This is a genomic window from Vogesella amnigena (genome assembly GCF_042648905.1).
Classification (GTDB): Bacteria; Pseudomonadota; Gammaproteobacteria; order Burkholderiales; family Chromobacteriaceae; genus Vogesella; species Vogesella amnigena.
In genome coordinates, this window is record NZ_JBHRYH010000013.1 from 1 (window position 1) to 57,671 (window position 57,671).

General features: G+C 64.2%; 40 protein-coding genes, 5 tRNA genes and 1 pseudogene (1 of these 46 running past the window's edge). 23 read left to right on the plus strand and 23 right to left on the minus strand.

Translation table 11 applies throughout. The features are described 5' to 3' along the window. The first annotated feature begins 263 nt into the window (after positions 1–263). The gene (locus ACFOKJ_RS06445) at positions 264–551 is read left to right on the plus strand and encodes a transposase (protein WP_390277643.1); all 288 of its coding nucleotides are present in this window, start codon (positions 264–266) and stop codon (positions 549–551) included. Between the two features lie 101 nt (positions 552–652). Here the strand turns inward: ACFOKJ_RS06445 and kynA are convergent, their stop codons facing one another. Together kynA and arsA are read right to left on the minus strand one after the other, a co-directional pair. After that, a complete protein-coding gene (gene kynA, locus ACFOKJ_RS06450) occupies positions 653–1,522 on the minus strand; it encodes a tryptophan 2,3-dioxygenase (RefSeq protein ID WP_390277645.1) in 870 nt (289 codons plus the stop codon). A gap of 172 nt (positions 1,523–1,694) precedes the next feature. Further along, a complete protein-coding gene (gene arsA, locus ACFOKJ_RS06455; protein WP_390277647.1) occupies positions 1,695–3,464 on the minus strand; it encodes an arsenical pump-driving ATPase in 1,770 nt (589 codons plus the stop codon). A 269-nt stretch (positions 3,465–3,733) separates the two neighbouring features. Here arsA and ACFOKJ_RS06460 point away from each other — a divergent pair, with 269 nt between their 5' ends. From ACFOKJ_RS06460 to ACFOKJ_RS06470, 3 genes are all read left to right on the plus strand, one after another. After that, positions 3,734–4,429, plus strand: a complete 696-nt coding sequence (locus ACFOKJ_RS06460) for a pirin family protein (RefSeq protein ID WP_390277649.1) — start codon at positions 3,734–3,736, stop codon at positions 4,427–4,429. Positions 4,430–4,555: 126 nt separating this feature from the next. Further along, on the plus strand, positions 4,556–9,073 hold the full coding sequence (locus ACFOKJ_RS06465; protein ID WP_390277651.1) for a PAS domain-containing hybrid sensor histidine kinase/response regulator: 4,518 nt from the start codon (positions 4,556–4,558) through the stop codon (positions 9,071–9,073). A 170-nt stretch (positions 9,074–9,243) separates the two neighbouring features. After that, positions 9,244–10,239, plus strand: coding sequence for a GGDEF domain-containing response regulator (locus ACFOKJ_RS06470; RefSeq protein WP_390277653.1), 996 nt, complete (start codon positions 9,244–9,246; stop codon positions 10,237–10,239). Between the two features lie 19 nt (positions 10,240–10,258). Here ACFOKJ_RS06470 and ACFOKJ_RS06475 read toward each other — a convergent pair whose 3' ends face one another. Next, positions 10,259–10,687: a globin domain-containing protein gene (locus tag ACFOKJ_RS06475; protein WP_390277655.1), complete on the minus strand. Its 429-nt coding sequence runs from the start codon at positions 10,685–10,687 to the stop codon at positions 10,259–10,261. Positions 10,688–10,819: 132 nt separating this feature from the next. Next, complete coding sequence (locus ACFOKJ_RS06480) at positions 10,820–11,203, minus strand: lysozyme inhibitor LprI family protein (RefSeq protein ID WP_390277657.1); 384 nt, start codon at positions 11,201–11,203, stop codon at positions 10,820–10,822. 332 nt (positions 11,204–11,535) lie between these two features. On the opposite strand from ACFOKJ_RS06480, the gene ACFOKJ_RS06485 reads away from it, so the two are divergent. Next, entirely contained in the window at positions 11,536–13,455 is a 1,920-nt protein-coding gene (locus tag ACFOKJ_RS06485) for a B12-binding domain-containing radical SAM protein (protein WP_390277659.1), read from the plus strand. Between the two features lie 381 nt (positions 13,456–13,836). Continuing rightward, on the plus strand, positions 13,837–14,289 hold the full coding sequence (locus tag ACFOKJ_RS06490) for an Lrp/AsnC family transcriptional regulator (RefSeq protein ID WP_390277661.1): 453 nt from the start codon (positions 13,837–13,839) through the stop codon (positions 14,287–14,289). A 43-nt stretch (positions 14,290–14,332) separates the two neighbouring features. Here ACFOKJ_RS06490 and ACFOKJ_RS06495 read toward each other — a convergent pair whose 3' ends face one another. From ACFOKJ_RS06495 to ACFOKJ_RS06510, 4 genes are all read right to left on the minus strand, one after another. Then, positions 14,333–15,910, minus strand: a complete 1,578-nt coding sequence (locus tag ACFOKJ_RS06495) for a sensor domain-containing diguanylate cyclase (RefSeq protein ID WP_390277663.1) — start codon at positions 15,908–15,910, stop codon at positions 14,333–14,335. Between the two features lie 167 nt (positions 15,911–16,077). Then, positions 16,078–17,166: a hypothetical protein gene (locus tag ACFOKJ_RS06500; protein WP_390277665.1), complete on the minus strand. Its 1,089-nt coding sequence runs from the start codon at positions 17,164–17,166 to the stop codon at positions 16,078–16,080. Positions 17,167–17,308: 142 nt separating this feature from the next. After that, on the minus strand, positions 17,309–20,107 hold the full coding sequence (locus ACFOKJ_RS06505) for an ATP-binding protein (protein WP_390277667.1): 2,799 nt from the start codon (positions 20,105–20,107) through the stop codon (positions 17,309–17,311). A 366-nt stretch (positions 20,108–20,473) separates the two neighbouring features. Beyond that, complete coding sequence (locus tag ACFOKJ_RS06510; protein ID WP_390277670.1) at positions 20,474–22,639, minus strand: malate synthase G; 2,166 nt, start codon at positions 22,637–22,639, stop codon at positions 20,474–20,476. 160 nt (positions 22,640–22,799) lie between these two features. On the opposite strand from ACFOKJ_RS06510, the gene ACFOKJ_RS06515 reads away from it, so the two are divergent. The 6 genes from ACFOKJ_RS06515 to ACFOKJ_RS06540 all read left to right on the plus strand — a co-directional run bounded on the left by ACFOKJ_RS06515 (position 22,800) and on the right by ACFOKJ_RS06540 (position 27,317). Continuing rightward, entirely contained in the window at positions 22,800–23,696 is an 897-nt protein-coding gene (locus tag ACFOKJ_RS06515; RefSeq protein ID WP_390277672.1) for a LysR family transcriptional regulator, read from the plus strand. Positions 23,697–23,914: 218 nt separating this feature from the next. Then, the gene (locus tag ACFOKJ_RS06520; protein WP_449369335.1) at positions 23,915–24,457 is read left to right on the plus strand and encodes an iron transporter; all 543 of its coding nucleotides are present in this window, start codon (positions 23,915–23,917) and stop codon (positions 24,455–24,457) included. 78 nt (positions 24,458–24,535) lie between these two features. Further along, positions 24,536–24,868: a cupredoxin domain-containing protein gene (locus ACFOKJ_RS06525; protein WP_390277674.1), complete on the plus strand. Its 333-nt coding sequence runs from the start codon at positions 24,536–24,538 to the stop codon at positions 24,866–24,868. Between the two features lie 11 nt (positions 24,869–24,879). Further along, the gene (locus tag ACFOKJ_RS06530) at positions 24,880–25,698 is read left to right on the plus strand and encodes an FTR1 family iron permease (RefSeq protein ID WP_390277675.1); all 819 of its coding nucleotides are present in this window, start codon (positions 24,880–24,882) and stop codon (positions 25,696–25,698) included. Continuing rightward, positions 25,695–27,101 carry a 4Fe-4S binding protein gene (locus ACFOKJ_RS06535; RefSeq protein WP_390277677.1) on the plus strand — a complete coding sequence of 469 codons (1,407 nt, stop codon included), beginning with the start codon at positions 25,695–25,697 and terminating at the stop codon, positions 27,099–27,101. The genes ACFOKJ_RS06530 and ACFOKJ_RS06535 overlap by 4 nt, the downstream gene beginning before the upstream one ends. A gap of 131 nt (positions 27,102–27,232) precedes the next feature. Next, a tRNA-Tyr gene (locus ACFOKJ_RS06540) sits at positions 27,233–27,317 on the plus strand. Positions 27,318–27,420: 103 nt separating this feature from the next. Here ACFOKJ_RS06540 and corA read toward each other — a convergent pair. Further along, entirely contained in the window at positions 27,421–28,392 is a 972-nt protein-coding gene (corA, locus tag ACFOKJ_RS06545; RefSeq protein WP_390277679.1) for a magnesium/cobalt transporter CorA, read from the minus strand. A 292-nt stretch (positions 28,393–28,684) separates the two neighbouring features. Here corA and ACFOKJ_RS06550 point away from each other — a divergent pair, with 292 nt between their 5' ends. Genes ACFOKJ_RS06550 through ACFOKJ_RS06560 form a run of 3 tightly spaced genes read left to right on the plus strand, consistent with a single transcriptional unit; the run spans position 28,685 to position 31,847 of the window. Continuing rightward, positions 28,685–28,954 (plus strand): hypothetical protein, encoded by a 270-nt coding sequence (locus tag ACFOKJ_RS06550; RefSeq protein WP_390277681.1) that lies wholly within the window; start codon positions 28,685–28,687, stop codon positions 28,952–28,954. 53 nt (positions 28,955–29,007) lie between these two features. Next, positions 29,008–30,828: an ABC transporter transmembrane domain-containing protein gene (locus ACFOKJ_RS06555; protein WP_390277683.1), complete on the plus strand. Its 1,821-nt coding sequence runs from the start codon at positions 29,008–29,010 to the stop codon at positions 30,826–30,828. Between the two features lie 8 nt (positions 30,829–30,836). Then, positions 30,837–31,847 carry a nucleoid-associated protein gene (locus ACFOKJ_RS06560; RefSeq protein WP_390277685.1) on the plus strand — a complete coding sequence of 337 codons (1,011 nt, stop codon included), beginning with the start codon at positions 30,837–30,839 and terminating at the stop codon, positions 31,845–31,847. Positions 31,848–32,021: 174 nt separating this feature from the next. Here the strand turns inward: ACFOKJ_RS06560 and gltX are convergent, their stop codons facing one another. Further along, entirely contained in the window at positions 32,022–33,407 is a 1,386-nt protein-coding gene (gene gltX / locus ACFOKJ_RS06565; RefSeq protein ID WP_390277687.1) for a glutamate--tRNA ligase, read from the minus strand. Positions 33,408–33,709: 302 nt separating this feature from the next. Next, entirely contained in the window at positions 33,710–34,342 is a 633-nt protein-coding gene (locus ACFOKJ_RS06570; RefSeq protein ID WP_390277689.1) for a LysE family translocator, read from the minus strand. Positions 34,343–34,494: 152 nt separating this feature from the next. On the opposite strand from ACFOKJ_RS06570, the gene ACFOKJ_RS06575 reads away from it, so the two are divergent. Then, complete coding sequence (locus ACFOKJ_RS06575) at positions 34,495–35,913, plus strand: aminotransferase-like domain-containing protein (RefSeq protein ID WP_390277691.1); 1,419 nt, start codon at positions 34,495–34,497, stop codon at positions 35,911–35,913. Between the two features lie 58 nt (positions 35,914–35,971). After that, complete coding sequence (locus ACFOKJ_RS06580; RefSeq protein WP_390277693.1) at positions 35,972–36,409, plus strand: SRPBCC family protein; 438 nt, start codon at positions 35,972–35,974, stop codon at positions 36,407–36,409. A gap of 13 nt (positions 36,410–36,422) precedes the next feature. On the opposite strand, the gene ACFOKJ_RS06585 is transcribed toward ACFOKJ_RS06580, so the two are convergent. Both ACFOKJ_RS06585 and rlmD read right to left on the minus strand, forming a co-directional pair. After that, positions 36,423–37,454: a DUF2157 domain-containing protein gene (locus tag ACFOKJ_RS06585; RefSeq protein ID WP_390277695.1), complete on the minus strand. Its 1,032-nt coding sequence runs from the start codon at positions 37,452–37,454 to the stop codon at positions 36,423–36,425. 171 nt (positions 37,455–37,625) lie between these two features. Continuing rightward, the gene (gene rlmD / locus ACFOKJ_RS06590) at positions 37,626–39,218 is read right to left on the minus strand and encodes a 23S rRNA (uracil(1939)-C(5))-methyltransferase RlmD (RefSeq protein ID WP_390277697.1); all 1,593 of its coding nucleotides are present in this window, start codon (positions 39,216–39,218) and stop codon (positions 37,626–37,628) included. Between the two features lie 126 nt (positions 39,219–39,344). Here rlmD and ACFOKJ_RS06595 point away from each other — a divergent pair, with 126 nt between their 5' ends. Next, complete coding sequence (locus ACFOKJ_RS06595) at positions 39,345–40,256, plus strand: L,D-transpeptidase (protein ID WP_390277699.1); 912 nt, start codon at positions 39,345–39,347, stop codon at positions 40,254–40,256. A 168-nt stretch (positions 40,257–40,424) separates the two neighbouring features. Here the strand turns inward: ACFOKJ_RS06595 and ACFOKJ_RS06600 are convergent. The 4 genes from ACFOKJ_RS06600 to ACFOKJ_RS06615 all read right to left on the minus strand — a co-directional run bounded on the left by ACFOKJ_RS06600 (position 40,425) and on the right by ACFOKJ_RS06615 (position 40,893). Next, a tRNA-Leu gene (locus tag ACFOKJ_RS06600) sits at positions 40,425–40,511 on the minus strand. Between the two features lie 53 nt (positions 40,512–40,564). After that, a tRNA-Leu gene (locus tag ACFOKJ_RS06605) sits at positions 40,565–40,651 on the minus strand. Positions 40,652–40,690: 39 nt separating this feature from the next. Continuing rightward, positions 40,691–40,777: transfer RNA gene (locus ACFOKJ_RS06610), tRNA-Leu, on the minus strand. Between the two features lie 29 nt (positions 40,778–40,806). Then, a tRNA-Leu gene (locus ACFOKJ_RS06615) sits at positions 40,807–40,893 on the minus strand. 92 nt (positions 40,894–40,985) lie between these two features. Between ACFOKJ_RS06615 and rnr the strand changes: the two genes are divergently transcribed. Further along, a complete protein-coding gene (gene rnr / locus ACFOKJ_RS06620; protein ID WP_390277701.1) occupies positions 40,986–43,724 on the plus strand; it encodes a ribonuclease R in 2,739 nt (912 codons plus the stop codon). Between the two features lie 55 nt (positions 43,725–43,779). On the opposite strand, the gene ACFOKJ_RS06625 is transcribed toward rnr, so the two are convergent. After that, on the minus strand, positions 43,780–45,462 hold the full coding sequence (locus tag ACFOKJ_RS06625; protein ID WP_390277703.1) for a flagellinolysin: 1,683 nt from the start codon (positions 45,460–45,462) through the stop codon (positions 43,780–43,782). 287 nt (positions 45,463–45,749) lie between these two features. Between ACFOKJ_RS06625 and ACFOKJ_RS06630 the strand changes: the two are divergent. Beyond that, a pseudogene (locus ACFOKJ_RS06630) lies at positions 45,750–46,511 on the plus strand (CHAD domain-containing protein). A gap of 219 nt (positions 46,512–46,730) precedes the next feature. Beyond that, on the plus strand, positions 46,731–47,417 hold the full coding sequence (locus ACFOKJ_RS06635) for a substrate-binding periplasmic protein (RefSeq protein WP_390277705.1): 687 nt from the start codon (positions 46,731–46,733) through the stop codon (positions 47,415–47,417). 63 nt (positions 47,418–47,480) lie between these two features. Here ACFOKJ_RS06635 and ACFOKJ_RS06640 read toward each other — a convergent pair whose 3' ends face one another. Together ACFOKJ_RS06640 and ACFOKJ_RS06645 are read right to left on the minus strand one after the other, a co-directional pair. Then, on the minus strand, positions 47,481–48,149 hold the full coding sequence (locus ACFOKJ_RS06640) for a Clp protease ClpP (protein ID WP_390277707.1): 669 nt from the start codon (positions 48,147–48,149) through the stop codon (positions 47,481–47,483). Positions 48,150–48,295: 146 nt separating this feature from the next. Then, positions 48,296–48,895: a short chain dehydrogenase gene (locus tag ACFOKJ_RS06645; RefSeq protein WP_390277709.1), complete on the minus strand. Its 600-nt coding sequence runs from the start codon at positions 48,893–48,895 to the stop codon at positions 48,296–48,298. 95 nt (positions 48,896–48,990) lie between these two features. On the opposite strand from ACFOKJ_RS06645, the gene ACFOKJ_RS06650 reads away from it, so the two are divergent. Next, complete coding sequence (locus ACFOKJ_RS06650) at positions 48,991–49,938, plus strand: LysR family transcriptional regulator (protein WP_390277712.1); 948 nt, start codon at positions 48,991–48,993, stop codon at positions 49,936–49,938. 52 nt (positions 49,939–49,990) lie between these two features. On the opposite strand, the gene ACFOKJ_RS06655 is transcribed toward ACFOKJ_RS06650, so the two are convergent. The 3 genes from ACFOKJ_RS06655 to mfd form a co-directional block, all read right to left on the minus strand. Beyond that, complete coding sequence (locus ACFOKJ_RS06655; RefSeq protein ID WP_390277714.1) at positions 49,991–50,587, minus strand: BPSL1445 family SYLF domain-containing lipoprotein; 597 nt, start codon at positions 50,585–50,587, stop codon at positions 49,991–49,993. A gap of 143 nt (positions 50,588–50,730) precedes the next feature. Continuing rightward, positions 50,731–51,099 carry a response regulator transcription factor gene (locus tag ACFOKJ_RS06660; RefSeq protein ID WP_390277716.1) on the minus strand — a complete coding sequence of 123 codons (369 nt, stop codon included), beginning with the start codon at positions 51,097–51,099 and terminating at the stop codon, positions 50,731–50,733. A gap of 60 nt (positions 51,100–51,159) precedes the next feature. After that, the gene (gene mfd / locus ACFOKJ_RS06665) at positions 51,160–54,558 is read right to left on the minus strand and encodes a transcription-repair coupling factor (protein WP_390277719.1); all 3,399 of its coding nucleotides are present in this window, start codon (positions 54,556–54,558) and stop codon (positions 51,160–51,162) included. 176 nt (positions 54,559–54,734) lie between these two features. Between mfd and ACFOKJ_RS06670 the strand changes: the two genes are divergently transcribed. Continuing rightward, positions 54,735–57,671 carry the 5' portion of a sensor domain-containing protein gene (locus ACFOKJ_RS06670; protein WP_390277721.1) on the plus strand. Its footprint extends 282 nt past the window's final position, so the window shows 2,937 of its 3,219 coding nt (coding positions 1–2,937); the start codon lies at positions 54,735–54,737; its stop codon lies off the right edge, out of view.

Sequence of the window (57,671 nt, forward strand, 5' to 3'; positions counted from 1 at the left end):
CAAGACAGATGTACTCGATGCCCGCGGCATTGCCCGCTACACGCACAATGAGACGGACAAGTGCCACGCCTACGTCCCGCTCACAGCGCAGCAGCAAACGATCACTACGCTGATCCAGCGCCGTCATCAAGTCGTGAAGAGCCGTACCAGCTTACGCATGAGCTTTGCAGAGACTTCGCAGTGCGCCCAGGCGCTCTGTAAACTGATGCGCGCCTTTGATGCCTTGATTGCCGATATCGACAGCCAATTGCAGGCGCTGCTNAGTGGGGCTGGATCCCAGGCCGCGCGAGTCCGGTCAATACACCGGCACCCGCCACCTCTCCAAGCGGGGGAATCCTGAAGAGCGGCGGTTGCTGTATCTGGCGGCCGTCAGTGCGTGTCGCCACCCCATCTGGAAAGCCATCCAGACCGCGCTGTTGAAGAAGGGACTACCATCTACCGCCGTCTATTGCATCATCGCCCGCAAGATCCTGCGCATCGCATTTGCTGTCTGGAATTCGGGCGTCCCTTACGACCCCAAGCTTGTCGGCAAGGCTTGTGCTCCAACATAGAATCTACAGACTAATTTCATTCCTTGCCAGCGAGGCTGCAAACAACAAGGGTTGGCCGCATGCGGCCAACCCTTGTGTGCCAAGCGCAGTGGCGACGGTGATTACAGCTCGGTACGCAGCCGCCACAGCTCCGGGAACAGCACCACGTCCAGCATCCTGCGCAGATAGCTCACGCCCTCGGTGCCGCCGGTGCCGCGCTTGAAGCCGATCACCCGCTCTACCGTGGTCAGGTGGCGGAAGCGCCACTGGCGGAAGGCGTCTTCCAGGTCGACAAACTTCTCGCCCAGCTGGTACAGCTCCCAGTATTGCTCCGGCTGGCGGTACACCTGCAGCCAGGCAGCCTCTACCGAGGCGTTGTAGCTGGTGGGCTGGGTGCAGTCGCGCTGCAGCCAGTCTGCATCGATATGCAGACCCTGGCGCACCATCAGTTGAATGGCCTCGTCGTACAGCGACGGGGTTTCCAGTGCCTCCTGCACCACGGCCAGGTGTTCCGGACGGTGGGCATGCGGGCTGAGCATCGCCGCATTCTTGTTGCCGAGGATGAACTCGATCTCGCGGTACTGATAGGACTGGAAGCCGGACGACTGGCCGAGGTAGGGGCGCATGGCGGTGTATTCCGGTGGCGTCATGGTGGAGAGCACATTCCACGCCTGCACCAGCTGCTCCATGATGCGCGACACGCGTGCCAGCATCTTGAATGCCGGCGCCAGCTGATCCTGCTTCACCTGCTCGCGGGCGGCGCGCAGTTCATGCAGCATCAGCTTCATCCACAGCTCGGAGGTCTGGTGCTGCACGATGAACAGCATTTCGTTGTGATCCGGCGACAGCGGGTGCTGGGCTGTCAGGATCTGATCCAGCCCCAGGTAGTCGCCGTAACTCATCAGTTTCGAGAAATCCATCTGCGCTTCGTGCCAGCGTGCGTCGTTGTTGCTGCTCGGCTCGGCCGGCTGGCCGGACATTGGGCATTGCATGGTGAAAACTCCCTGTGAAAGTGGGGTGACCACATATAGAAAAAGTAGACCCGCCAGAAGGCGGGTGCTGGTGTATTGCAGCAGCACTCGCCACAAAAGGCGCGTTATTTCCGGTAGGGAGGGAATTTATCGGACAAGTCGCAGCGGCTGGTGTGGCAGCTGCGACGCTGTATCAGCCTGCAGCGGGCGCTTGCGGGTGACCCAGTGCCAGCAGTGCCGCCACGCCGTTCGGCTCCTGCTGCTGCAGCGGCACCACGGCCAGCCGCTGGCTGTGCTGCTGTTGCACCTGTGCAATCAGCGGCAGCTCGCTGGCGGCACGCTGGCGCAGCAGCGCTGCACGAGGTTGCGCCTGGCCCAGGCAGTTGTTGATGATCCAGCCCCATGGCTCGATGCCGGCACGGCGCAGATCGGCCTGCAGGCCGGCAGCCTCCAGTACCGGCGTGGTTTCCGCCAGGGTGACGATCAGCACCCGCGTCTGTGCCGGGTCTTGCAGTTGCATCATCGGGGTGGTGAAGTGCAGGCGCTCGCCCATCTGCCGCACTACCTCGCGGTGGTAGGCGCCGGTGGCATCCAGCAGCAACAGGGTGTGGCCGGTGGGGGCGGTGTCCAGCACCACGAATTTGCGGCCAGATTCGCGGATCACCCGTGAGAAAGCCTGGAACACCGCGATTTCCTCGGTGCAGGGGGAGCGCAGGTCTTCCGCCAGCATGGCGCGGCCCTGTTCATCCAGCTGCTTGCCCTTGCTGGCCATGACCTGGGCACGGTACTGCTCGGTGGCGGCCTGCGGGTCGATGCGGCTGATGCTGAGCGTGGGCAGGCTGCCCTGCAGGCTGGCATCCAGCTGGCCGGCCGGGTCGGAGGTGGTCAGGTGCACCGCATGGCCGCGTGCGGCCAACTGCACGGCAATGGCCGCCGCCATGGTGGTTTTCCCCACGCCGCCCTTGCCCATCAGCATGATCAAGCCATGGCCGTTGGCCGCCAGTTCCTCCACCAGGCTGGAGAGTTGCGGCAGTGGTGGCAGGCTGATGTCGGCCGCAGCGGCGCTAGCGGCAAGCGGTGCCGCCGACAGCAGCTGGCGCAATGCTGCCACGCCCACCAGGTTCACCGGCAGCAGCGGCACGGTGTCCAGCGGCAGGCTGGCCAGCTCGGCCGGCATGGCTGCCAGTGCAGCCTGTTCGCGCTGCCACACCGCCTCAGCCAGCGGGTCGCCGTCGCAGGCGGTTTGCTGCAGCACGCCATTGAGCACCAGCTGTGGCTGCGTCATGCCCAATGCGGCCAGCTCCTGCCGGGTGCGGGCCACTTCGCGCAGCGTGGCCGCCTGGGCTCGGGCTACCAGCACCAGCCTGGTGCGCGCCGGGTCGGTCAGCGCCGTCACCGCGGCGTGGTAGCGGCTGCGCTGCTTGTCCAGGCCGGCCAGCGGCCCAAGACAGGAGGCATCACCCTGGCCGCTGTCCAGGAAGCCGCTCCATGCCCCCGGCAATTGCAGCAGGCGAATGGTATGGCCGGTGGGGGCGGTGTCGAACACGATGTGGTCGTAGTCGCGCAGCAGCGCGGCATCGGTCAGCAGGGCGGTGAATTCGTCGAAGGCGGCGATCTCGGTGGTGCAGGCGCCGGACAGTTGCTCTTCCATGCCACGCACTTCGGCCTCCGGCAGCACGCCGCGTGCCGGGCCGACGATGCGGTCGCGGTAGTCCTGCGCCGCGGCCTGCGGGTCGATTTCCAGCGCCGCCAGCCCTGGCACCGCGGCTATGGCGACAATATGGTTGCCTATGGTCTGGCCGAATACCTGGCCGATGTTGGATGCCGGGTCGGTGCTGACCAGCAGCACACGCAGCCCGGTGTCGGCCAGCTTTACCGCTGTGGCGCAGGCCAGCGAGGTCTTGCCGACCCCGCCCTTGCCGGTAAAGAACACATAGGGTGGCAGGGCTTGCAGAAAGTGCATGGTGGCGCTCCGGATGACAACACAGTTAATAAAACGATATTACAAAATCGCAGCAGTGGGTGCTGGCGTCAGGCTGGCTTGTGCTGCATCAAGTGCCATCCGGTGCAGTCTGCTGCGTTGCAGCTATTTTGTTCTGATTTACTGAAATAGCTAAGCGGATTTCTGCGATTTTTCTTTATTGATAACAGGGTTACAGTAACGGACATCACAGCAGGAAAGACACGTGATGCCAGTTTGCCAGCTGGGTAACTTATTCAGGAGAACTCACCATGATCGATATCCGTAGCGCCGACTCCCGTGGCAAGGCCGATTTTGGCTGGTTGCAAAGCCGGCACAGTTTTTCCTTTGCCAGCTACTACGACCCGGCGCACATGGGCTTTTCCGATCTACGCGTCATCAACGACGACCGTGTGCTGCCGCGCGCCGGTTTCGATACCCACGGCCATCGCGACATGGAAATCATCAGCTACGTGCTGGCCGGGGCGATCCGCCACCGCGACTCCACCGGTACCGAGGAAGTGCTGCGTGCCGGCGAGTTCCAGCTGATGAGCGCCGGCCGCGGCATATTGCACAGCGAGTACAACGCCAGCGACAGCGAGGAGCTGCGCTTTCTGCAGATATGGATCGAGCCGAACCAGCGCGGTGGCACGCCTGGCTACCAGCAGAAGGACTTCGGCATGGCGCCGGGGCTGACGCTGGTGGCATCGCCGGATGGTGCCGACGGCAGCCTGCAGATGCGGCAGGATGCGCGGCTGTACCAGCTGATGCTGGCGCCGGGCGATACGCTGGAGTTCAGCCAGCAGCCGGGGCGCTGCAGCTATGTGCACATGGTGAAAGGACAGTTGGAGCTGGCGGATAGCCAGCTCGGCCCGGGCGATGCCGCCAAGGTGAGCGAGCTGGCGGCCTACTCGCTGCGCAATGTTGGCCGCGAGCCGCTGCAGGCGCTGCTGTTCGACCTGGCGTAAGCATGGCGGGAGGCGGTATCAAACTCCCGCCGGCTTGAGATGTGTCTGAAACTTGTGTAGATGTGATTTTTAAGTTTTATTGATTAGCAGGCGCCGATGCCGGCTAAAACTGAAAACAGATTTCACATGCAAAACACGCCGCCAAGCAGCAGGCCATCAATCAAATACCCGCGCCAGGTATGGTATGGCGCCATTGTCATTCTGCTGTGCGGCGCCTTGCTGAGTGTGCTGCTGTCGCTGTTGCAGGCCAGGGAAAATCAGCAGCAGCTGGAGTCCGCGCTGGATGCCCGCGCCAGCGTGCTGGCGGAGCAGGCGATCAAGCGGCTGGAAGATATCCAGCACGGGCTTGCCGGCGTGCGTGCGCTGGTGCTGACACTGGGCGAGTGGGATATTCGCCGCGAACAATTCCGCGATTACAGCCAGCTGCGCGACGCCGAACATCGTTTCCCCGGTGCGCGTGGCTTCGGTCTGATACGACGGGTGCCGGCAGGGCAGCAGGACAGTTTTGTCCGCCAGGCCCGCGCCGATGGTGCCCCGGATTTCGGTGTTCGTCATCTCGATCCGCCACAGGGCGATCGCTACATCATTCAGTACATCGAACCACTGGCAAACAACCGTTCGGCAGTAGGGCTGGATATTGCCTCGGAGCGCAAGCGGCGCGAGGCGGCGCAGCGTGCCATGTTCAGTGGTACTACCGCGCTGACCGCGCCGATTACCCTGGTACAGGCGGAAGCCATGCGGCAGCAGTCTTTCCTGATGCTGCAGCCCATTTACCGTCCCGGCCAGCCGTTGGATAGTGCCGGCGCGCGCGAGGCTGCCCTGCTGGGCTGGGCCTACGCGCCCTTGCTGATGCGTGACGTGCTCAAGGGGCTGCTGGCGGAAGATGGCAACCTTAGCCTGCGTTTCAGCGATGTCGAGGCCGGGCGGCCTGGGGAGCTGATTTTCGATACCGGTGCGCAGCACAAGGCCATGCCGGTACTGTTGCAGCGCGCCTTGCAATTGCCGGTAATGGGCCGGCAGTGGCGGATCGACTTGCAGGCGCACCCGGGCTTCGTCGCCAGCCTGCGGCAAACTTCCGCCTCCAGTGTGCTGTTGCTTGGCCTGGCCGGCAGCCTGTTGTGCAGTGTGATCTTCCTGCTGTGGCGCCAGGGCCGGGCGGGGCGGGAGCAGGTGCTGCAGGAGCAGGCGCGGCTCGCTACCGTCGTGCGCCATGCCAGCGATGCCATCATCGGCGAGGACATGACAGGCCGGGTGACATTCTGGAACGATGCCGCGCACAAGCTGTTTGGCTACAGTGCGGAGGAAGCGCTTGGGCATGCCCTGGCCGAGTTGCTGCTGCCTTCTGCTGACAATGCGGAAGAACTGGCCATGCTGCAACGCCTGGCCGGCGGCGAGTGGATTCCGCCATTCGATGCCCAGCGCCGCTGCAGCGATGGCAGCCTGCGTGACGTGTCGGTGACGCTGGCGGTGCTGCGCGATAGCAATGGTCAGGCCATCGGCGTGGCCAAGTTCATTCGCGACATCGCCGAGCGCAAGGCGCGCGAGCGACAGCTGCAGGAATTCAACGAACGGCTGGAAAGCCAGGTGCGGGAGCGTACCGCGGCGCTGGAGGCGGCGAGGCACGATCTGGAACAGGTGATCAATGCGCTGCCGTCGATGATCGGTTACTGGGACAGCAAGCTGGTCAATCGCGTGGCCAATCATGCATACAGCGATTGGTTTGGCTGCGATGCCGGCTCCTTGCCTGGTACCCGTATCCAGGACTTGCTGGGGCCGGAGCTGTTCGAGAAAAACCGACCATACATCGAGGCGGCGCTGCGTGGCGAGCCACAGATATTCGAGCGGGAAATACCCAAGCCCTGTGGCGGCTCCCGTTTTTCGCTTGCCAACTATCTTCCGGATATCGTCAATGGCGTAGTACGCGGTTTCTACGTCATCGTGCATGACATCACGCCGATCAAGCTGGCGCAGCAGGAGCAGGCGCGACTGGCGGCCCTGCTTGGCGATGTGCTGCGCGCGGCCTCGGAGCTGTCCATCATCGCTACCGATTGCGACGGGCTGATCACCATTTTCAATACCGGCGCCGAGCAGATGCTGGGCTGGACAGCGGCGGAGATGGTGGGCAAGCAGACGCCGGCGGTGATCCATGTTCCGGAAGAGGTGGCTGCCCGTGGCCGCGAGCTCAGCACGCAGGGCGGGCAACTGGTGGAGGGCTTTCGCGCCTTTGTGCTTCAGGCCGAGCTGCATGGCTCGGAAACACGGGAGTGGACCTATGTCCGGCGCGACGGCAGCCGTTTCCCGGTGGCGCTGGTGGTCACCACCATGCGCGATGCCGACGGCCGCATCAGCGGCTACCTGGGCATTGCTCAGGACATCACCCAGCGGCAGCGGGTAGAGCGCATGAAGGACGAATTCGTGTCCACCATCAGCCATGAGCTGCGCACGCCGATGAATGCGCTGATCGGCCTGGCCTACTTGCTGGAACAGACTCCGTTGAATGCCGAGCAGCAGCAATTGCTGGGCAAGCTGCAACAAGCCGGCCATGCGCTGCTGAGCATCATCAACGATGTGCTGGACTACTCCAAGATCGAGGCCGGCCGGCTGGAGGTGGAGTCGCAGCCGTTTTCCGTGGAGGAGGTGCTGCAGGGCGCACTGGATATGTTCCGTACCCAGGCGCAGCAAAAAGGCTTGGCCCTGCAGCTGCAGCTGCAAGATGGGCTGCCGCGCGGGCTGTGCGGCGATGCCCTGCGCCTGCGCCAGGTGCTGGTGAACCTGCTGAGCAATGCCATCAAGTTCACCGCCGAAGGCGGGGTGAGCGTTACGGTGACCGCCACGGATGTCGACAGCCAGGATTCCCTGTTGCAGCGGGTGGAGGTAAGCGATACCGGCATCGGCATGTCCCCGGAAGTGCAGGCCCGCCTGTTCAAGCCGTTCAGCCAGGCCGATACCTCTACCACGCGGCGTTTTGGCGGTACCGGGCTGGGCTTGTCGATTGCCCGCCGGCTGGTGGAAATGATGGGCGGGCAGATCGGGGTCGACAGCGTGCCGGGGCAGGGCAGCCGCTTCTGGTTCCAGCTGCCGCTGACCCGGGTCGAACAGTCGCCGCAGTTGTTGCCGCATATCAATGCGCCGCTGGAACTGGTGATCGTGGACGACAATCCGGCCGACCGGCTGGCCTTGCTGGCGCTGGCCAGAAGCCTGGGCTGGCAGGCTCAGGCACTGGCTTCCGGCAAGGAATTGCTGCAGCTGGCCGCCGAGCGGCAAGGGCAGTCACAGCCCCTGCCGGAAGCGCTGCTCGTCGACTGGCAGATGCCGGAGCTGGATGGCCTGCAGACGCTGGCTGAACTGGAACAACACTGGGGGCGGCAGCACCTGCCGGCGGCGCTGGTGGTGTCGATGCACGAGCGCCAGGCCATCCTGGAGCTGGATTATCGCCACCTGGCGGCCGAGATACTGACCAAGCCGGTGACCGCCGCCGAGCTGTTCAATGCGCTGCACCACGCGATGCAGCAACAGCCTGGCCAGGGGCAGCGACTGGAACGTGCCACCCAGCTGGGCAACGGCATCGTGCATTGCCTGCCGGGGGTGCGGGTGCTGCTGGTGGACGATAGCGAAATCAACCTGGACGTTGGCCGCAGGCTGCTGGAATCAGAAGGCGCCAGCGTGACACTGGCACACCATGGCAGCGAGGCACTGCAGTGGCTGCAGCAGCATGCCGGGGCAGTAGATGTGGTGCTGATGGATGTGCAGATGCCGGAAATGGATGGCCTGGAAGCCACCCGGCGTCTGCGCCAGGAGCTGGGGCTGAGCACGCTGCCGGTGCTGGCACTGACGGCGGGCGCCCACAGCGAAGAGCGTGCGCGCGCCATGGCGGTGGGCATGAATGATTTTCTCAGCAAACCGCTGGAACCGGCGGCACTATTTCTGGCGATACGTGCCGCAATCCAGCAGGAAAGCGGCCGATTGCTGCCGGTGGCGCAGCCCAGCCAGCGCCGTGAACAGCTGCAAGCGCCATGGCCGGAAATCCGCGGTATCGACCAGCAGCAGGTGGCACAACATCTGAACTACGATGCGGCACTGTTTCCACGCCTGCTGCGTCATCTGCTGCGCGAATTCAGCGCCGAGTTGCTACCGCAACAGTGGCCGCAGCCAGAGGCGCGCGACGCACTGCGGGCGCGCATGCACAAGCTGCGGGGCAGTGCCGCCACGGTAGGCGCCAGTGAGGTGCAGGAGTATGCCGCCCAGGCCGAGACGCTGCTGGCACAGCCGGCAGCACAGCCGCAGGCCGAGGCCGAGGCGGTGCAGGCAGTACGCCAGGCGCTACAGGAGCTGGAAAAAGCTGCCAGACCATTGCTGCAAGAATTGTCCGCCACGCCGCAGCCTGTGCATGAGGCGGGCATTAGCCAGCTGGATGCGGCAGAATGGGAACAATTGCAAACCCTGCTGCGGCGGCAGGACCTGGCAGCGCTGCCCTTGTTCGAGCGCATGCTGCCGGCCATGCGGCTGCAGTTTGACAGTGCCAGCGTTGGCCGCATGGAGGCCGCGCTGGAAAGACTGGATTTCGCCGGTGGCCTGCAGGCCATGCTCGCCATGGCACTGCCGACGATAGGGCGCCTCGAAAACCATGATTTCCAATTCAGATAACGCGGCGAGACAAGGCGCGAACGAAAAATGTCGACGCAGCATATGCGTTGATATCTCAGGAGATATTTTTCGTGAGCAACCCAGTATCGCGACGAAAGCGGGAGTGTTCGAGCTGCCCGATAGCTACCGATTGACCTTGCCGATGCCGACCTATGCCCGATAGCGCCAAGATGCCCACTAGTCGTCCCCGCCTGCTGCTGGTGGACGACGACACCAATGTTATCCAGCTGATGGCCAAGACCCTGGCGCCGCTGGCGCAGCTGCGCTTTGCCACCTGTGGCGAGGACGCCTTGCGGCTGGCGCACGAGGAAGTACCCGATCTGGTGCTGCTGGATGCCGAGATGCCCGGCATGAGCGGTTTCCAGGTGTGCGAGACGATGCAGCACGACCCGCTGCTGGACGAGGTGCCGGTGATTTTTGTCACCAGCCACAGCGAAGAGGCGGTGGAAGCCGCCGGCCTGGCGCTGGGAGCTGCGGACTTCATCACCAAGCCGATTCGCCCCGCCATCCTGGCGGCGCGTGTTGGCAACCACCTGCGCTTCAAGCTGGCGCGCGACCAGCTCAAGCGGCAGGCACTGATCGACGGCCTTACCGGGGTGGCCAACCGCCGGGTGTTCGACGAGCAGCTGCTCAAGGAGTGGGCGCGGGCACAGCGCGCACAACTGCCACTGGCGCTGTTGATGGTGGATATCGATCACTTCAAGCCGTTCAACGACCGTTACGGCCACCAGCAGGGCGATGTCACGCTGAAGGCGGTGGCGCAGGCCCTGCAAGGCGTGGTGAAACGCCCCAGCGATCTGGTGGCCCGCTACGGCGGCGAGGAGTTCGTGGTGGTGCTGCCGGATACCAGCCTGGACGGCGCCAGGCAGATCGCCGACAGCATGCTGCAGGCCGTGCAGCAGCTGGCAATAGCGCATGATGCTTCGGCGACCGCGCCGTGGGTGACGGTGTCGATTGGTGGTGCCTGTTTCGATGCCTGCGGCGGGCCGCAGGCAGGCGGCGTGGTCACTATCGAGATGGATGAGCAGGATGTGCTGCAGGATGGCGGCGGCAGCCTGCTGCAGGCGGCGGATGCCGCGCTATACGAAGCCAAGCATGGCGGCCGCGCCCGGGCGGTGTTCTATGCGCTGTGCCGGCCGCAACCCACTGGCGATGGCAAGGGTTGAGGACTGTGCCGCTGCGGCATCAGCTGGCTTGCTGTTTTGCCGCCTGCGCCAGGCCTTCCAGCATCAGGCCGGCAATCAGGTCGTAGGCCTGTGACCAGGCTTCGGCCAGTTCCGGCGTCAGCCGTTTGCCCAGGTGCTGCTGCAATACTTCGGTCAGCGCGGCCTTCAGGACAGCGAAATGTTCCGGCTTCACCCCGTAGCGGTAATGCTGCGCGCCCAGGCTGACGATGATGAAACGGATGCTGTCCAGGTCATGCAGGCTGGTGAGCACGGTATTCAGCGTGCGCGCCAGGTTCTGCGCCAGCCGTTCCGGCGGCAGGCTGAACATGGTGTGCAGGCTGGGATCCAGCCGGAACAGCGCGCTGTAGATGTCGTGGGTGAACTGCTCGCGGTTGTAGGACAGCTGGTCCCAGGCGCGCTGTACCAGGTCGATTTGCTGCTCGTTCATGGCGGAATGGTCACGTGAGTGGTGGTGGCTGTTGTCACTATAGGCAGCCGCTGACGTATATCGATAACAACTGGCTTGCATAAATGGCGGGGCAGACATTGCAAAATGGCATGCACGGCTGCCCCGGCAGGTTTACAGCTTGCTGTTCATGCAGCCGGCGCTCTTGCATTCGCGCACGCGGTCTTGCAGGAAGCGCACCCGCTCCAGCGTGGTTTGCGTGGCGCAATCGAGGTTGACGAAGAAACCGCGCTGGTCGCGATAGCTGCAGTTGTCGTTGCGCTGGCGCATCCACTGCAGCTGGCCACCCTTCAGGGCGCGGCGGCCATCGCCATCCAGCAGCTTGGCCAGCTGGCTGTAGTTGTCGTTGAGATCCTTGTCGGCCTGGCTGTACACCTTGTTCAGGCAGTAAAGATCGTCGAAATCGTTGCGCGGCTTGTCGCAGCTGGAGTTGGCCAGGGCGCCGGTGGCCAGGGTAAGCCCCAGGCCCAGGCTCAGGATGCGGATCAGGTGACGCATGGTGTCCTCGTTATCGGGTGAGTGGAAGCCGGCATTTTAACGCAATGTCATTTTTGTGCATGCACTGGTTTGCGGCTGGCAAGTCTGCGGTGTGGCCATGTCAAGCCGACGGTTTCATGAGAAAATCACCACCCCACGGGCAGCCCAGCGCTGCCCGCCAGGCTGCTGACAAAGTGCATTGTTCGGATGCTGCCGGACCCGCAAAGCCGGGCCGCTTCAGCCAAGTCGTTGAATCGGCAGCCTTCCTGTTTACAAAACAAAGTCCTCCCGCGTTGCGCAAGGACTTTGTCTCGGGCAGCCGGTGGCTGCCCTTGTTTTTGCCGGAACCCGCCATGCCCCAGATCGCTTCGCCCCGCGTGCTGTCGCTCATCCCGCCGATGACGCAGCTGAACACGCCGTACCCGTCCACCGCCTACATCACCGGCTTCCTGCGTTCGCGCGGCGTGGCGGCGGTGCAGGAGGACCTGGCGCTGGCGCTGGTGTTGCGGCTGTTCTCGCGTGCTGGCCTGGAGGCGATACGCCCGGCGGTGGAGGCGGTACCCAACAAGAAGCGCAGCCAGCAGCTGTGGCACTTCATCGAGCATTACGAGCAGTACCTGCTCACCGTGGACCGGGTGATCGCTTTCCTGCAGGGGCGGGACGCCACGCTGGCCTACCGCATTGCCAGCCGCGGCTACCTGCCGGAAGGCGCGCGCTTTGCCTCGCTGGACAACTACATGGACCCGGATGACCCGGAAGGCGGCGACCCGCTGGCCTGGGCCTTTGGCGCGCTGGGTAGCTACGACCGCGCCCGCCACCTGGCCACGCTGTACCTGAACGACCTGGCCGATGTGCTGCGCGAGGCGGTGGACCCGCGCTTCGAATTCGTGCGCTACGCCGAATCGCTGGCCATGGCGCAGCCCACCTTCGAGCCGCTGGCCAAGGCGCTGGCGGCGGCGCCCAACCTGGTGGACGACACCCTGGCCGAGCTGACCGTGGCCGCCATCGAGCGCCACCAGCCGGACGTGGTGCTGCTGTCGGTGCCGTTCCCCGGTTCGGTGTACGCAGCGTTCCGCATCGCGCAGACCATCAAGCAACGTTGGCCGCAGATCCGCACCGTGCTGGGCGGCGGCTTCGTCAACACCGAGCTGCGCGAGCTGAAAGAGCCGCGAGTGTTCGACTACTTCGATTTCATCACCCTGGACGACGGCGAGAAGCCGATCCTGGCGCTGCTGGAGCATTTCGCCGGCGACCGTGGCGCCTCGCGGCTGGTGCGTACCTACCTGCGGGAAGACGACGCGGTACGTTACGTGAACATGATGGAGGCCGACATCCCGTTCAGCGAAGTGGGTACCCCTACCTGGGACGGCCTGCCCATCGATCGCTACCTGTCGCTGCTGGACATGCTCAACCCCATGCACCGGCTGTGGAGCGACGGGCGCTGGAACAAGCTGACGGTGGCGCACGGCTGCTACTGGAAAAAGTGCAGCTTCTGCGACGTGACGCTGGACTACATCTCGCGCTACGAGACCGCGTCGGCCGAGGTGCTGGTGGACCGCATCGAGGCCATCATCGCCGAGACCGGGCAGACCGGTTTCCACTTCGTGGACGAGGCGGCCCCGCCCAAGATGTTGCGCGCGCTGGCCGAGGAGCTGCTGCGCCGCAAGGTGAGCATCTCCTGGTGGGGCAATATCCGCTTCGAAAAATCCTTCAGCCCCGAGCTGTGCCAGCTGCTGGCCGACTCCGGCTGCATCGCCATTTCCGGCGGGCTGGAAGTGGCGTCGGACCGGCTGCTCAAGCTGATGAAGAAGGGCGTGTCAGTGGAGCAGGTGGCGCGGGTGACGCAGGGCTTTACCGAGGCCGGCATTCTGGTGCACGCCTACCTGATGTACGGCTTCCCCACCCAGACAGTGCAGGACACCGTGGACGCGCTGGAATACGTGCGCCAGCTGTTCGACAACGGCTGCATCCAGAGCGGCTTCTTCCACCGCTTTGCCTGCACCGTGCATTCGCCGGTGGGGCAGAACCCGGACGAATACGGCGTCAAGCTGATTCCGCAGCCGCAGATTACCTTCGCCCGCAACGACGTGGGCTTCATCGACCCCACCGGTACCGACCATGAGGCGATGGGCCGCGCGCTGAACAAGGCGTTGTACAACTTCATGCACGGCATCGGCCTGGAGATGAACGTGCAGCAGTGGTTCGACGTGCGGGTACCCAAGCCGCGCGTGCCGCGCCACTTCATTGCCCGCGCCCTGCAGCAGCGCGACTGACTCACCACAGCAAACAGCACGATGCGGCCAACCCTGGGGGATTCAGGGTTGGCCGCATGGCGTTTGCGCGCCCGGTGGGCGGCTGACTTTGTCCCGGCGCTTGCCGACCTCTTGTTTTGGCATGCTGCGCGGCGGCGGCCAGCCTGGTGGGCGGCGGCGTTGGCGCCAGGCAGCGCGGCGGCGGGGTGGCCGGCGCTGGGCAGCTGGCGGGTGGCCGGCTGTCTGCCTGCATGCAAGGTGGGAAAAGTGTATGCCCGCCGGTGGTAAACAGGCTTTCAAACTGGCTGCCAGTTGCCAGGCTTGCGGCTAGAATGTTTCCTGTATTACCTATTCTGGTGATGAATGTTTCCGAGGTGGAAAATGCAGGAAAGCGAATTCACATTGAGCGCGCAGGACAGAAACATCCTGCGCGAGCTGCAGCGCAATGCGCGGCTGTCCAACGCCGAGCTGGCGGAGCGGGTTGGCATGTCGCCATCGGCTTGCTGGAAGCACACCCGGCAGCTGGAAAAGGAAGGCTATATCCAGGGCTACGTGGCGCTGATCGACCAGAAAAAAATGGGGCTGCGCGACACGGTGATGATCGAGGTGACGCTGAACGCGCACGAGGAAGACACCCTGGCGCGCTTTGGCGAGGAGCTGGCGGCGCTGCCGGAAGTGCTGGAAGCGCATCTGCTATCCGGTGAGTACGACTACATGATCAAGGTAGCGGTGGATGGCACCGCCGGCTACGAGCGCTTTCTGCGCGAGAAGCTGTACAAGATCCAGGGCATTCGCCACTCGCGCTCGCACTTCACCCTGCGCTGCATGAAGTCGGTGCCGTCGGTGCAGGTGTAGGCGCCACTGCCAGTGCCGCGCGCGGATATTACCGTGGGGTTACTCACTCGCCACGCCAGCAGCAGGCGCAGTTCTTGCCGCTATCCTTGGCCTGGTACAGGGCCTTGTCGGCCTGGCGGTAGGCATCGGCGGCGGTGGTGTGGCTGCCATGTTGCAGCAGCACGCCGCCCAGCGAGATGGTCAGCAGGCCGAGCTGGCTGCCCGGGTGCTCGATGCGCTGCTCGCGCACGGCGCTGCCGATATGTTCCATGAAGGCCTGCAGCCGCTCTGCATCCGGCAGGCTGGCCAGCACGGCGAACTCCTCGCCGCCCAGCCGGTAGACACGGTCGTCGGCACGCTGCGCCACCTGCTGTACCGCCTGGGCAATGTCCTGCAGTGCCTTGTCGCCAGCCGGGTGGCCCTGGGTATCGTTGTAATGCTTGAAGTCGTCCACATCGAACAGGATCAGTGCCAGGCTGCTGCCCTCGCGCTTGAGCAGGCTCAGCGCGGCCAGTAGCTGCTCGTCGAAGGCGCGGCGGTTCCACACCCCGGTCAGCCAGTCGTGGGTGGATAGTGCCTCTACCCGCGACTGGCTGCGCAGCAGGCCCAGCACCAGCAGCAGGCTGGCGGTGAGGAAAAACGCCAGCAGCGCCAGCGGCAGCGCCTGGCGCAGCGCGGCCTGCTGCAAGGCCGCGGCATCGCTGTCCAGCACCAGGAACCAGTGGTTGGCCTGCAGCGGAAACACCGCCTGCAGGCGTTGGCCGCGCGCTTGCAGCGTGTACTGCGGCCAGTTTTGCGGTATCAGCGCCGGTGGCGGGCCGCCGCTGCTGGCCAGCCTCTGGCCGTCGGCCTGCAGCAGGTGCAGCGCGGTATGCGGGATCGGGCTGCGCTCCAGCAGCCAGACCAGGCGGCTGGTGGCAATGTCCACGCTGATGGCGCCGCGAAAGCGCCCGCGATCCTGCACCGGCACCGACATGGTGACCATCCAGCCCTTGCCGGCCTGATCCTGGTACACCGGTGTCCAGATCAGCTCGCCGCTCGGGTTGTAAGCCGGGTGGGCCTGCAGGTAGAACGGCATGCTGAAGGTCTGCTGGCTGACAAAGAAATCGCTGCTTTCCACCCGCGGGTACAGGTAGAGAAAGCGTTGTGCCGAGGTGTAGTACACCCAGGGGGTGTCCGGGTCGCGCTCGATCAGGCTGCGGAACAGCGGGGTCAGCGCCAGCGCCATCTGGATTTCGCGCATGGTTTGCGAGTCGTCCGCAGGCAGCGGCCCCAGTCCGGTGACATTGCCCAGTTGCTCGAAGTTGAAACCGGGCGGCAGCCGCAGGGAGTAGCCGGCGTAGCGGCTTTCCGGCTGCAGATAGGGGTGGGCGCTCCAGGCCAGCGGGCTGCGTTCGGCCAGATATTGCTCGGCCAGCACCTTCATGTTGTGCAGCGTGTTGCGGCGCATCTGCAGTTCATGATCAATGCTCGCCACCAGCCGGCCGGCATTGGCCTGCAGTTCGTTGCGGCCACGCTGCATGGCCTGCTGGTAGCCATTCCAGGCCAGTACCAGCGCCAGCACGATGCCCAGCACGCCACCCAGCAGGGTGAGCTGACACAGCAGGCGTGCCAGGTTGCGCGGGCGTGGCAGGTTGAGCATGGCGGGCGATCCTGTGCGGACAGTATCCGGGCAAGGGTGCCCGTGCCGCCCGCTGGCAGACAGCAAGCGGGCGGCATGGCAGCACTGAGGCTGTCTTATCGAATACTAGGCAAGGCAGGCTGGCAATGCCATTTGCCAGCTGCCCGCGGCCCTAGCTGCACCTGACCCTAGCTGCATTTGGCCTTGGCGTCGGCCGCGCTCAGGTTTTTCACCGAGGTGTAGTACAGCCGGCAGACCATGTCGCTGTCGTTCTTCCAGCTGGTGGTGCAGCTGTTCAGCACGCTCTGGGCATCGCCATCCGGTTTCTGCCCCATGGCATTCTGCCAGCAGGCCACCGTCAGATCCTGCTGCATGATGGCAATGCCATCCTGATCGGTATTGGCGTACCAGATGTAGCTGGGGTGGTTGCCGCCCAGTACCGGCACCTGCTTGTTGCTGCCGATATCCACTTTTACCAGCTGCAGCACATCCATGCTGCTGCCGGCCGGCAGGTATTGCTGCGCAAACCAGGCGCGTGCCGGCCCGCCCAGCGCCACCATCGGGCGGACGTTGCTGCTGCCGGCCTGTGGCGCGGTCCAGCTTTGCAGCAGGGCGCTGGTGTAGGGGCTGAAGTAGCTGTACACCTGGGTCAGCTCGCTGCCGGCACTGGCCGGGGCGGCAATCGGGGCGATGTCGGCAATGGTCTGGTACAGGCCGTTGTCACGGGTGTTCATGCCGTTGTAGCCCAGCACCTGCGCCCAGCGCAGGGTGGTGGCGGCGGTCAGGTAGTCCTGGCTGTCGTTGAGCACGGTATCCGGCGGGAAGTGCAGCAGCTGTACGGTGCGGTGGTTGCGCAGCGCCATGCCCAGGGTCAGGAAGAAGCGCCAGTCGCTTTTCCAGCCGCCGGCCTGCTTGATGTCCTGCGCGCCCTGGTAACCCAGCTGGCCAATGTCGAGATAACTGCTGATCTGCTGGCCGTAGTCGTCACCCGGCGCATTGCTGATGCTGGCCTTGATGTGGTCGCCATCGTTGCGCACTTTTACCGCTGGTGGCACCTTGCCACCGCTGGCACTGGCATCGCGCAGCAGGTTCTGCATCAGCCAGTGGCTGACGGTCATTTCCAGTGACGGCGCCGGTTCGGGGCAGTTCTGCTGGCAGTTGGGGTAGGAAAACAGCGCCGCCACGTCATCGCGCTTGCCCAGGTCGACTTCGATATCGGCAGCGGTGGCAAGCAGCGGCAGGCCCAGCAGCAGGGCGACGATCAGGTTGTTCTGCATGACTCCTCCTTGGGTGATGGCCGGCAGCCAGGCAGCCGCCGGTGATACTGCGGGGCACCTCGAAAAACTCCCGCTTTCGTTGCGATACGACGTGGCTCTCGCCACGTTCTTGCGATTGGCAAGCCGGGTGTTTCGAGGCGCCCTACGACGCTGGTGGCAGCTGCCGTGCCAGCGTTTGCTGCACTTCGTCCAGCGCCTGCGCCAACCTGTCCACCAGGTCCGCCGGCAGCTGGCCGTCCTTGGCGGCCAGGTCCAGGCTTTGCGCCAGCTGCTGCACCTGCGGGGCGTTGATGTAGTGCGCCACGCTTTTCAGGTTATGGGCCAGGCGCTGGATGTCGGCGATGTCCTGCCGTGCGGCGGCGCTGCGCAGCAGGCTGGCATCCTCGGCGTGGTACTTGCGGAACTTGCCCAGCACCGACAGGTACTGGCTGACGCTGAGCCCGGCCGGTGGCTGCAGCGTCGGGTCGGCCGGTAGTGGAATCGGCGTCGGGCCGCTGCCGACGTATTGCCCCACGGTGTGGTACAGCTGTGCCGGGGTGTAGGGCTTGGCCAGGTGATCGTCCATGCCGGCGGCAATCGCCTCGTCCCGCGCAGCGTCGAAAGCATGCGCGGTCACCGCGATGATGGGCAGGCGCAGCCCCTGCTCGCGGATGCGGCGCGCGGCGGCCAGGCCGTCCAGCTGCGGCATGTGGATGTCCATCAGGATGGCGTCGAACAGGTTGTGCACGGCCATGTCCACCGCCTGGATGCCGTTTTCGGCACACCATACCTGGGCGCCGGCGGCCTGCAGCAGCTCGCTGGCGATCTGCTGGTTGATCGGGTTGTCCTCTGCCAGCAGGATGCGCTTGCCCTGCAGATTGCTGGCCGCTGGCGGTGTGGCGCTGTCGTCGGCTGCGGCCAACGTTGCGGCGGACAAGGTGCTGCTGGCCAGTAGCGCGCGGCGTAGCTTGCCCGGCAGCAGTGGCGCGTCCAGCTGCGGCAGCATGGCGCGGATTTCTGCCGACAGGGTGTCACTGTCGGCCAGTAGCAGGATGCGGCAGTCGGCAGCCAGCAGGCTGCGCAGCTGCCCCAGGTAATCCTGGGGGCTGCGTTGCGCCGGCAGATCGGTAATCACCCACTGCGGGCGGTAGCCCTGCTGCAGCAGCGCCTTGCTGGTGCCGAGCCCGCTGCAGGCCTGCACGCTGGCACCCAGCTGCTGCAGCTGTTGCAGGCAGTTTTCCCGCGCCGGCTCGCTGCGCTGGATCAGCAATACCTGCAGTGGCTCCGGCAGCGGTGCCAGCTGGCTATCCGGCTCGTAGGGCAGCGACAGCGTGAAGCGGAAACAGCTGCCGTGCCCCGGCTGACTTTCCACCGTGATATTGCCGCCCATGGCCGCCACCAGCTGCTGGCAGATCGCCAGCCCCAGCCCGGTGCCGCCATAGCGCCGGCTGATGGACTCATCGGCCTGGGTGAAGGGCGCAAACAAATGCGGCAGCTTGGCCGCATCGATGCCGATGCCGCTGTCGCTTACCGAGAACTGCAGTGCGGCTTGCGTCTGGCTGACCGCCAGGCAGCTGATGCCAAGGCGGATCTCGCCGCTGTCGGTGAACTTCACCGCGTTGCCCAGCAGGTTCAGCAGCACCTGTCCCAGGCGCACGCTGTCGCCATGCAGCACCTGCGGTACATCCGGAGCGATGCTCACCAGTAACGGCAAGGACTTGGCCGCCAGTTGCGGCCGCAACAGATCGGCTTGTGCCTGCAGCAGGGCTTCCAGCTGGAATGGGCGTTGCTCCAGGGCGAGCTTGCCCATTTCGGCACGCGAAAAATCCAGGATGTCGTTGATGATCACCAGCAGCGAATCGGCAGAGGCGCGGATCTTCTGCAGATAGTCACGCTCGCGCGGCGGCACCTCCTGCTGCAGTGCCAGGCTGCTCAGGCCGATGATGGCGTTCATCGGGGTGCGGATCTCGTGGCTCATGCGTGCCAGAAAGCCGGATTTCGCCACGTTGGCCGCCTCGGCCGCCCGTGCCGCCTGCTGCAGCTGGCGTACCCAGCTGTGCACGAAGCGGTAACCCAGAAAACCCATGGCCAGAAACATGATGGCCACCACCAGGTACACCGCGGCAGAGGAGGCGGCGATCAGCTCGCTGGCATGCTGCCAGCCGGCGACGGTTCCCAGCGCCTGGCTGGCGCGGACTGCATTGCTGCTGAGCCAGAACGACAGCGCGATATACAGATACACCCCGCCCACCACCATGCCGGCGGCAGGCAAGATCCAGCGCAGGCTGGCCTGTCGTGGCTGCGGGCCGCTGAACAGCATGCGGTCGCGCCAGCGGCATAGCGGGCCGGCCAGCAGATACAGCAGCGGGCCGCAGATCAGCAGCAGCTGCAGGAAGTTGCCCAGCCACCAGCCCTGCCAGATGCCGAAGGCGTCGCTGGAGCCGATGCGGTTGGTGTAGATCCAGATAAAGGCGCCACTGGCGCTGAATACGCTGCTGAAGAAGGCAATCAGCGCAAAGAAGAACAGCGCATCCAGGCTGCGCAGATTCAGCGGTACCGGCAGCGCGCGGTAGGCAATGCTGAAGACTGCCAGCCCCAGCGGGTTGGACAGCGCGAACAACGCCGCCCAGCCCAGCGGCAGGCCGGCATACAGCGACAGGCAGAAGGTGGCGGCATAGGCCGGAATGGCGCCCCACTGCAGGCCGAACAGCAGCCCCCATAGCAGGCATAGTGTCAGCGGCGGGTAAACCGACACATAGATCGCCGCGCCGCCGAACTGCAGCTGCATGCCGGACCATTGCCAGATCACCGCCCCCAGCCCCAGGGCGATGCAGGCCAGCATGGAGAGCAGCCACAGGCCCAGCAGTTGGCCGCGCACAACTGAGCGAGCCAGCTGCAGGCGACGCAGCGATACCGGGCGATAGCCGGCCAGTTGTGCCTTGTCCTGGGGTAGGGTATCCACCGTGCGTTCTTGCCTCGTTTATCCGGGCATCTCGAAAGACTCCCGCTTTCGTCGCGATACTGCATTGCTCACGAAAAATTTCTCCTTACATATCAACCATATGCTGCGTCGACATTTTTCGTTCGCACCTTGTCTCGCCGCGTTATCTAAATTGGAAAGCCGGGTTTTTCGAGGCGCCCATCTGTTTGCCACCGGCCGCGGCAGCGGCATGATTGTCAAAAATTGTGTCATAGATGATGCCATATGGCATATGCCAGCGCTGGCAAATAAATGCCGGCAAAACAAACGCCGCACTCCAGGAGGAGTGCGGCGTGCTTGACGGCATCAGGATGGCATCATCCTGCCCTGGTCAGGGCCGGCACAGGCTTATGCCTGGGCCTTGGCCACCTGGCGCCAGGCGTGCAGCAGCGGCTCGGTGTAGCCGGACGGCTGGGCGCAGCCCTTGAACACCAGGTCGCAGGCGGCCTTGAACGCCACCGAGCTGTCGAAATTGCCGGCCATGTTGCGGTAGGCGGCATCGCCGGCGTTCTGCTGGTCCACCACCGCGGCCATGCGCTGCAGGGTTTCCATCACCTGAGCCTCGGTCACGATGCCGTGGCGTAGCCAGTTGGCAATGTGCTGGCTGGAGATGCGCAGCGTGGCACGGTCTTCCATCAGGCCGATGTTGTGGATGTCCGGCACCTTGGAGCAGCCCACGCCCTGGTCCACCCAGCGCACCACGTAACCGAGGATGCCCTGTGCGTTATTGTCCAGCTCCTGCTGGATGTCGGCGGCGGACCAGTTGGGGTTGGCCGCAACCGGGATGGTCAGCAGATCGTCCAGCAGCTCGGCGGCCGGCTGCGCTTCCAGCTGCTGCTGTACTTGCTGCACGTTTACCTGGTGGTAGTGCAGCGCGTGCAGCACGGCGGCGGTGGGCGACGGTACCCAGGCGGTGTTGGCACCGGCTTTCGGGTGGCCGATCTTCTGCTTCAGCATCTCGGCCATCAGGTCCGGCATCGCCCACATGCCCTTGCCGATCTGTGCACGGCCACGCAGGCCGCTGGCCAGGCCCACCTGCACGTTATTGCGCTCGTAGGCGGTGATCCAGCTGGAGGTCTTCATGTCGCCCTTGCGGATCATCGGACCGGCTTCCATCGCGGTGTGCATCTCGTCGCCGGTGCGGTCGAGGAAGCCGGTGTTGATGAAGGCCACGCGGCGGCGCGCGGCGGCAATGCAGGCGGCCAGGTTTACGCTGGTGCGGCGCTCTTCATCCATGATGCCCAGCTTCACGCTGTACTGCGGCAGGCCCAGCAGCTGCTCCACGCGGCCAAACAGCTCATCGGCGAAGGAAACTTCTTCCGGGCCGTGCATCTTCGGCTTCACGATGTAGATGGAGCCGGTGCGCGAGTTGCCCTTGCGCTGCTGGTCGTGCAGCGCGATCAGGGTGGTAACCACTGCATCCAGAATGCCTTCCTGGATTTCGCGGCCTTCACCGTCCAGGATCGCCGGGTTGCTCATCAGGTGACCAACGTTGCGGATGAACAGCAGGCTGCGGCCGTGCAGGGTCAGTTCGCCACCGTTGGCCGCACTGTAGCGGCGGTCGGCGTTCAGGCGGCGGGTAAAGGTCTTGCCGCCTTTTTCCACTTCTTCCACCAGCGTGCCCAGCATCAGGCCCAGCCAGTTGCGGTACACCACTACCTTGTCGTCGGCATCCACTGCGGCTACCGAGTCTTCGCAGTCCATGATGGTGCTGATGGCAGCTTCCATCACGATGTCCTTCACGCCGGCGCCGTCCTGCGCGCCAATGGCGCTGGATTTGTCGATCTGGATCTCGAAGTGCAGGCCGTTGTTCTTCAGCAGCACGCTGGTAGGCGCGGCGGCATCGCCATTGAAGCCGATGAACTGTGCCGGCTGCTTCAGGCCGCATACGCTGCCGTTCTGCAGCGCAACCTGCAGCTGGCCACCTGCCACGCGATAAGCCGCCGCGTCCTTGTGCGAGCCACCTTCCAGCGGCGCTGCCTGATCCAGGAACTCGCGGCCAAAGGCGATGACCTTGCCGCCACGCACCGGGTTGTAGCCGCCAGCCTTGCCGGCGCCGTCTGCCTCGCTGATGGCATCGGTGCCGTACAGCGCGTCGTACAGGCTGCCCCAGCGGGCGTTGGCCGCATTCAGCGCGTAGCGGGCGTTCATCACCGGCACTACCAGCTGCGGGCCGGCTTGCTCGGCCAGTTCGGTATCGATATTGCTGGTGTCGATGCGGCTGTCAGCCGGTACCGGCTGCAGGTAGCCGATGTCGGTCAGGAATTGCTTGTAAGCCGCCATGTCGGCAATCGGGCCCGGATGGGTACGGTGCCATTCGTCGATGGCAGTTTGCAGGCGGTCCCGTACTGCCAACAGCGCGCGGTTCTTCGGCCCCAGCTCATGCACGATGGCATCGAAACCTTGCCAGAAGGCATCACTGGCAATACCGGTGCCGGGCAGGGCTTCCTGCTCAATGAAATCGTGAAGGTTGGCCGCAACGGCCAGGCGGTGTTTCTGGATGCGCGCTGTCATGCTAGTTCTCTCTCGTAGACTTGTTTCTGTGGATGTCTGCCTGTGGCCGGTGGCGGATAAAACCGTGCCGACCAGCCCTGTTATGACGGCCAGTGTAGCCATGTTGCTGCGCTGCGCAAAGCGCTAAAATGCCACAACATCTTTTACTTTTGGTGCGGAAATGGACGTGTTCAAGCAGCTGGAAACCTTTGTTTCGGTGGTGAATCTGGGCAGCCTTTCCGCCGCTGCCCGGCAGGAGCAGGTAGTGCCGGCCATCATCGGCCGCCGGCTGGATGCGCTGGAGCATCGGCTGGGTGCCAAGCTGCTGGTGCGCACCACGCGCAGCATCTCGCTGACGCAGGAAGGCAGTGCCTTTTACGAGGACTGCCTGCGCATTCTGGCCGAGCTGGAAGAGGCCGAATCGGCAATTGCCAGTGGCAGCGGCCGCGCGCGCGGCCAGCTGCGGGTGTCGGCGCCGGCCGGTTTTGGCCGCCAGCACGTGGCGCCGCACGTGGCCAGCTTTCTGCGCAAGCACCCGGACCTGCGCGTGGCGCTGGATCTGTCCGACCGGCTGGTGGACCTGGCGCGCGACCGCATCGATTGCGCGATCCGCATTTCCGACCTGGCCGATTCCAGCCTGATCGCCGTGCGGCTGGCAGAAAACCGCCGCGTGGTGGTGGCGTCGCCCGCCTACCTGGCGCGGCGCGGCACGCCCAAAACACTGGACGATCTGGCGCAGCATGACTGCCTGTCGCTGGGCGAAAGCCAGAGCCGTGGCTGGACCTTCAAGGTGGGTGGCGAGCTGGTGAACCTGAAGGTGCGCGGCGCGCTGGAGTGCAACGACGGCGCGGTGCTGCACGACTGGGCGCTGCAGGGCCTGGGCCTGACCTGGCGCTCGATGTGGGAAGTGAAGGACGACATCGGCGAGGGGCGGCTGGTAACGGTGCTGGACAAATATTCCTCGCCGGATTACCCGGTGTACGCGGTGATGGCGCAGCGCCGCTACCTGCCGGGGCGGGTACGGCTGTTCATCGAACATCTGAAAGAGGTGTACGCCGCCCCCGGCTACTGGGACTAGCGGTTAATGTAACGAAATGTACATGGTGGCGGCAGGCTAAGGTGTTGTTTTTGCTGGATGTAAATTCTGGCGGCAGACGCGGTAACGTCGCGTGCTTGTCGTGGATCAAGGACAGTTACCTTCGCTGTATTGATAATGGTTCTTAATGTACTTAAGATTTCAACTACTGGTGCCGTGGCGTCTCGCCCGGCCGAACCGTTATCGCAAAGGAATCAAGCATGCGCATCCGTAACAGCACCCTGTTGGCCGCAAGTCTGCTCACCCTGCCGTTGCTGGCCTCGGCAGCGGAATACCCTATCGGCAAGCCGCAGATCAAGGCCGGTCTGGAAGTGGCAGCGGTCTACCTGCAGCCGGTGAAAATGGACCCGGACGGCATGATGCGCAAGGCGGAGGAATCCGATGTGCACCTGGAGGCTGACATTCACGCCGCCAAGGGCAACCCCAACGGTTTTGGCGAAGGCGACTGGGTGCCGTACCTGGTGATCAAGTACGAAGTGCAGAAGGTAGGCAGCAAGGACGTGATCAAGGGCGACTTCATGCCGATGGTGGCCTCCGACGGCCCGCACTACGGCGACAACGTCAAGCTGATGGGCCCGGGCAAGTACAAGCTCAAGTTCACCATCATGCCGCCGAGCATGAACCAGCATGCCCACTTTGGCCGCCATGTCGACAAGGAAACCGGCGTTGGTGCCTGGTTCAAGCCCTTCGACCTGAACTACGAGTTCACCTACGCCGGCATCGGCAAGAAGGGCGGCTACTAAGCCCTGTAGTACCAGACTCTCATCAGCGCCGCCGGCCATGCCGCGGCGCTGTGTCGCTTTACATCACGGGAAATCACCATGGGTAACACCATTCGCCTGCTGGCCTGTGCGCTGGCTCTGCTCGGCACACAGGCCATTGCCGCCGACCTGCCGGTGTTCCGGCTGGAACTTAACGACGGCAAGATCAACACCCGCCAGATCACCGCCCCTGCCGGCGTGCGCTTCAAGATCGAAATCGTCAACAAGGGCAAGACTGCCGCCGAGTTCGAAAGCCTGCAGCTGCGCAAGGAAAAGGTGCTGGCGCCGGGTGCGGACAGCTTTGTGGTGCTGGGGCCGCTGTCGCCAGGGCAGTACAAGTTCTACGACGAATTCCACATGGCGACCACGCAGGGCGTGATCGTCGTCAAGTAAGGAGCCTGGGCATGGGTCAGGTCTTGTTCATCGTCTGGCGCGAAAGCGTGGAGGCGATGCTGGTCATCGGCATCCTGCATGCCTGGTTGTCGCACAACGCGGCAGATAGCGGCGGCAAGCGCTGGCTGTGGGGCGGCGTGGTGCTGGGCGTACTGCTGGCGGCGGTGCTGGCGTTTGGCCTGTTTGCCGCTGCCGAGCTGCTGGGGCCGCACCAGGATGCCTTCCAGGCCGGCATGGTATTCGTGGCGGCGGCGCTGATCGTGCAGATGGTGCTGTGGATGCGCCAGCACGGCCGCACGCTGAAGCGCGATCTGGAAAGCGGGCTGGCGGCCAACGCCGGGCGCAACAACTGGTGGGGCGTGCTGCTGCTGGTGGCCATTGCCGTGGCGCGCGAGGGCAGCGAGGCGGTGGTGTTCCTGTACGGCATGCTGGCCAGCGCCCAGGGCAGCGAACTGGGCTGGATGGCGGCCGGCGGCGCGCTGGGCTTTGCGCTGGCGCTGCTCACCTTCTGGCTGCTGCAGTTGGGCGGTAAATACCTGTCGTGGCGGCTGTTCTTCCGCGCTACCGAAATCATGCTGCTGCTGTTGGCCGCGGCCTTGTTCAGCAGCGGTATCGACAAGCTGCAGTCCATGGAACTGCTGCCGACGCTGATCGACCCGCTGTGGGACAGCTCGGCGCTGGTGGATGACATGTCGCCGGCCGGAGGCGTGCTGGCGGCGCTTACCGGCTACCGTGCCCACCCGTCGCTCACCAGCCTGCTGGCCTATGGCGGCTACTGGTTGCTGATCGCCGCACTGTTTCGCTGGCGCCGATCGCGGAGCGGCGCATGAGCTGTAGTGCTGCGATGCGACAAGCCCCGTCTGGCCGCCTGGCGCGTGTCGGCGACTGGCTGCGCGAGCATGCCGGGCTGATTCGCGGCCTGCAATGGCTGGTGGTGCTGGTGTATGCGGTACTGCTGCTGGTGCCGGCCATGCTGCCGCTGCCGGATGAAACCGCGCATGTGTGGAACAACATCACCATCATTGCCGAGTTCGCGTTCTGGGGTATCTGGTGGCCGTTCGTACTGCTGTCCATGCTGCTGTTCGGCCGCTTGTGGTGTGGTGTGCTGTGTCCGGAGGGCGCGCTGGCCGAGTGGGCATCGCGCCATGGCAAGGGGCGGCCGATTCCGCGCTGGATGCGCTGGGGCGGCTGGCCGTTCGTGGCCTTCGTCGGCACCACCGTGTATGGCCAGATGGTCAGCGTCTACCAGTATCCCAAGGCAGCGCTGCTGGTGCTGGGCGGCTCCACCGTGGCCGCGGTGGCGGTGGGCTACTGGTACACCCGCGGCAAGCGCGCCTGGTGCCGCTACCTGTGCCCGGTGAACGGCGTATTCGCGCTGCTGGCCAAGCTGGCGCCGGTGCATTTCCGCGTTGACCAGCAAGCGTGGCAGCAGGCCGGCAACACGCGCCGTAGCATCGCCATCAAGGCGGTGGATTGCGCGCCGCTGCAGCCTATCAGCCAGATGCAGGGCGGCAGCGGCTGCCACATGTGCGGGCGCTGCAGCAGCCATCGCGACGCGGTGACACTGAGCCTGCGCTCGCCGTCGGACGAAATCGTGCGCGTGGCCGCGCGCGAGGCGGATGGCTGGCAGACGCTGCTGATCGTGTTCGGGCTGATGGGAGTGGCCATCGGCGCCTTCCACTGGAGCGCCAGCCCGTGGTTCATCACCATCAAGCAGGCGTTGGCCGAATGGCTGGTGGAGCGCGAGTGGTTCTGGCCGCTGGAGGCTGATGCCCCGTGGTGGCTGTTCACCCACTACCCGGAAAAGAACGACGTGTTCAGCTGGCTGGATGGCAGCCTGCTGCTGGCCTATATCGCTGCCACCGCGCTGCTGCTGGGCTCGGTAAGCATGCTGCTGCTGGCTGGTGCCGTGCGCCTGGCCGGGCGCTGGCAGCGACAGCGGCTGCACCATCTGGCGCAGGCGCTGATTCCGCTGGCCGGCTGCGGCGTGTTCCTCGGCCTGACTGCGGTGACGCTGAGCCTGCTGCGCGGCGAGGGCGTTTACTGGTACTGGATCAACGACCAGAGGCTGGCACTGCTAGTGGCGGCCAACCTGTGGTCGCTGTGGCTGGCGCGCGGCATCGTGCGGCAGTGGCAGCCGGCCAGCTGGCGGCAGCTGCCGGTATTGCTGGCGTTTTCCGCCGTGCTGCTGTGGGTGGACAGCGCCTGGGGCTGGCTGTTCTGGTGGTGGTAGGTGGTATTGCATGGCCATATAAGTGACTGAATTGCCGACAGTTTATTGCTGCTTTGCAAAATAATTGCAGAATTCATGCAAGAAACTGTTGACGGAGTGGGGCGGTATCGATATTATTCGCCTCCTCTTCTGGCGGGATTCCCGAGCGGTCAAAGGGAGCAGATTGTAAATCTGCCGGCTCTGCCTTCGAAGGTTCGAATCCTTCTCCCGCCACCAGAATTGAGAAAAGCCCGTGTCGCAAGACACGGGCTTTTTGCATTCGGCCAAGCCCCTGCAGCAGGCTGCAGGGGCTTGGCGTTGTCGGCACGAAGGCTGCCGGCTACAACCACCCGACCTTCTTGAAGCGCCACCACAGCAGCACATCCAGCACCAGCATGATGGCCAGGGTCAGCGGGTAGCCGTCGCTGCTTTTCAGCTCCGGCATATTGTCGAAGTTCATCCCGTAGATACCGGCGATCATGGTGGGTACCGCGAACAGCGCGGCATAGGCGGCCAGTTTCTTGCTCACGCTGGAGTCGTCCAGCGAGATCATCGCCAGGTTCACCTGGATGGCGGTGGACAGCATGTCGCGCTGCGATTCCAGGCTGCGGATGATGCGCGCCAGGTGGTCGTCCACGTCGCGGTAGTAGTTCTGCAGCCCGCCGCATACCCGTGGCACGCGGCCGCCGTGCAGGCGGCCCACCGCTTCGTGCAGCGGCACCACAGCGTGGCTGACGGTAACCAGCTTGCGTTTCAGCGCGTACAGGTCTTCGATATTGCGCCGTGCCGAGCTCTTGCGGCTGAACAGCCGTTCTTCCAGTTCGTCAAGCTCGTCTTCCAGCTGGTGCATCACCGCAAAGTAGCGGTCCACCACCGCGTCGATCAGCGCGTAGAACACGAAGCCGGCGCCGATCTGCAGCAGCTCCGGCTCGTGCTCGCAGCGGTCGCGCACGCTGACAAAGCCCTTGCGGGTGTCGTTGCGGATCGACAGCACGAAGTTCGGGCCGACGAACAGGTCTACCTCGCCCACGCGCAGCTCGCCGGACTCGGTGGGTTCCAGTGTCTGCAGCACGCAGAACAGTACCTCGCCGTATTCCTCCAGCTTGGGGCGCTGGTGGCCGTTGCGCGCGTCTTCCACCGCCAGCTCGTGCAGCTCGAACTGCGCGGCCATGGCGTCCAGCTCCGCCGGCTCCGGGTCGCGCAGCGCCACCCAGACGAAGGTGTCCGGGCGCTGCAGGTAGTCGTGGATGTCTTCCTGCTGCAGGTCGGCCAGTTTCTGGCCGTTGTGGTAGGCAACGCAGTTGATCAGCATGCTGTCTCTCCGTCTGGCGCCGTGTGCTGGTGGCGCGGCGGTGTGTTGGACACCTCGAAAAACTCCCGCTTTCGTTGCGATACGGCGTTGCTCACGAAAAATCCCTCCTGACATAGCAAACCTGTGCGGCGTCGGGATGTTTCGTTCGCGTCTTGTCTCGCTTAACAATCCGGGTTTTTCGAGGCGCCCTGTTGTTATCGGTGTGTTATCGGCGCTGGGTTGGCCGCAGGGCTGGCTTGACAGCCAGGGGTAGGCTGTCATGCTGCCGACATCACAGCATGGAGGCAAGCCGATGACCAGCCAGACCACCCAGCCAGAGCTGTTTTTACTGGATGCCGCCGGCGAAAGCCAGCCCCTGCCGGCAGGCAGTAGCGGCCTGCTGCTGCGGCAAGCGGGGCGCCCGGATCTGCAACTGCTGCCGCAAGCCGATGGCAGCCTGCTGCTGATCTGCCCGATGGATGGCCCGCAGCCGCAGCATGCGCAGCTGTTGCTGCGCCCCGGCGCCTGCAATGTGCTGGCGCTGGAGGCGGTATGGCGCCCCACGCGCGCTGATGGCGCTTGAATTCGCGCCTTGTGGCCAGCATGTAAGCCCTTTGCCTTGTTGCGGGAGTCCCGGTGAATACCCCTACGCTATTGCAGCGCCTGACGCCGCTTTCCGGCCTGCTGCCATTCATGCGGCCTTACCGTGGCCGCTTCGTGCTGGCGGCCATTGCGCTGCTGGTGGCGGCCGGCGCCACGCTGCTGCTGCCGGTGGCGTTCCGCTACCTGATCGATCACGCCTTTGCCCGCCGTGAGGCGGTGGATGGCTATTTTCTGGCCCTGTTCGCGGTGGCGGCGGTGCTGGCGCTGTTTACCGCGCTACGCTTCTACCTGGTGTCATGGCTGGGCGAGCGCGTTACCGCCGATATGCGCAGCGCGGTGTATCGCCACGTCATCAGCATGAGCCCGGAATACTTCGAAACGCTGCAGACCGGCGAGGTGCTGTCGCGGCTCACCACCGATACCACGCTGGTGCAGACGGTGGTGGGCACCAGCCTGTCCATGGGCTTGCGCAATGTGTTGCTGATGCTGGGTGGCCTGGTGATGCTGGCGGTGACCAGCCCCAGCCTTACCGGCTACATCCTGGTCACGCTGGCGGTGGTGGTGCTGCCTATCCTGATCTACGGCCGGCGGGTGCGGGCGCTGTCGCGCGCCAGCCAGGATCGCATCGCCGACTCCAGCGCGCTGGCCGGCGAAATGCTGAACGCGGTGCAGACGGTACAGGCATTTGCGCAGGAGGTGCGTGAGGTAGGCCGCTTTACCGCCTCGGTGGAAACCAGCTTTGGCACTGCGCTGGCACGCATCCGTGCCCGCAGCCAGCTTACCGCCATCGTGATCCTGCTGGTGTTCGGCGCCATCGTGTTCGTGCTGTGGCTGGGGGCGCACGCGGTGCTGGCCGGGCAGATGTCCAGCGGCCAGCTGGCGCAGTTCATCCTCTACGCGGTGGTGACCGCCGGGGCGATTGGCGCGGTGGCCGAGGTATGGGGCGATCTGCAGCGCGCCGCCGGCGCCACCGAGCGCTTGCTGGCGCTGCTGGCGCAGCGCTCGCCGGTCACGCCGCCAGTCAATCCGCAAGCGCTGCCTACCAGCGGCGAGGGCATTCGGTTGCAGCAGGTACGCTTTGCCTACCCGTCGCGCCCCGGTATGCCATCGCTGCAGGATGTCAGCCTGTGGGTGCAGCCGGGCGAGCAGGTGGCGCTGGTCGGGCCTTCCGGCGCCGGCAAGAGCACGCTGTTCCAGCTGTTGCTGCGCTTCTACGACCCGCAGGCCGGCCGCATCAGCATCAACGGCGTGGCGGTGGATCAGCTGGCCCCGGCCGAGCTGCGCCGCCATGTCGGCATTGTGTTGCAGGACACGGTGATCTTTGCCGCCAGTGCGCTGGAGAACATCCGCTACGGCCGGCCCGAAGCCAGCGACGAGGAGGTGATCGCCGCGGCGCATGCTGCTGCCGCGCATGATTTCATCGACAAGCTGCCGGATGGCTACCACAGCTTTCTTGGCGAGCGCGGCGTGCGCTTGTCCGGTGGACAGCGCCAGCGCATCGCCATTGCCCGCGCCATCCTGAAGAACCCGCCGATCCTGTTGCTGGACGAAGCCACCAGCGCGCTGGATGCAGAATCCGAGCAGCTGGTGCAGGCGGCACTGGAACGCGCGGCGGCCAACCGCACCACGCTGGTGATCGCCCACCGTCTGGCTACGGTGAAGCAGGCGGACCGCATCGTGGTGCTGGATGGTGGCCGCATCGTGGCAGAAGGCCGCCACGAGGCGCTGCTGGCCAGCTCGCCGCTGTACACCAGGTTGGCCGCACTGCAATTTGGCGCGGCTGGCGCGCATGCGGCCAACCTTGTTGCGGCAGCGCCGGGCGGCGATAATCCCGCCTCCAGTGAACAGGAGTAAGAAACAGCATGCACATCAGCGAAGCCAGAGTCGAACGACTGGTCATCCACCGCGTGGGTAACCCCAGCCGCGGCGAACCCTTGCAGCTGTCCGGCAAGGCCATCGGCGTGGACGAGGCGGTGTCGGCGCTGATTCTGGACGGTTACCTGAAGGGCATCGTGTCGGACAAGAAGAAGTTCCAGTTTGTGCACGAGACCGACCTCAACCTCAACGAGCTGTACCACTACAGCCGTCGCTTCTTCCGTGGCGAAGTGGACTTGCTGGAGGTGTCGGGGCAGATCGCCAAGCACCTGTACGGTCGCTCGCAGCATCCCAATATTGCCGCCGGCGACCTGCTGGTGATCCTGTTCTCCGGCCTGGGCGAAGCCGACGCGCCGCAGCGCGCGCTGGGCATTTTCAAGGCCGAGATCCAGGAAGACTTCCTCACCATCATCGAAAGCGGCGAGGTGTTCGACATCAGCCACGCTTCCGGCATCAACCCGCGGCTGATCGACAAGGGCGCGCTGGTGCTGGAAAGCGGCCCCACACTGTACGCGGTGGACCGCCTGGGGCACGAGGCCAAGTTCTGGCTGGATGACTTCCTGCGCGCGCTGCGCGTGCCGGACAGCAGCTCCACCAGCAAGCTGGTGGCCGAGGTAATCGAGCAGGTGGCGGAAGAGATTGCCGACCCGGCAGAACAGCTGCGCTTCCGCGACGAGGTGCTGACGCACTGCAAGAGCGAGCCGGAAGTGTCGCCGCGCGACATGGCCGACATGGCCGAGCGCTATGTACCGGCGAACGAAGTGAACCGGCTATTCGACAGCGCGGCGGAAAGCTACGGCTTTTCGCTGCAGAGCGAGGCGCCGCTGCCGGCGCAGGGCGTGGCCAAGCGGCTGGAGAAGTTCTGGAGCAAGGTGGGGGTGGGGCATGGCGTCAGCCTGCTGCTGCCGTCCGACCTCAGCCTGCAGAACGTACAGAGCGAAAAGGGCGAAAACGGCGAACTGACGCTGACCCTGCACCTGCTGCAGCGTGATGCCTGAGTGGGCGCGTTGGCAGCAAGATAAAACACCCCGCTACGGCGGGGTGTTTTGCTGTTGCTAGCCACTGTTGCGCGTGCCGTGGTGTTGCGTGGTGCGCGCTACGTTTCTGCTTTATCCGAAACGAAAAAACCCGGCCATCGGCCGGGTTTGTCACTGGCTGGAAACGGGCAGTGCTCAGCCGCGCAGGCGGCGCAGCACTTCTTCCTTGCCGATCAGCGCCAGCACCGCATCCACCGACGGGGTCTGGGTGGTGCCGCACACCAGCACGCGCAGCGGCATGCCCAGCTGGCCCATCTTGATGCCTTCCTCGGCGCAGAATGGCTTGAACAGTTCGTGGATGCTTTCGGCAGTCCAGGCTTCCAGAGCCGCCAGCTGGTCGGCAAAACGCAGCATGCGCTCGCGGCTGTCACCGGACAGGTGCTTTTCCACGTCGGCGGCCTGCGGCTCGCGCTTGGCGTAGAAGTAGTCCACTTCCTGTGCCAGTGCGTTCAGGTCCTGGATGCGCTCCTTCACCAGTGCTACCACGTCGGCCAGGGCAGGGCCGTTGCGGGTATCCACGTTGGCCGCAGTCAGGCGGTCGGCAATCAGCCCGGCCAGGCGCTGGTTGTCGGCGGCCTTGATGTGCTGCGCGTTCAGCCACATGAATTTTTCGTGGTTGAAGCGGCTGGCGGACGGGCTTACCGCCTCCAGGCTGAACCATTCCACGAACTGCTCCATGTTGAAGAATTCCTCGTCGCCGTGGCCCCAGCCCAGGCGTGCCAGGTAGTTCAGCAGCGCTTCCGGCAGAATACCCTTGGCGGCGTAGTCCACCACGCTTACCGCGTCGCGGCGCTTGGACATCTTGTTGCCGTTCTCGTTGAGAATCATCGGCAGGTGCGCGTACACCGGCAGCGGGGCATCCAGCGCCTTGAGGATGTTGATCTGGCGCGGGGTGTTGTTCACGTGGTCGTCACCGCGGATCACGTGGGTGATGTTCATGTCCCAGTCGTCCACCACCACGCAGAAGTTGTAGGTGGGGCTGCCGTCCGGGCGGGCGATGATCAGGTCGTCCAGTTCGTCGTTGCTGATCTCGATGCGGCCTTTCACCGCGTCCTCCCATACCACCGAGCCGCCGATCGGGTTCTTGAAGCGCACCACCGGCTGTACGTCGGCCGGAATCGCCGGCAGGGTCTTGCCGGCTTCCGGGCGCCACATGCGGTTGTAGCGCGGCTTCTCGCCATTGGCTTCCTGCTGCGCGCGCAGTGCGTCCAGCTCTTCCTTGCTCATGTAGCAGTGGTAGGCGTGGCCGCTGGCCAGCAGTTGCTGGATCACATCCTTGTAACGGTCGAAACGCTGGGTCTGGTAGAACGGGCCTTCGTCGTAGTCCAGGCCTACCCAGTGCATGCCGTCCAGGATCGCCTTCACCGATTCCGGGGTGGAGCGCTCCAGGTCGGTGTCTTCGATGCGCAGCACGAAGGTGCCGGCATTCTTGCGGGCGAACGCCCAGGAAAACAGCGCGGTGCGCACGCCACCGATGTGCAGGAAACCGGTGGGGCTGGGGGCAAAACGGGTGCGGATCATGGTCTACGCCTGAACTGAAGATCGGTAAAGGCGGCTATTGTACGTTGCCGGCCAAAGCGCGGGCAAACGCCTTCCCCAATGCAAGTTGGCCGCATGCCTTATGGCGATGCGGCTAGGCTGCGGCCTGCTGTCGTTGTGCAGGTGACACCGGACCCGGCAAAGCCGGGCCGCCCCTGCACGGTTGTGACATCGGCAGCCTTGCTGTTTAACAACAAGACCCTTGCACGGTGCGCAAGGGTCTTGTCGATAGCAAGTTGGCCGCATGCCTTATGGCGATGCGGCCAACTGTCTGGAATGCGGGATCAGGCGTTCAGGCCGGCCGGCAGGGTGGGGCTGGCCGGCAGATTGGCCAGCAGCAGCCACAGCGCGGTAACTGCCAGCGTCAGTGCCATGGCGGTGTTGAAGCAGCGCATGCGGCGCGGGGTATTCAGCAGGCGCTGCAGCGCTACGCCGGCGCCGGCCCACACGCTGATGCACGGCATCATGGTGGCGAACACCACCACGAAGAACAGCAGCGCCGCCTGGCTGGCCGGCATGCTCTGTGGCAGGAACACCATGCCCATGTTCAGGCTGATCATCCAGGTCTTGGGGTTCAGCCACTGGAACCAGATGCCGCCCATGAACGACATCGGCTTGCTGCTGCCGTCCTCGTCGTCCAGCACGCTGCTGCGCTGGATCTGCCACGCCAGGTACAGCAGATAGCTGCAGCCGGCCACGGTGAGCAGCGGCTTGATGCTGCCCAGCAGCCCGGCCAGCTGGCCCATGAACACGATGATGATGGCAGCCTGCAGCGCAATGCCGGTGGCGATGCCGAACAGCGACGGCACGGTGCGGCGGAAGCCGTGATTCAGGCCGGAGGCGGCCAGAATCAGGTTGTTGGGGCCGGGGGTGATGGCCATTACGGCCAGGTAGATCACCAGTGCTGCGGTATTCATGGCGCTGCATCACAAAGCTGTTTTCGATGGCTGTGATGATAGGCATTGCCGCGCTACAATAACAGATTCAGAAATATCAATTTGCAACCATAACAGTTTGCTGCTGGCAAAACTGTTATGGTCGGCAAAGCCTCAAACTGTGCAGGTGCAATATGGCGCAAGAATCCCTCTACATGCGGCTGGTAAGCGAATGGACCACCATGATGCAGCGTGGCGTGCTGCAGCCGGGGCAGAAGATGCCGTCGGTACGCAAGGCCTGCGAGCAGTACCAGGTGAGCCCGGCCACCATCCTGTCCGCCTACCGGCTGCTGGAAGAACGCGGCCTGGTGGAGGCGCGGCCGCAGTCCGGCTTCTACGTGCGGGCGCAGACGCGGCTGCCGCTGCCGCACATGCGCCGCCAGAGCGGCACTGTGGCCACTGGCGACGAGGTGCTGGACAACATCGAGCTGGTGTTGGCCGCACAGCAGCAGCCGGGCTATCTGGATTTATCGATGGCCTCGCCGCGCGGCAGCGATTTCTACCCCACCAGCCGGCTGAAGAGCATTCTCGGCAAGCTCACCCGCGAGCAGCCGGAGCTGGCCACCGACTACAGCTACCCACCGGGCTCACTGGCCTTGCGCGAACAGGTGGCGCGCCGCGCGCTGGCCTGGGGCGTGGCGCTGACGGCGGACGACATCGTCACCACCAATGGCTGTACCGAGGCGCTGCAGCTGGCGCTGCGCACGGTGTGCAAGCACGGCGACACCATCGGCCTGGAATCGCCCACCTACTTTCTGCTGCTGCCGCTGCTGAAAAGCCTGGGGCTGAAGGTGATCGAGATTCCCACCCACCCCACCACCGGGCTGTCGCTGGATGCGCTGGAGCTGCTGCTGAGCGAAGGCCGGCTCAACGCCATCGTCGCCATGCCCACGGTGCACAACCCGCTGGGCGCCACCATGCCGTTGGAGAACAAGAAACGGTTGGCCGCACTGGTGAACGAGCACAAGGTGCCGCTGATCGAGGATTGCCCGCATGCCGACCTGTTCTATGGCCAGCTGACGCCGGACGCGGTAAAGGCCTTCGACCGCGACGGCTACGTGCTGCTGTGCGGCAGCTTCAACAAGACGCTGGCACCGGGCTTTCGCACCGGCTGGATCGCGCCTGGCCGCTACCGCCGCGAGCTGACGCGGCTCAAGTTTGCCTCCTCGCTGTCGCAGCCGCGGCTGCTGGAAGAAACCCTGGCCAGCTACCTGCAGGATGGCGCCTACGACCAGCACCTGCGCTTTTTGCGCCGCCACTATCAGTCGCAGATGTCGCGGCTGCAGGACGTGGTGGCTAATTACTTTCCGCCCGGCACCCGCGCTACCTCGCCCACCGGCGGTTGCGTGCTGTGGGTGGAGCTGCCGGGCGATGTCGACTCGCTGGCGCTGTCGCGCGCCGCCTATGCGGAGAAGATGCTGCTGGTGCCGGGCGCGCTGTACTCGCCACGCGGGCGCTACCGCAACTGTCTGCGCCTGTCCTGCTGCTACCCGTGGAGCGATGCCTACCAGCGCGGCCTGCAACGGGTGGCCGAGTTGGCCGCAGGAAACTGAGCAGGAAATGCGGCCAGCATGGTCTAGACTGGTGGCATTCCCCGCCAGGAGTCAGACCATGAGCACCAACACCGTCCGCCTGCACCGCGTCATCTGCGCCGCGCCCGACAAGCTGTATAACGCCTTTCTCGACCCGGCCGCCATGGCCAAGTGGCTGCCGCCGCATGGCTTCAGCGGCCAGGTGCACAGCATGGATGCCCGCGTTGGCGGCAGCTACCGCATGTCGTTCACCCACCTGAGCAGCGGTCAGCAACACCATTTTGGCGGCGAGTACCTGGAACTGGTGCCCGGCCAGCGCATCTGCAATACCGACCGTTTCGACGACCCGAACCTGCCGGGAGAGATGCGCACTACCGTTACTTTCACCCCGGTGTCCTGCGGCACCGAGGTCAATATCGTGCAGGAGGGCATTCCCGCCGCGATACCGGTGGATGGCTGCTACGTAGGCTGGCAGCAGTCGCTGCAGCTGCTGGCCTTGCTGGTGGAGGCGCCCTAGCGGCTCGCAGCCATCAACCCCGTCGTGCCAGCAGGGCCTGCAGTTCGGCTGGCAGGCGGGCGCGCAGCCGGCTGGTAACGGCGGCCTCGTGCCGCTGCCACTGGATGCCCAGCCAGATCACCGCCAGGCCGATCAGCGTCAGCACAAACGGGAACAGCATGCTGTCGCGGAACACCTGGTAGGCCAGGTGCCCCAGGTAACCGGCGCAGCCCAGCGCGCCGCACACCGCCAGCACCCGCCGCGCCAGCACCGCGCTGACCAGGATCATCAGCAGATTGATGCACAGGTACAGAAACTTGTTCAGCTCGCTGCTGGAGTCCATCAGGCTCAGCCCGCCCCAGAACGCCAAGGTGCCGAACAGGTACAGCCAGAACGCGTAGTCGCGGCCGCTGCGGCTGCGCAGATCCACCCAGAACGCCAGCAGCAGCATGGCCAGGCCGAACCATAGCGACACCCACTCGCGCCAGTCGTAAGTGACGTATTCCGGGTCGAACAGCATCGGTGCCAGATCCATGCTCATGTACCACAGCGTTACCGCCACCGGCATCACCAGGAACGGCAGCCGCAGCCGCTGCAGCACGATGCTGGCTGCAGCCAAGGTGGCGAGCTCCATCTGCAGCCAGCGCCAGTCGATATAGCGGTGGTAATCCTGGTAATGGGTATTGGCCGGCCACAGCCCCAGCATGCTTTGCACGCCATACACCGCCAGCGGCGTCATGCACACCGCCAGCGTGGCCAGAATGCCGGCCGGTATCGCCAGCTGCTGTTGCAGTAGCCAGCGGCTGCAGGCCAGCGCGGCCACGGCGTACAGCAGCGAGATCAACAGCAGCCCGCCACCGCCAAAGCGTTCCCAGCCCAGGTTCATGAACAGCGTCATCGCGCCGATGGCGATCATGCCGCCCAGGTAATACAGGATGTGGGTCAGACGAAATTGTGGCGTGCCAGCCTGCCGGGTTTGCAGAAACGCCCACAGTGCGTCGGCCTGTTCCACGCTCAACAGCCCGCGTTCGGCGGCTTGCTGTAATTGCTGCCGGTTGATTTCCATGCCCGTCTCCAGTTGGCTGCATGGTGTACACCATATGCATTGCAGTGCCTTGCCGGCAAGGCCGCCATCGTGGCCCGCTGGCCAGCGGGTATATCCGGCGCAATAAAAAAGACAGCGCCGGCATAAACCGGCGCTGCCCCTGTGTTTCGCTATGACCTCGAAACGGTGCGCTTACTCGCCCTGCGGCTCGCTGCTGCCTGCTTCCGCCTGCCGCGCCTCGTAAGCGGCGCGCTTGTCGGCATTGGCCTGGGTGCGGGCGTGGAACTCGGCGGTGCGGGCCGCCTTTGCGGCCAACCTTTCGGCTTTTTCCGCTGCCTGTTGCTCGGCCAGTGTGGCTTCACGCTCCAGGCGGGCGGCGATGGCGATCTCGCGGGCGGCGGCACGTTGTGCTTCTTCCTCGGCTTCCATTGCTTCCAACTCTGCCTTGGTCTTGCATGGGCCGGTTTTTTCGAACCAGGCGACAGACTCCACATGTGCGGTGTGCGGGAACATGTTCACGATACCGGCGGATTTCAGCGTGTAGCCCTTGGTGTGCACCAGTACGCCGGCGTCGCGCGCCAGGGTGGACGGGTTGCAGGATACGTACACGATGCGCTGTGGCGCGGTTTCCTCGGTGATGGCCTTCACCAGCTGGATGGCGCCGTCGCGCGGCGGGTCGATCAGCATCTTGTCGAACTTGCCCAGCGCGGCGAACGATTCCTCGGTCACCTCGAACAGGTTGGCCATTTCGTAGCTCACCTTGTGCTGCAGCTGGTTGTGGGTGGCGTTTTCCACCGCGCGCTTCACCAGCGCCTCGCTGCCTTCCATGCCGTGCACGTCGGCACCGCTACGCGCAATCGGCAGGGTGAAGTTGCCGATGCCGCAGAACATGTCGGCAATGCGCTCGCCGGCCTTGGGCTCCAGTAGGCGCAGTGCGCGGCTTACCATCACGTTGTTGATTTCCGGGTTCACCTGGGTGAATTCGGTGGGGTAGTACGGCATTTCCACGCTGAAGTCGCGCAGGCGGTAGGTAAGCTTGGGCGCGTCCAGCGGGTAGATCGGGTAGCAGGTTTCCGGCCCCTTGGGCTGCAGCCAGATTTGCAGCGGGCGCTTGGGCTGCGAGTGCTGGTCGGAGAACTTCTTCAGAATGTCGAAGTCTGCATCGGTAATGGCGTCCATATTGCGGAACACCAGGATGTCCACTTCGGCGCCTACCGCCACTTCCACCTGCGGCATGCGGTTGTTGATCGACAGCTTGATGATCATCTCGCGCAGCGGCACGATCAGGTCGGAGATGTGCTTGGGCAGTACATGGCACTCGCGCATGTCGGCAATGAAGCTGGAGCGCTTCTCGTGGAAGCCCACCAGCACGCCGCCTTTTTTCTCCACCAGCCTTGCCGACAGGCGGGCGCGGTGACGGTAGCCCCAGGCAGGGCCGGCAATCGGGGGCATCACCACTTGCGGGCGTACCTTGCCCAGGCGGCTGAGGTTGTCTTCCAGTACACGCTGCTTGATGGCTACCTGGGCGCTGAATTCGACGTGCTGCATCGAGCAGCCGCCGCACACGCCAAAGTGCGGACAGGCCGGCGTGGCGCGCATGTAGCTGTCCTTGATGATGTCGACAGCAACGGCGCTCTCGTAACTGGGCTTTTTGCGGAAGCTGCTGTAGCTCACGGTCTCGTAGGGCAGGGCGCCTTCGATGAAGATGGTCTTGCCTTCGACGTGGGCAACACCCCGGCCTTCGTGGTCCAGTGATTCGATATGTGCAAGCTGCTGTTGAGTCATTGTTTTGTAAGTCAAAATGCTATGGCAAAGACGATAATTGTCGCAGAATCCACGATAAAACGCACGGCACGGGCTGCGATCTATCGCAATGCAACAAACACCGGACCATCTGGTACCATCACCATCATGCGAACCGTATCATTCATTCATCATTTTTCGCGCGCTGGCCTGTTGGCTGGCGCGCTGCTGTGTGTTGCGCAACCGGTGCTGGCCAGTGTGCCGGAGCCGGACGTGGTTGTGGCCAGCGAAGGGCAGCACCTGATCGTCAACCTGCCACAGACCCGGGTGCACCTGTACCAGGATGGCGTGCTGCTGCGCAGTTACCCGGTGGCGGTTGGCCGCGAGATCACCCGGACCCCCACCGGCAGTTACAGTATTACCGGCGTTTACCGCGACCCAACCTGGCATGTGCCCAAGTCCATTCAGGAAGAAATGGCCAGACAGGGCAAGCCGGTAAAGACCGAGGTGCCGCCGGGGCCGGATAATCCGCTGGGCAAGGTATTCATCCGTTTTGGCGAGCCGCGGCTGGGGCTGGGCTTCCACGGCACCAACCAGCCGGCCAGCGTGCCAGGGGTGCGCAGCCATGGCTGTGTGCGCCTGCGCAACGAAAATGCGCTGGCGCTGGCCGACTGGGTGACAGTGGGTGCGCAGGTGACCATAGCCTATCAGCCGCTGGTGCTGAACGAGGACGAGGCGGGCGAGCTGTGGCTGACGGCGTATCGTGACGTTTATGGCATGAAGGATCCGTCCTATCAGTACCTGGCCAATACCCTGCTGAGCTGGCAGCAGGAAAAGGGCAAGGTGCTGTACGGCGCGCGGGTGGACAAGGCGATTCGCGAGCGCAAGGGCAAGCCGGTATGCCTGTCGTGCAAGGATGCTGACAAGGCGGTCATTACCGGTGGCCTGTTGGCCAAGCGCTGGCTGAGCGTGGATCAGCTGGAGCAGCCTGCCGAGGGTGAGACCTTGCAGCCGGTGCCGGTGGGTGGTCGTTTGCAGCTGCCGCAACGGGGCAAGCTGCCGCTGCCGCGTAGCAGCTGACCCGACAGTATCTTGCCAGTGAGGTTGGTAAATGCCGTGCCCTGTTGGGGGGTGCGGCATTTTTCATGTGCAGCGACTGGTGGCAGGGGGCTGGTGGTATTGCGTTGCTGCCGGCTGTCGGTGCTGGAATGCAAAAAAGCTGCAGACATAGTCTGCAGCTTTTTATGCTGGTGCCCAGGAGAAGACTCGAACTTCCACAGTGTTGCCACCGCTAGGACCTGAACCTAGTGCGTCTACCAATTCCGCCACCTGGGCTAAAACCTGATTGTGTGTTGCTGATGTGTGGACACCAACAACAAGAAACTTGTTGGTGCCCAGGAGAAGACTCGAACTTCCACAGTGTTGCCACCGCTAGGACCTGAACCTAGTGCGTCTACCAATTCCGCCACCTGGGCACATCGCAAATTTTTATCCGGAGGGCATCAGCGTGATGCTGGTGCCCAGGAGAAGACTCGAACTTCCACAGTGTTGCCACCGCTAGGACCTGAACCTAGTGCGTCTACCAATTCCGCCACCTGGGCATTCCGGATTGTTACAGCTAGCAGAGAGTTGGTGCCCAGGAGAAGACTCGAACTTCCACAGTGTTGCCACCGCTAGGACCTGAACCTAGTGCGTCTACCAATTCCGCCACCTGGGCTCTGCTATGCTGTATCATCAATGTGTTGCGTTGCTTTTTCGCTGCAGCACATCGAAGAAGCACGCATTATAAAGAACTTTTTGAGTGTGTCAATGGCTACCAAACGAAAAAATAGTAAGAATGTGCCGTTGCGCCAGCAAGATCCATTCCTTGCGCGCGAAAAAACCAAATACGACAATCCCTTACCGAGTAGAGAATTCATTCTCGAAATCCTCGAAAAAAACGGCGTGCCGATGCATGCCGAGGAATTAGCCGCAGTTTTCCCCATTTACGATAATGAGCTCGACCTGTTCGAGCGCCGCCTGCGCGCCATGGAGCGTGCCGGTCAGGTTCTGATCAACCGCAAGGGCGATATCTGCGTGGCGCAGAAACTCGACCTGATTCCCTGCCGCATCAGCGGTCACCGCGATGGTTTCGGCTTTGCCATGCGTGAAGCTGGCGATGGCGACGATATCTTTCTGTCCGAACGCGAAATGCGCAAAGCAATGCATGGCGACCGTGTCATGGTGCGCATTGCCGGTACCGACCGCCGTGGCCGCCAGGAAGGCCGCATCGCGGAGATCATCGAACGGCGCACCACCCGCCTGATCGGCCGCATCTACAAAGAGCGCGGCGTATGGTTCGTGGTGCCGGAAGATCGCCGCATCAACCACGAAATGCTGGTGGAAGCCGGTGGCGAAGATGGCGCCAGCGATGGCCAGGTAGTGATGGTGGACATCGTCGATTACCCGGACGAGCATCGCCAGGCCATTGTGCGGGTGACCGAAGTGCTGGGCGAATATGCCGACCCGGGCATGGAAATCGAGATCGCACTGCGCAAGCATGACCTGCCGCACGTGTTCTCCGACGAGGCACTGGCGCAGGCCAAGGCTACCAGCCAGAAGGTGGGCAAGCGCGACAGCAAGGGCCGTGTCGACCTGCGCGATCTGCCGCTGGTAACTATTGATGGCGAAACCGCGCGCGACTTCGACGATGCGGTGTATGCCGAGAAAAGCGGCAAGGGCTATCGCCTGATCGTGGCCATTGCCGATGTCAGCCACTACGTGCGCCCGGGCGACGCGCTGGATATCGATGCGCGCGAGCGTAGCACCTCGGTGTACTTCCCGCGCCGGGTAATCCCGATGCTGCCGGAAGAACTGTCCAACGGCATCTGCTCGCTGAATCCGGACGTGGATCGGCTGTGCATGGTGTGCGACATGCAGATTTCCGCGCGCGGCAAGGTGAAAAAGTACCAGTTCTACCCGGCTGTGATGCGCTCGCAGTGCCGCTTTACCTATACCCAGGTGTGGCAGCTGCTGTCCGAGGGTGGCAAGCACAAGCTCAAGCCGCAGCTGGAGGTGCTGTATGCGCTGTTCCAGCAGCTGTTGGAACAGCGCCAGCAGCGTGGTGCGGTAGATTTCGATACCACCGAAACGCAGATGCTGTTCGATGACAACGGCAAGATCAGCCAGATCGTGCCGGTGGTGCGCAACAATGCCCACCGCCTGATCGAGGAGTGCATGCTGGCAGCCAACGTCTGCGCCGCCGAATTCATCCTCAAGCACGAGCACAAGGGCCTGTTCCGCGTGCACGAAGGCCCGACGCCGGAGAAACTGGAGCAGCTGCAGAACTTCCTGCGCTTGAAGGGCCTGCAGCTCAGTGGCGGCGACAAGCCAACCACCAAGGATTACGCGGCACTGGCCGATGCCGTGCGCGAGCGCCCGGATGCGTCGATGATCCAGACCATGCTGCTGCGCTCCATGCAGCAGGCGGTGTACCAGCCGGACAACCTAGGCCATTTCGGCCTGTCCTACGACGCCTACACCCATTTCACCTCGCCGATCCGTCGTTACCCTGACTTGCTGGTGCATCGCACCATCAAGGCCGTCCTGGATGACAAGAAGTACAAGCCGGGCAAGTGGGAACAACTGGGCATGCACTGCTCGATGGCCGAGCGCCGCGCCGACGACGCCAGCCGCGATGTGCAATCCTGGCTCAAGACCTACTACATGCGCGACAAGGTGGGCGAAGTGTTCCGCGGCAAGATCAGCGCGGTGGCCGGCTTCGGTATCTTCGTACTGCTGGACGAGCTGTACGTGGAAGGCATGGTGCACATTTCCGAACTGGGCCGCGATTACTTCCACTTCCACAAGGAGCAGCAGGCCATCATCGGCGAGAAGAGCGGGTTGAAATACCAGCTTGGCGACCCGGTGACCATCCGCGTGGTGCGTGCCGAACTGGATACCGCACAGGTGGAGTTCGCTCTGGTGAATCCTGAGCGTGCCGGTGACGGGGACGTTGGCCGCAAGCAGCATGGTCGCCGTACGCAGGACGAGCAGGTAGCGGGTAAGGGGGGCAAGTCCAGGTCGTCGCGACGTCGTAGCGATGAACAGGCGCACGGGCGCAAACCCAAACCGGGCCAGCACACGCCGGCGGCACCGGCTGTGGCGCCGGCGCAGCCAGAACCCCAGGCTCAGGCGCAGAGCAAGCCTGGCGCGCGTCGCAAGCCGGCTGCACGTGCGAGTCAGGAGGCTGTAGTCCAGCCGGAGCAGCAACCCAAACCGGCGGATACGCAGCCGGCCGTGGGTGCGCCCGAGCCAGTTGCCGCGGCAAAAACCAGCAGCCGCCGCCGCAAGCCGGCAGCTGCCAGAACGGCGGCAGGCGCCAGCACCGAGGCAAGTAGCGCGCAACAGCCCGAGGCAACTGCCCCGGCCAAGCCACGCAGCCGCGCGCGCCAGGCTGCGCCGGCCAAACCGGAAGCGGCTGCTGCGCCGTCTGCCCAGGCGCAGCCTGACGCTCAACCCAAGGCAAGCCGTACGCGGCAGCGCCGCAAGCCGGGTCAGACTGGCTAGCCGGTGTGCAGCATGAAAAAGGGGCCATCAAGGCCCCTTTTTCATGCTGCGGCGTTTAGCGCAATAACTGCAAGGCCAGCTGTGGTGAGGTGTTGGCTTGCGCCAGCATGGCGGTGCCTGCCTGTTGCAATACCTGCTGCCGGGTAAGGCGGCTGGTTTCCTCGGCAAAATCGGTATCCATGATGCGCGAGCGCGACGCACTGACATTCTCGCTGGCAGTCGCCAGGTTCTGGCGCACACTGTCCAGCCGGGACAGGGTGGCGCCAACCTTGGCTCGCTCCTGGGTCACGTAGTTGATGGCGCGATCGATGCTGTAGATGGCAAATTTTGGCAGTGTGCTCAGGTCAACGGTGTTGATGCCAAGTGCAGAGGCATTCAGGGCGCCTAACGATACGTCCAGCGTCTGTCCTTTTTCCGCGCCAATCTGATAGGTTTGCCGCTTGATACCTGTGCTGCCACCAATGTCGGGAAACACCAGCTTGAAGCCCTGCAGCACATCGGTGCCGGAGTTGCCGGCATCGTTGTCGTCAATCACCGATTGTTGGGTGAACGCCTGGCCATTGTCGGCATCCAGACCACCGATTGCGCCCGTGTCGGCATTGCTCAGATCCATGCCGGCGATATAGGCGGCGCCATTGCTGTTCCAGTCACTGATGAAGGCTGCTTCGTTGGCATACACGCCTCCGCTGACCGCATTCAGTGCGGTGCTGAGCGTGGAGCCGGCATTCTGGCTCAGGTAAGTCATCAGCTCCTTGATGCCATCGGCTCCGGTGGCCTTCAGCTTGTCATGCATGTAGCGCACGGCGGCGTAGGCGTTGGAATAGCTGGCGGAGGTGCTGCCCCAGGCTGCGCCCAGGTCATTGCCGCTGATCAGGTTGGCCGCACCGCCTGCGGCGGCCAGGTCGATGCTCAGTCGCTCATCCGCGCCGTGAATCAGCTCGGCGGCGCCCTCCTTGAACCAGGTGGAGAGCGCGGTGAAGTTCATGCTGCGGCCCATCACCGCATGCACCATTTCGTGGGCGATGATGCGGTCGTTGAACATCGGAGAACTGCCGCCATTGGGCAGGTTGGCCGGCGAGAAGTCCTGCATGTCGATGTTCAGGAACTGGTTGAACACCTTGCCGCCAGCACCGCCGGTTCCGCTTACCGACGCGGCCACATTGCCGGCGCCGTCGGTAAAGTTAAGGTTCACCTCCAGCTGTGCGCCATCACCCTGGATGCCGAAGTAGGTGGCAATACGCCGTTCCGAGGCCTCCAGCCAGCCAAGCTGCAAGCCATCCAGCACCGCGCGTTTGTTGGGGTCGCCCGCCATGCTGTTTTGCGCTTGCGAGAACAGCTGCATGCCGTTGTAAACCGTGTCCTGGCCGATCTGGTTAATGCCTTGCAACAGCTGGTTGGCCTCGGCCTGCAGTGCCTGGCGATCGTTGCCGGACAGCGTACCGTTGGCCGCCTGCACCGCCAGCTCCCGTACCCGTTGCAGCATGTCGCCTACCGTGCTCATGGCGCCTTCCGCCACCTGCATCATCGAGGTTCCATCGTTGGCATTCCGCAGCGCCTGGTTGTTGCCGCGTATGCGCGAGGTCATGCGATCGCCAATTGCCAGCCCGGCAGCATCATCCTTGGCGCTGTTCACACGCAGGCCGGACGACAGGCGTGACAAGCTCTGCCCCAGCTTGGCGCTGGCGCTGTCGAGTTGTCGCTGGCCGAATTGTGCCAACAGATTGGTGTTGATCTGCATGCCGGAGATCCGCGCTGGGAAATAGAAACGCAGTGACGTATGGTGCTTTATCGGCAGCTTTGGCGATTGCTTGATGGTTTAGTAAGTGAATTGTTATCGAATTATGTCGACCTGGTGTGGTGTCGGAAACGCGAGGCTACAGCTCCGCGCAGTTGCCTGGCAGGCGCAGCCTGTAGATAAGGGGGGTGAAAGATGCCGATGTCAGCCGGATCGGAGCCGATGCTATGCGGGGAATTCCGCCGACACGTGAACAGTGGATGGCGGCCACTCAATGACAAGGGCAAGCGATGCATGGTGATTCCACTGGCCAGCTACTGCGCCAGCATCTACAGCAGCTATTGCTGACCATCCGCCTGGCCGTGCCGGCTATGGCAGGGACGGATGGCGAGGCGCTGCACCGGCTGCGTACCGCTTTGCGCCAGCTGCGCTGCCTGCTGCGCATGTTGCAGTCGCAGTCTGCAACCACGCTACTGGCGCCATTGCAGGCAGGTCTAGGCGAATTCACCCGCCGCAGCAACCCGTGGCGTGATAGGGAGGTCCGCTTGCAGCTGCTGCAGGCCATGGCGGCACAGGCCGATACGCAGGCATTTGCCCGCTGGCGCCGGCGCGAAGCGGGGCAGATAGCGCGTGGGCGCAGCTTGTTGAGCCAGCAGGGCGCTGAGCTGGAACCGCTGCTGCAGGCGGCCTGGCAATACTGCCTTCCCTTGCTGGCTGGCGACAGCAAGCGTTTACACAAGGCACTGCTGCACGAGCTGCGCCGCAGCAGGCGGCGCTACCGACGGCAGCGGGCCTTGCTGCGGTAACAGCCACTGGATGCAACGCAGGCGCACCGCACACGGTTGCTGGCCAAGCGCCTGCGTTACCAGGTGGAAGTGTGTGCCGGCGTAGTGGGCAAGCGCTGGCGGCAACGGGCTGCGCGCGCCAGGTTGTGGCAGCAGCGGCTGGGAGACAGCCGCGATCACATGCTGCTGCTGCAAAGCCTGCAGCGTGATCAGGTGCCGCTGCCTGCAGTGTTGCGGCGGCAACTGGGGCTGGTTCGCAGCCAGTGACGCGTGGCTCGTAATCAGTAAGCAGTCAACCATGCCCTTGCCACCTGGCTGCGGATGGCCTTGCCAATGCCGGCCTGGCAAGTATGCTGGAACCATACCGGGCGCGAATGTGCGCGGCATGGCAAGCAGCCAATCACCAATACGGAGCGGGTAGACAGCATGCATGCAGTGACTGATTGGCGGCTTCCCGTACTGCTAGGAGGGCTGTTGTGGGTCGATATGGCAGCCGCAGCCGACCTGGTGCTGCATGCCTATCAGCGCCCGCCGTTCATGGTGGCGCACGGGGCGGCGGTGAGCGGCATTACCGCCGATATCGCCAGCAAGGTAGTGGCGCGGGCCGGCCTGACATTTCGCTGGGAGCTGACGCCAGCCAAGCGCCAGCTGGTGCTGCTTGCCAACAGCCGGCAGCCGGAGTGCGGGGTGGGCTGGTTCCGCAATCCGCAGCGCGAGCGCTTTGCCAGCTTTACGCGTCCCATCTACCGCGACAAGGGGGTGGTGCTGATTGCCCGGCCGGATCTGCCATTGCCTTCACCGTTGTCCTTGTCACGGCTGTTAGGGCATGCCGGCTACACCGTGCTGTTGAAAGACGGGCTGACCTATGGCTACCACGTGCAGCAGGCCTTGGCCGCGAAAGTGCTCGCCCGCCTGATTGTGACCACGATCGAGCAGCCGCAAATGGTGCGCATGATCAGCGCCGGTCGTGCCGATGCCATGTTTGCCACGCTGGAAGAAGCGCAGATGCTGCTGGTGAACGGTGAGAACGGGCAGGGGGCGCTGCGGTTGCTGCCGCTGACGGACATGCCCACCGGCGATCTGCGCTACCTGATGTGCAGCCGGCAGGTGCCGCGCGAGTGGATGCGGCGGCTGGATGCGGCCATCCTGGCGGAGGTCGGGCCGCTGTCCTAAGGCTGCGCGACAACGCCGGCGGGCGAGGCCGCTCCGGCACGGCACGGCCTGTCGCGGCGGGGGTCAGAGCGTGGTCTTGCGGCCTTTTTTCTCCAGCCCGCCATCTGTCTTGGCCTTGCTCTTGCGCGGGTGGGTGCTGGGCTCGCCTTTCTGGATGCGGTGCAGGCGGCGGCGGATCTCGTCGCTGTCCATCCAGATATCCTCGCCTTTGAAGATACGCTCCAGCTCCTCGTCGGCCAGGAACGGCCGGCACACATGGCGCATCACTTTCTCGAACCATTTGCTGCTGGCCAGCACCTGCGCCTGCTGCTCGTTGCCCTTGCCGATCAGTGCCGATGAGTAGTTGTGGAACATCAGCTGACAAGTGTCGTGCAGGATCAGCTCGTCGCCGGCCAGGAACAGCAGCGCGCCCATGGAGTAGGCGCGTGCTTCCAGAATGGTGATCACATGTGCCGGGCTGGCGGCGATATTGTTGATGATCTGCAGTCCGGTATCGAAATTGCCGCCCGGGGTGTTGAGATGCAGGAAGATCACATCGGTGTTGCTGGCGCTGCGCAGGGTATACAACAGATCGGTGTAGTGGATCGGGTCGCCGATTTCGCCGGACAGGTAAAAGGAAATCTGCCGCACCGTGCCCTGGGCTTCGTAGCGGCGGAACAGCGGCAGATTGCTGTCGTTCTCATCGTCGTCATCGTGCTGGCGCGGCAGGTTATGCATGGACTGGCGGGACATGACAGCTCCTCGAATGGTTGCAGGCGGCCGCGTGCGTGGCGGCCATGACTTGATGGTAGCGTCTGCTCTGCCATTGTGCAGCCTGCATATGGCGGGCTGGCAACCGCCACATGGGTCGCCATCTGGCGGCCCATGTTGTCCATGGCTTATTGCACCTTGTACACCTTGCCGCTGTTGGCTCCTTCCACGCTCTTGCTGTACGCCAGTGCCACCCGCGCCGCCGGGGCGGATTCAAAGCCGCGGAAGTACGGGCCGTAGCTGGGCAGCGATTCGGTCAGCACCGTGGGGCTGACCACGTTGATGCGCAGTCCGCGCGGCAGCTCTATGGCGGCGCTGCGTACAAAGCCTTCCAGCGCGGCATTGGCCATGCTGGCTCCGCTGCCGTACACGATGGGCTCTTCGCTCAGAATGCCGCTGGTGAGGGTGAAACTGCCGCCATCGTTGAGCAGATGCTGGCCAGCCAGCACCAGATTGACCTGGCCCAGCAGCTTGTCCTGCAGACCGATCTGGTACTGCTGCGGGGTGAATTCGGCCAGCGCGCCAAAATGCACGTTGCCGGCAGCACTTACCACTGCATCCAGTTTGCCGGCGGCAGCGTACATCGCCTGCACACTGGCCAGATCCGCCATGTTCACCCGCAGGTCGCCACTGTTGCGGCCGGCGGTGATGATCTCGTGGCGGGCTTGTAGCTCGGCGCTGACCGCACGGCCGATGGTGCCGTTGGCACCGATGATCAGGATACGCATGACTTACTCCTTGGGTTTGGTTTGTTCACATGGGTAATGCTATCCCGGCTCTTGTTGGCGATAATCAGGCCTGTGGTGAATAAACTGTCAATCTGATGAAAACAATTGATCTGGCCAGCGAGGCACAGCAGTTGCAGTGGGCGATGGCGTTCGTGGCGGTGGTGGAGCAGGGCAGCTTTACCGCTGCCGCCGACAGCCTGCAGGTTTCCAAGTCATTGCTCAGCAAGCAGCTGCGGCAGCTGGAGGCGGCGCTGGGCGCCCAGCTGCTGTATCGCACCACCCGCCGTCTGCTACTGACCGAGGCGGGAGAGCTGTACCTGTCGCACTGCCGCGACTGGTTGCAGCGGGTGCAGGCAGCGCGACAGGCCCTGACCGAGCTACGGGAGGACATTGCCGGTAGCCTGCGGCTGACGGTGCCCACCAGCTTTGGCGGCGTATTCATGGCTCAGGCGATGCTGGCACTGCGGATGGCTTACCCGGCGTTGCAGGTCGAGCTGGATCTGTCGTCACAGACCCGAGACCTTGAAGCCGACGGGTTCGATCTGGCGATCCGCGCCAATATTCCGCCGCCGGAGCGACTGGTGGCGCGGCCACTGGCCGAGGTGGCGGACTGGCTGGTGGCCGCGCCTGCCTACCTGGCAACGGCTGGTACGCCGCAGTTACCAGCAGAGTTGGCCGCACACGACTGTCTGTGCAACAGCCATTTTGCGCATGGCCGGCACTGGGTGTTTCAGCGCAACGGCGAGCTGCAGACCGTGGATGTACGCGCACCGATCACGGTGAACGATTACAACCTGATCCGTAATCTCGCGCTGCAGTCAGCGGGTATTGCCCGGCTGCCGGCCTACCTGGTGGGTGGAGATGTGGCGGCCGGGCGCCTGCAGCGGCTGCTGCCGAACTATCGCAGCGGCGGCCAGCAGCTGTACCTGGTGTACCCGCAGCGGCTGCCGCAACCGGCCAAGCAGCGGGTGCTGGTGGCATTCCTGCTGCAGTGGTTTGCCGCGCCGGAGCAGGCGGCGTTGCTGGGGCATTTACCGGGCTGACACCCAAAAAACCGGGCCGCAGTGCAGCCCGGTTTATCTGCCGGCAGGCGGCTTACATATCCAGCTTGCTCACCTTGGTGCCTTCCAGCGTCAGGTTGGCCATCAGCCCGGCATTGGTCATCACGAAGCCGATGACCGGCTGCTGCGCGGTATTCAGGTCGATATCGCCATTGGCGCCGACCTTGGCCAGTGCCACCGAGGCATCCACGCCTGCAGTCCAGCCATTGCCATTACGGAATTTGTTCAGCGCATCCTGCGTCATGAACAGAAAGATCACCGCCTTGGATTGGGCGCCCAACTGCCAGCCCAGCGAGCCGCTGACGGTCTGGTAATAGCCGGCAGGCTGGCCGCCCACGCGTAGCGCGCCCTTGCCGTATTCGGCGCCTACCACGAAGCCGGCGGCCAGCACCGACGGGAAGATCAGCACGCCGCGTGCCTTGTTCACCAGCTCCTGCGAGCCGTGGGCGTTGCGGTACAGGCGTTCCAGCGTGGCGTTGTAGCCGGCGTCGATTTCCTGACGCTGGCTGGCAATATTGCCGGCAGTGGCAGTCGCCGCGGGTTTGGTGGTGGTGAGATAGCCGCCGCCGGAGGAGGTGCAGCCGGTGGCCAGCAGGGAGGCTGCCAGCAAGGTGATAACGGGGTGTTTCATGATCTGCTCCTGATCGCGGCCGCAGATTGGAGATGCAGGCCGCAAGCAATGCCTGGCGGCGTCGAATGGCGCCACCCAGCCCTTGTTATAGGCGCTGGCATCTCGCGCAGATGCTTGATTGGTATCGATTTATTGACGAATTGTTACTGTGCCTCCGCACGGGTTTTCTGCTGCAGGAACAGCGAAAACAGCTCGGCCTGCGAATTGATGCCCAGCTTGCTGTACAGGTGCTTGCGGTGTGCCTTCACCGTATCGGTGGCAATGCCCAGCCGCTGCGCGATGCCCTTGGAGGAGTAGCCGCTGAGCAGCAGCTGGCCGATCTCCTGCTCGCGGGCGGTAAGGTTGGCACCGGCAAACAGCCATCTGCGGTGTTGACCAGCTTGGCTAGGGCGGTGCTGCTGGACTACCTGTTCCTGCAGATGGTGATCTGGCTGTTCGGCGCGGTATATCTCAATGGCGCTTTCCCGCCGGAGATGGATTTCTCCGAGGCGTAAACCAGCGCTGAACAACATTGCGGCCAACCCTATGCCAGGGTTGGCCGCAATGTTTTTGTACCTCTGAAACGGACGGGATTACGCCGCCAGCTCCTTCAGCAGCTCCTTCACCTTGCCGATGCGCTGCGCCACTTCCGGCAGCGGCTGTTCCACCCGCAGCTTGTCCTGGCCGGCCAGTTTGTAGTGCCGCTTGCTCTGGATCAGCATGATGATCTTCACCGGGTCGATCGGCGGGTTCTTCACGAAGGTGAGCTGGATGGCCACTTCGCTGGCGTCCAGTTTCTGGATGCCCATTTCCCTTGCGGCCAGGCGCAGGCGGTGGCTTTCGATCAGCGTTTTCACGCTCTGCGGCGGCAGGCCGAAGCGGTCGATCAGCTCCTCGTGGATGGCATCGATCTCGTCTTCGCTTTCGCAGGTGGCCAGCCGCTTGTAGATCACCAGTCGCTCGTGCACACCGGGGCAGTATTCGTCCGGCAGCAGCGCGGGGCTGTGCAGGTTGATCTCGGTGGTAACACCCAGCGGGGCGTCCAGATCCGGCTCGCGGCCCTTCTTCAGGTCGCGCACCGCCTGCTTGAGCATCTCGGTGAACAGCGAAAAACCGACTTCCTGCATCTCGCCGGACTGGCCTTCGCCCAGCACTTCGCCTGCACCGCGGATTTCCAGGTCGTGCATCGCCAGGTAGAAGCCGGCGCCCAGTTCCTCGGAAGCCTGGATCGCCTCCAGCCGCTTCTGCGCATCCTTGGTCATGCCGTCCGGGGTCAGCAGGTAGGCGTAGGCCTGGTGATGGCTGCGGCCAACCCGGCCGCGCAGCTGGTGCAGCTGGGCCAGGCCGAACTTGTCGGCGCGGTTGATCAGGATGGTGTTGGCGTTGGGGATGTCGATGCCGGTCTCGATGATGGTGGAGCACAGCAGCACGTTGTAGCGTACTTGCAGAAAGTCGCGCATCACCTGTTCCAGCTCGCGTTCGCGCAGCTGGCCGTGTGCTACGCCGATGCGCGCCTCCGGCACCAGTTCGCCGAGTTTCTCGCGCATGTTCTCGATGGTGTCCACCTCGTTGTGCAGGAAGAATACCTGCCCGCCACGCTTGAATTCGCGCAGCATGGCTTCGCGGATGATGCCGTTGCGGCTGGGGCTGACAAAGGTCTTCACCGCCAGACGGCGGCTGGGGGCGGTGGTGATGGCGGAGAATTCGCGCAGCCCTTCCAGTGCCATCGACAGCGTGCGCGGAATCGGCGTGGCGGTGAGGGTGAGCACGTCCACGTTGGCGCGCAGGCGTTTGAGCTGCTCCTTCTGCCGCACGCCGAAGCGGTGTTCCTCGTCGATGATCACCAGCCCCAGGTTCTTGAATTCGACATCCGGCTGCACCAGTTTGTGGGTGCCGATCACGATGTCGATGCTGCCGTCGGTCAGGCCGGCCATGGCGGCTTTCACTTCCTTGGCACTCTTGAAGCGCGACAGCTCGGCAATCTTCACCGGCCAGTCGGCAAAGCGGTCGGCAAAGTTCTGGTAGTGCTGTTCGGCCAGCAGGGTGGTGGGTACCAGCACTGCCACCTGCTTGCCGCCCATTACTGCCACGAAGGCGGCTCGCAGCGCCACTTCGGTCTTGCCGAAGCCAACGTCGCCGCACACCAGGCGGTCCATCGGCTTGCCGCTGGTCATGTCGCCGATCACCGCTTCGATGGCGCTGGCCTGGTCCGGGGTTTCCTCGAAGCCGAAGCCGGCGGCAAAGGCGTCGTAATCGTGGTGGCTCAGCGTAAAAGCATGGCCCTCGCGTGCGGCGCGCTGCGCGTACAGATTGAGCAGCTCGGCGGCGGTGTCGCGCGCCTTTTCCGCCGCGCGCTTCTTGGCCTTGTCCCAGGCCGGGCTGCCCAGGCGGTGCAGCTGCACATTGTCGCTGGCGTTGCCGGCGTAGCGGCTGATCAGCTGCAGCTGCGACACCGGCACGTACAGCGTGGCGCCTTCGGCGTACTCCAGCTGCATCATTTCGGTTTCGCCTTCGCCCAGGTCGATGGACACCAGGCCGAGGTAGCGGCCGATGCCGTGCGCTTCGTGCACCACCGGGTCGCCCACTTTCACCTCGGCCAGGTCGCGCAGCATGGCGTCGGAGCTGGCGGCCTTGCGGCGCTTGGTGTGGCTGCGCGCCACGTGCTGGTACAGCTCGGCCTCGGTGACGATGGCAAGGTTGGCCGCAGCCAGTTCGAAGCCGCTGTACAGCGGCGTGGCCGCCAGCGCCAGCTTGTCGTCGCTGGCCAGGAATTCGGCCCAGCTGTCCATGGCCTTGGGCTGGATGCCGTTGTCGCGCAGGAACTGCTGCAGGGTTTCGCGCCGGCCCAGGCTTTCGGCGCCGATCAGCACCCGGCCGGGGTAGCGGCGCAGGTAGTCGTCCAGCTTGGTGAGCGGGTTGTCGGCGCGGCGGTCCACGCCCAGCTCCGGCAGGCGGCGGTAGTTGTCATTGTCGCCATCTGCGGCCAACTCGAAGCGGGCATAGGGCTTGATGGCGGCCATCAGCTCGTCCGGGCGCAGGAAGATGTCGGCCGGCGGCAGCACCGGGCGCTCTGGCGCGCCCTGCGCCATCTGGTAGCGCGATAGTGCGTCGCGCCAGAAGTTTTCGGCCTCGGCCAGCACATCGCCGTGCAGCACCAGGTTGGCCGCACCGCCCAGGTAGTCGAACACGCTGGCGGTGTCGCTGAAGAACAGCGGCAGGTAGTACTCGATGCCGGCCGGCCACAGCCCGGCGGAGACATCCTTGTAGATGCGGCTCTTGGACGGGTCGCCCTCGATGCGTTCGCGGTAGTGCTGACGGAAGGTGGTGATGCCGTCTTCGTCGCTGGGATATTCACGCGCCGGCAGCAGACGGATCTCCGGCACCGGGTACAGCGTGCGCTGGCTGTCCGGGTCGAAGGTGCGCAGCGAGTCGATCTCGTCGTCGAACAGGTCGATGCGGTAGGGCAGGGTGCTGCCCATCGGGAACAGGTCCACCAGCCCGCCGCGAATCGAGAACTCGCCCGGTGCCACCACTTGCGATACGTGCTGGTAGCCGGCAATCACCATGTCGGCGCGCAGCTTGTCCACGTCCAGCCGCTGTTTCTGCTGCAGCCAGAAGGTGCGGCCTGCCAGATAGCTCACCGGCGCCAACCGCGACAGCACGGTAGACACCGCGGCGATGACCACGTCGCACTCGCCATTGCGGATTTGCCACAGCGTGGCCAGCCGCTCTGAAATCAGGTCGCCATGTGGCGAAAAGTGGTCGTATGGCAGCGTCTCCCAGTCCGGTAATAGTGCAATGCGCAAATCGGGGCGGAAGAACGGCAACTCAGCCTGCAGGCGCTGTGCGTCCTGGGCGCTGGCGGTAAGCACCAGCATTGGCAGTCCGGATTGCGGCAATGCAGCAAGCAGCGCGCTGTCGGCGCTGCCAACTGGCAGGGCCAGGCGGGTCTTCTGGGCGGCCGGTGGCCAGGCGGGCATAGGGGTGGTCATATCGCTATACATTCGCAAAGAGGCGGGTATTATAGTGCGGCGCCGGAAAGCAGGCTGCGCAAGACAGCCACCATACAACACAACTTCCGGCCGCTTACCCGTGTCATGCCCTGTACAAGCTTGCCTGCTGCGGCCCGCAGCCGGGGCGCGGGTGACTTTTTTTCATGCGGGGAGACGTGGACAAATCCACTGCCAGCGCGCTTGGCGCGCTATTTCTGTTTGCTGGGGGCATGCTGCTGTGGCCGGGAGACTGGCAGCAGGCCTTGTTACCGGCTGCCTTCATCGCCCATGCCGCCATGGCCTGGCGTTTTGCCGCTGGCCGTTTCAAGGTGGTGTGGTGGTGGGGCGCGCCCGCCGCCGTTGCCGCGCTGCTCAGCATGCCGCTGCAGCCGGCCTTGCTGTGGTTGCTGTCCTGCGGCGTGATGCTGCTGGGGCTGCATATCGTGCTGCCCGATAGCCGTTTCCGTCTGGATTCCCTGTCATCGCTGGCCCGGCTGCTGCTGCGCCTGGCCTTGCCGGCATTGCTGGTAACGGTGTTGCTGCTGCCCTTGCTGGATGCTGTCGCGGCGATACGCGGCTTCGTGCTGCTGTGGCTGTCGCTGTCGCTGCTGGTGCCGCTGCTGTATGCCGGCTTCCCCGCCGCGCAGCAGCGGCGCGAGCTGCTGCTGATGCTGTGTGCGGCGGCCACGCTGGCTGCCGGTATGTGGGGCCTGGGGCTGGATGACAGCGCGCGTATCAGCCAGCTGGTGCTGCTGCCGCTACTGTTCCTGGGCGCCATCCGTGCCGGCCTGGTCGGGGTCGCCACGGTAGGTTCTCTCTATCTGCTGCTGTTTTCACTGCCGGCGCTGTGGCACGGCGGCATGTGGGGGGCCGCGGCGAGTCTGGCCGATAGCGTTGGCCTGCTGCTGTTCGGCGCGCTGGCGCAGGCGGTGGCGGTATTCGGCGAAGGTTATCGCCGCCGCGAACGGCTGCTGCAGGATGTGCAGGCCCGCTTTGAGTCACTGCTGAACCAGAGCACCAGCCTGATGACGCTGAAGGATCTGGATGGCCGCTACCTGCTGGTGAACCTGAACTTTGCCCGCCTGCTGGGGCTGGCTCCTCAGGCGTTCAAGGGCCGCAGTGCCAGCGAGCTGTTTGCCAGCAGCGAGGCCGCGCTGATCAACAGCCACGATCAGCAGGTGCTGCGCAGCCTGGAATCGCGCCAGTTCGAACAGACCATTACCGTGGATGGCCAGCAATACCTGATGCTGTCCAGCGTGTTTCCGCTGTTTGATAGCGATGGCCTGCCGTCCGGCGTGGGCAGCATTTCGGTGGACATCAGCCAGCGCGCCGAGGAAGAGCGGCAGCGCCAGGAGGCGATGGACAAATACCGCGCGGTGGTGGAGCAGTCGCTGGTGGGCATCTACATCCTGCAGCACGAGCAGCTGGTGTACGTGAACCCGAAACTGGCGGCGATGGTCGGTTACCCGACGGAAGAGGTGCTGGGTCGTCCGATCGAGGAGTTGTTGATCAGCGGTGAGGACGAGCGCATCCGGGTGCAGATCCGCCGTCGCATCCGCGACAACATCCCGGTAATGCACTACACCACCCGGCTGCGGCACCGTGCCGGCGACGCGGTGGATGTGGAAATTCACAGCCGGCTGATCGACTACCACGGCGACAAGGCCATCATCGGCGTGGTGATGGATATCTCCGACCGCGTTGCGGCCAACGCCGAGCTGCGGCTGGCTGCCACGGTGTTCGACAACGCCACCGAAGGCATTCTGGTAACCGACGACGAAGGTCGCATCGTGATGGTGAACCAGGCGTTCACCCGCATTACCGGTTTTGCGCCCGAACAGGCCATCGGCCGCGTATCGCGCATGCTGCGGGTGGCCAACCGCGAGCGCAATCGTGCGCTGCAGGAGGCGCTGGCCGGCGAGGGGCACTGGAAGGGCGAGATGTTCGACCGCCGCCTGTGCGGCGAGCCGTACACCGCCGAGCTGTCCATCAGCGCGGTACGCGACCATCTGGGCAAGCTGTCGCATTACGTGGGGGTGTTCTCCGACATCACCGGCCGCAAGCAGGCGGAAGACCGGCTGCAGTTCCTGGCCAGCCACGACCCGCTGACCCGGCTGCCCAACCGCAGTGCGCTGATCGAGGCCATCGACAACGCCATTATCAGCGCCGAGGAATGCGAGCCGATGCTGGCGCTGATGTTTATCGACCTGGACCGCTTCAAGCTGATTAACGACTCCTTCGGCCACCAGGCCGGCGACGAGGTGTTGCACGAAATCGCCACGCGGCTGACGCAGTCCACCGAGCGCTTTGGCCTGGTGGCACGCCTCGGCGGCGACGAATTCACCCTGCTGGTGCGCGACTTCGAAGGCCACGAGTGCCTGGCGCGCATGGCCGAGGCGGTGCTGGCGGCGCTGGCGCGGCCGATCCATATCGAAGGCCACGAGGTGTTCGTAAGCGGCAGTATTGGTATCAGCGTGTTTCCCAACGATGGCGTGGATGCCACCTCGCTGCTGAAGAATGCCGACGCCGCCATGTACCGCGCCAAGGAAGCCGGCAAGAACACCTACCAGTTCTTCGATGCGCAGATGAATGCGCAGACCTTCGAGCGCCTGCTGATGGAAAGCGGCCTGCGCCAGGGGCTGGAGCGGCAGGAGTTCGAGTTGCATTATCAGCCGCAGGTGTCCTGCGACGGCCGGCTGGAGGGGGTGGAGGCACTGCTGCGCTGGCGTCACCCGCAGCTGGGGCTGGTGCCGCCGGGGCGTTTCATCCCGCTGGCGGAAGAAACCGGGCTGATCAAGCCGATAGGCGCCTGGGTGCTGCGCGAGGCCTGTCACCAGATGGTGGCCTGGGACAAGCTGGGCTTCAGCGTGCCGCGGCTGGCGGTGAACCTGTCCGCGCGGCAGTTCGAGCAGCACACCCTGCTGCACGAGGTGAACGATGTGCTGGCGGTTACCGGGCTGGCCGCCTCGCGGCTGGAGCTGGAAATCACCGAAAGCATGCTGATGCAGAACCCGCAGGAAGCGGTATCGCTGCTGGGCGAACTCAAGGCACTGGGGGTGAAGCTGTCGGTCGACGACTTCGGCACCGGCTATTCCTCGCTGTCCACCCTCAAG

Coding starts and splice junctions, on each gene's coding strand:
- ACFOKJ_RS06520 (WP_449369335.1), top strand. CDS start 23,915: ATGCGCATCCGTAACAGCACCCTGTTGGCCGCAAGTCTGCTCACCCTG.
- ACFOKJ_RS06535 (WP_390277677.1), top strand. CDS start 25,695: ATGAGCTGTAGTGCTGCGATGCGACAAGCCCCGTCTGGCCGCCTGGCG.
- arsA (WP_390277647.1), bottom strand. CDS start 3,464: ATGCACTTTCTGCAAGCCCTGCCACCCTATGTGTTCTTTACCGGCAAG.
- ACFOKJ_RS06575 (WP_390277691.1), top strand. CDS start 34,495: ATGGCGCAAGAATCCCTCTACATGCGGCTGGTAAGCGAATGGACCACC.
- ACFOKJ_RS06470 (WP_390277653.1), top strand. CDS start 9,244: ATGCCCACTAGTCGTCCCCGCCTGCTGCTGGTGGACGACGACACCAAT.
- ACFOKJ_RS06645 (WP_390277709.1), bottom strand. CDS start 48,895: ATGCGTATCCTGATCATCGGTGCCAACGGCACCATCGGCCGTGCGGTC.
- ACFOKJ_RS06635 (WP_390277705.1), top strand. CDS start 46,731: ATGGCAGCCGCAGCCGACCTGGTGCTGCATGCCTATCAGCGCCCGCCG.
- ACFOKJ_RS06640 (WP_390277707.1), bottom strand. CDS start 48,149: ATGTCCCGCCAGTCCATGCATAACCTGCCGCGCCAGCACGATGACGAC.
- ACFOKJ_RS06480 (WP_390277657.1), bottom strand. CDS start 11,203: ATGCGTCACCTGATCCGCATCCTGAGCCTGGGCCTGGGGCTTACCCTG.
- ACFOKJ_RS06515 (WP_390277672.1), top strand. CDS start 22,800: ATGGACGTGTTCAAGCAGCTGGAAACCTTTGTTTCGGTGGTGAATCTG.
- rnr (WP_390277701.1), top strand. CDS start 40,986: ATGGCTACCAAACGAAAAAATAGTAAGAATGTGCCGTTGCGCCAGCAA.
- ACFOKJ_RS06660 (WP_390277716.1), bottom strand. CDS start 51,099: ATGTTGTTCAGCGCTGGTTTACGCCTCGGAGAAATCCATCTCCGGCGG.
- rlmD (WP_390277697.1), bottom strand. CDS start 39,218: ATGACTCAACAGCAGCTTGCACATATCGAATCACTGGACCACGAAGGC.
- mfd (WP_390277719.1), bottom strand. CDS start 54,558: ATGACCACCCCTATGCCCGCCTGGCCACCGGCCGCCCAGAAGACCCGC.
- ACFOKJ_RS06500 (WP_390277665.1), bottom strand. CDS start 17,166: ATGCAGAACAACCTGATCGTCGCCCTGCTGCTGGGCCTGCCGCTGCTT.
- ACFOKJ_RS06560 (WP_390277685.1), top strand. CDS start 30,837: ATGCACATCAGCGAAGCCAGAGTCGAACGACTGGTCATCCACCGCGTG.
- ACFOKJ_RS06460 (WP_390277649.1), top strand. CDS start 3,734: ATGATCGATATCCGTAGCGCCGACTCCCGTGGCAAGGCCGATTTTGGC.
- ACFOKJ_RS06525 (WP_390277674.1), top strand. CDS start 24,536: ATGGGTAACACCATTCGCCTGCTGGCCTGTGCGCTGGCTCTGCTCGGC.
- ACFOKJ_RS06475 (WP_390277655.1), bottom strand. CDS start 10,687: ATGAACGAGCAGCAAATCGACCTGGTACAGCGCGCCTGGGACCAGCTG.
- ACFOKJ_RS06650 (WP_390277712.1), top strand. CDS start 48,991: ATGAAAACAATTGATCTGGCCAGCGAGGCACAGCAGTTGCAGTGGGCG.
- ACFOKJ_RS06595 (WP_390277699.1), top strand. CDS start 39,345: ATGCGAACCGTATCATTCATTCATCATTTTTCGCGCGCTGGCCTGTTG.
- ACFOKJ_RS06585 (WP_390277695.1), bottom strand. CDS start 37,454: ATGGAAATCAACCGGCAGCAATTACAGCAAGCCGCCGAACGCGGGCTG.
- ACFOKJ_RS06655 (WP_390277714.1), bottom strand. CDS start 50,587: ATGAAACACCCCGTTATCACCTTGCTGGCAGCCTCCCTGCTGGCCACC.
- ACFOKJ_RS06550 (WP_390277681.1), top strand. CDS start 28,685: ATGACCAGCCAGACCACCCAGCCAGAGCTGTTTTTACTGGATGCCGCC.
- ACFOKJ_RS06510 (WP_390277670.1), bottom strand. CDS start 22,639: ATGACAGCGCGCATCCAGAAACACCGCCTGGCCGTTGCGGCCAACCTT.
- ACFOKJ_RS06570 (WP_390277689.1), bottom strand. CDS start 34,342: ATGAATACCGCAGCACTGGTGATCTACCTGGCCGTAATGGCCATCACC.
- ACFOKJ_RS06530 (WP_390277675.1), top strand. CDS start 24,880: ATGGGTCAGGTCTTGTTCATCGTCTGGCGCGAAAGCGTGGAGGCGATG.
- ACFOKJ_RS06625 (WP_390277703.1), bottom strand. CDS start 45,462: ATGCAGATCAACACCAATCTGTTGGCACAATTCGGCCAGCGACAACTC.
- ACFOKJ_RS06485 (WP_390277659.1), top strand. CDS start 11,536: ATGCCCCAGATCGCTTCGCCCCGCGTGCTGTCGCTCATCCCGCCGATG.
- ACFOKJ_RS06580 (WP_390277693.1), top strand. CDS start 35,972: ATGAGCACCAACACCGTCCGCCTGCACCGCGTCATCTGCGCCGCGCCC.
- ACFOKJ_RS06495 (WP_390277663.1), bottom strand. CDS start 15,910: ATGCTCAACCTGCCACGCCCGCGCAACCTGGCACGCCTGCTGTGTCAG.
- kynA (WP_390277645.1), bottom strand. CDS start 1,522: ATGCAATGCCCAATGTCCGGCCAGCCGGCCGAGCCGAGCAGCAACAAC.
- ACFOKJ_RS06465 (WP_390277651.1), top strand. CDS start 4,556: ATGCAAAACACGCCGCCAAGCAGCAGGCCATCAATCAAATACCCGCGC.
- gltX (WP_390277687.1), bottom strand. CDS start 33,407: ATGATCCGCACCCGTTTTGCCCCCAGCCCCACCGGTTTCCTGCACATC.
- corA (WP_390277679.1), bottom strand. CDS start 28,392: ATGCTGATCAACTGCGTTGCCTACCACAACGGCCAGAAACTGGCCGAC.